43 protein-coding genes and 2 pseudogenes (2 of these 45 only partly in view) are annotated in these 57,671 nt (G+C 60.3%); 18 read left to right on the forward strand and 27 right to left on the reverse strand.

Features of this window, described 5'->3' with window-relative positions:
• The 5 genes from E1956_RS14795 to E1956_RS14815 all read right to left on the reverse strand — a co-directional run.
• Positions 1-552, reverse strand: the start of a protein-coding gene (locus E1956_RS14795; protein ID WP_134750002.1) for a type II and III secretion system protein family protein. 1,494 nt of this gene lie to the left of the window's left edge; the window shows 552 of its 2,046 coding nt (coding positions 1-552); it begins with the start codon at positions 550-552; its stop codon lies beyond the left edge, outside the window.
• Between the two features lie 112 nt (positions 553-664).
• Entirely contained in the window at positions 665-1,495 is an 831-nt protein-coding gene (cpaB, locus tag E1956_RS14800) for a Flp pilus assembly protein CpaB (RefSeq protein ID WP_134750003.1), read from the reverse strand.
• A 48-nt stretch (positions 1,496-1,543) separates the two neighbouring features.
• Positions 1,544-2,095, reverse strand: coding sequence for an A24 family peptidase (locus E1956_RS14805; RefSeq protein WP_134750005.1), 552 nt, complete (start codon positions 2,093-2,095; stop codon positions 1,544-1,546).
• A 179-nt stretch (positions 2,096-2,274) separates the two neighbouring features.
• Positions 2,275-2,445 carry a Flp family type IVb pilin gene (locus tag E1956_RS14810; RefSeq protein WP_134750007.1) on the reverse strand — a complete coding sequence of 57 codons (171 nt, stop codon included), beginning with the start codon at positions 2,443-2,445 and terminating at the stop codon, positions 2,275-2,277.
• 34 nt (positions 2,446-2,479) lie between these two features.
• The gene (locus tag E1956_RS14815) at positions 2,480-2,650 is read right to left on the reverse strand and encodes a Flp family type IVb pilin (RefSeq protein WP_134750009.1); all 171 of its coding nucleotides are present in this window, start codon (positions 2,648-2,650) and stop codon (positions 2,480-2,482) included.
• A 640-nt stretch (positions 2,651-3,290) separates the two neighbouring features.
• Here E1956_RS14815 and E1956_RS14820 point away from each other — a divergent pair.
• The 4 genes from E1956_RS14820 to E1956_RS14835 are packed head-to-tail and all read left to right on the forward strand — an operon-like array spanning position 3,291 to position 7,607.
• On the forward strand, positions 3,291-4,532 hold the full coding sequence (locus E1956_RS14820; RefSeq protein WP_232071174.1) for a glycosyltransferase family 87 protein: 1,242 nt from the start codon (positions 3,291-3,293) through the stop codon (positions 4,530-4,532).
• Positions 4,529-5,782 carry a glycosyltransferase family 87 protein gene (locus E1956_RS14825; RefSeq protein WP_134750011.1) on the forward strand — a complete coding sequence of 418 codons (1,254 nt, stop codon included), beginning with the start codon at positions 4,529-4,531 and terminating at the stop codon, positions 5,780-5,782. The genes E1956_RS14820 and E1956_RS14825 overlap by 4 nt, the downstream gene beginning before the upstream one ends.
• Positions 5,779-6,852 (forward strand): glycosyltransferase family 2 protein, encoded by a 1,074-nt coding sequence (locus tag E1956_RS14830; RefSeq protein ID WP_134750013.1) that lies wholly within the window; start codon positions 5,779-5,781, stop codon positions 6,850-6,852. The genes E1956_RS14825 and E1956_RS14830 overlap by 4 nt, the downstream gene beginning before the upstream one ends.
• A gap of 41 nt (positions 6,853-6,893) precedes the next feature.
• Positions 6,894-7,607, forward strand: a complete 714-nt coding sequence (locus E1956_RS14835) for a class I SAM-dependent methyltransferase (protein ID WP_134750015.1) — start codon at positions 6,894-6,896, stop codon at positions 7,605-7,607.
• A 165-nt stretch (positions 7,608-7,772) separates the two neighbouring features.
• Here E1956_RS14835 and E1956_RS14840 read toward each other — a convergent pair whose 3' ends face one another.
• The 3 genes from E1956_RS14840 to E1956_RS14850 all read right to left on the reverse strand — a co-directional run bounded on the left by E1956_RS14840 (position 7,773) and on the right by E1956_RS14850 (position 11,333).
• Positions 7,773-8,132 (reverse strand): GtrA family protein, encoded by a 360-nt coding sequence (locus E1956_RS14840; protein ID WP_134750017.1) that lies wholly within the window; start codon positions 8,130-8,132, stop codon positions 7,773-7,775.
• Positions 8,133-8,310: 178 nt separating this feature from the next.
• Positions 8,311-9,600: a glycosyltransferase family 87 protein gene (locus tag E1956_RS14845; RefSeq protein ID WP_232071176.1), complete on the reverse strand. Its 1,290-nt coding sequence runs from the start codon at positions 9,598-9,600 to the stop codon at positions 8,311-8,313.
• Between the two features lie 338 nt (positions 9,601-9,938).
• On the reverse strand, positions 9,939-11,333 hold the full coding sequence (locus E1956_RS14850; RefSeq protein WP_134750019.1) for a phosphomannomutase/phosphoglucomutase: 1,395 nt from the start codon (positions 11,331-11,333) through the stop codon (positions 9,939-9,941).
• A gap of 255 nt (positions 11,334-11,588) precedes the next feature.
• Between E1956_RS14850 and E1956_RS14855 the strand changes: the two genes are divergently transcribed.
• Positions 11,589-12,851, forward strand: coding sequence for an oligosaccharide flippase family protein (locus E1956_RS14855; protein WP_134750021.1), 1,263 nt, complete (start codon positions 11,589-11,591; stop codon positions 12,849-12,851).
• The gene (locus E1956_RS14860) at positions 12,848-13,687 is read left to right on the forward strand and encodes a glycosyltransferase (protein ID WP_134750023.1); all 840 of its coding nucleotides are present in this window, start codon (positions 12,848-12,850) and stop codon (positions 13,685-13,687) included. Before E1956_RS14855 ends, E1956_RS14860 begins: the two co-directional genes overlap by 4 nt.
• An 82-nt stretch (positions 13,688-13,769) precedes the next feature.
• On the opposite strand, the gene E1956_RS14865 is transcribed toward E1956_RS14860, so the two are convergent.
• Positions 13,770-14,912, reverse strand: coding sequence for a hypothetical protein (locus E1956_RS14865; protein WP_134750025.1), 1,143 nt, complete (start codon positions 14,910-14,912; stop codon positions 13,770-13,772).
• Positions 14,913-15,588: 676 nt separating this feature from the next.
• On the opposite strand from E1956_RS14865, the pseudogene E1956_RS14870 reads away from it, so the two are divergent.
• The 3 genes and pseudogenes from E1956_RS14870 to E1956_RS14880 form a co-directional block, all read left to right on the forward strand.
• Positions 15,589-16,318: pseudogene (locus E1956_RS14870) on the forward strand (IS110 family RNA-guided transposase); the annotation flags it as partial.
• A gap of 196 nt (positions 16,319-16,514) precedes the next feature.
• Positions 16,515-16,805 carry a hypothetical protein gene (locus E1956_RS14875; RefSeq protein WP_134750027.1) on the forward strand — a complete coding sequence of 97 codons (291 nt, stop codon included), beginning with the start codon at positions 16,515-16,517 and terminating at the stop codon, positions 16,803-16,805.
• 50 nt (positions 16,806-16,855) lie between these two features.
• Positions 16,856-17,095 (forward strand): DUF2513 domain-containing protein, encoded by a 240-nt coding sequence (locus tag E1956_RS14880; RefSeq protein WP_134750029.1) that lies wholly within the window; start codon positions 16,856-16,858, stop codon positions 17,093-17,095.
• Between the two features lie 189 nt (positions 17,096-17,284).
• Here E1956_RS14880 and E1956_RS47710 read toward each other — a convergent pair whose 3' ends face one another.
• The 8 genes from E1956_RS47710 to E1956_RS14920 all read right to left on the reverse strand — a co-directional run bounded on the left by E1956_RS47710 (position 17,285) and on the right by E1956_RS14920 (position 31,935).
• Positions 17,285-17,503: a group II intron maturase-specific domain-containing protein gene (locus tag E1956_RS47710; protein ID WP_134750666.1), complete on the reverse strand. Its 219-nt coding sequence runs from the start codon at positions 17,501-17,503 to the stop codon at positions 17,285-17,287.
• A 221-nt stretch (positions 17,504-17,724) separates the two neighbouring features.
• Positions 17,725-18,432 carry a GNAT family N-acetyltransferase gene (locus E1956_RS14890; protein WP_134750031.1) on the reverse strand — a complete coding sequence of 236 codons (708 nt, stop codon included), beginning with the start codon at positions 18,430-18,432 and terminating at the stop codon, positions 17,725-17,727.
• A gap of 8 nt (positions 18,433-18,440) precedes the next feature.
• The gene (locus E1956_RS14895; protein WP_134750033.1) at positions 18,441-19,790 is read right to left on the reverse strand and encodes an aminotransferase class I/II-fold pyridoxal phosphate-dependent enzyme; all 1,350 of its coding nucleotides are present in this window, start codon (positions 19,788-19,790) and stop codon (positions 18,441-18,443) included.
• Positions 19,791-19,826: 36 nt separating this feature from the next.
• Complete coding sequence (locus E1956_RS14900; RefSeq protein WP_134750035.1) at positions 19,827-20,759, reverse strand: UDP-3-O-acyl N-acetylglycosamine deacetylase; 933 nt, start codon at positions 20,757-20,759, stop codon at positions 19,827-19,829.
• Positions 20,756-28,411: a type I polyketide synthase gene (locus E1956_RS14905; RefSeq protein ID WP_134750037.1), complete on the reverse strand. Its 7,656-nt coding sequence runs from the start codon at positions 28,409-28,411 to the stop codon at positions 20,756-20,758. The genes E1956_RS14900 and E1956_RS14905 overlap by 4 nt, the downstream gene beginning before the upstream one ends.
• Positions 28,408-29,946, reverse strand: a complete 1,539-nt coding sequence (locus E1956_RS14910) for an LTA synthase family protein (RefSeq protein WP_134750038.1) — start codon at positions 29,944-29,946, stop codon at positions 28,408-28,410. Before E1956_RS14910 ends, E1956_RS14905 begins: the two co-directional genes overlap by 4 nt.
• Complete coding sequence (locus tag E1956_RS14915) at positions 29,943-30,734, reverse strand: SDR family NAD(P)-dependent oxidoreductase (RefSeq protein ID WP_134750668.1); 792 nt, start codon at positions 30,732-30,734, stop codon at positions 29,943-29,945. Before E1956_RS14915 ends, E1956_RS14910 begins: the two co-directional genes overlap by 4 nt.
• A complete protein-coding gene (locus tag E1956_RS14920; RefSeq protein ID WP_134750040.1) occupies positions 30,727-31,935 on the reverse strand; it encodes a capsule biosynthesis protein in 1,209 nt (402 codons plus the stop codon). Before E1956_RS14920 ends, E1956_RS14915 begins: the two co-directional genes overlap by 8 nt.
• 377 nt (positions 31,936-32,312) lie before the next feature.
• On the opposite strand from E1956_RS14920, the pseudogene E1956_RS47965 reads away from it, so the two are divergent.
• A pseudogene (locus E1956_RS47965) lies at positions 32,313-32,417 on the forward strand (IS66 family transposase); the annotation flags it as partial.
• A gap of 574 nt (positions 32,418-32,991) precedes the next feature.
• Here E1956_RS47965 and E1956_RS14925 read toward each other — a convergent pair.
• The 10 genes from E1956_RS14925 to E1956_RS14970 form a co-directional block, all read right to left on the reverse strand.
• A complete protein-coding gene (locus E1956_RS14925; protein WP_134750042.1) occupies positions 32,992-34,047 on the reverse strand; it encodes a sulfotransferase family 2 domain-containing protein in 1,056 nt (351 codons plus the stop codon).
• Between the two features lie 455 nt (positions 34,048-34,502).
• On the reverse strand, positions 34,503-35,150 hold the full coding sequence (locus tag E1956_RS14930; protein ID WP_134750044.1) for an ABC transporter ATP-binding protein: 648 nt from the start codon (positions 35,148-35,150) through the stop codon (positions 34,503-34,505).
• Positions 35,147-35,875: an ABC transporter permease gene (locus E1956_RS14935; RefSeq protein WP_134750046.1), complete on the reverse strand. Its 729-nt coding sequence runs from the start codon at positions 35,873-35,875 to the stop codon at positions 35,147-35,149. Before E1956_RS14935 ends, E1956_RS14930 begins: the two co-directional genes overlap by 4 nt.
• Before the next feature lie 80 nt (positions 35,876-35,955).
• Positions 35,956-37,965, reverse strand: coding sequence for a KpsE/RkpR family capsule polysaccharide export protein (locus tag E1956_RS14940; RefSeq protein WP_134750048.1), 2,010 nt, complete (start codon positions 37,963-37,965; stop codon positions 35,956-35,958).
• Positions 37,966-38,094: 129 nt separating this feature from the next.
• On the reverse strand, positions 38,095-40,041 hold the full coding sequence (locus tag E1956_RS14945; protein ID WP_134750050.1) for a glycosyltransferase family 61 protein: 1,947 nt from the start codon (positions 40,039-40,041) through the stop codon (positions 38,095-38,097).
• 120 nt (positions 40,042-40,161) lie between these two features.
• Positions 40,162-41,406 (reverse strand): glycosyltransferase family 4 protein, encoded by a 1,245-nt coding sequence (locus tag E1956_RS14950; RefSeq protein ID WP_232071178.1) that lies wholly within the window; start codon positions 41,404-41,406, stop codon positions 40,162-40,164.
• Between the two features lie 221 nt (positions 41,407-41,627).
• Positions 41,628-42,554 carry an NAD-dependent epimerase/dehydratase family protein gene (locus tag E1956_RS14955; RefSeq protein ID WP_134750052.1) on the reverse strand — a complete coding sequence of 309 codons (927 nt, stop codon included), beginning with the start codon at positions 42,552-42,554 and terminating at the stop codon, positions 41,628-41,630.
• An 8-nt stretch (positions 42,555-42,562) separates the two neighbouring features.
• On the reverse strand, positions 42,563-44,503 hold the full coding sequence (locus tag E1956_RS14960; RefSeq protein WP_134750054.1) for a glycosyltransferase family protein: 1,941 nt from the start codon (positions 44,501-44,503) through the stop codon (positions 42,563-42,565).
• Between the two features lie 224 nt (positions 44,504-44,727).
• A complete protein-coding gene (gene gmd, locus E1956_RS14965; RefSeq protein ID WP_134750056.1) occupies positions 44,728-45,762 on the reverse strand; it encodes a GDP-mannose 4,6-dehydratase in 1,035 nt (344 codons plus the stop codon).
• Positions 45,763-46,195: 433 nt separating this feature from the next.
• A complete protein-coding gene (locus tag E1956_RS14970) occupies positions 46,196-47,356 on the reverse strand; it encodes a polysaccharide biosynthesis/export family protein (protein ID WP_134750058.1) in 1,161 nt (386 codons plus the stop codon).
• A gap of 156 nt (positions 47,357-47,512) precedes the next feature.
• Between E1956_RS14970 and E1956_RS14975 the strand changes: the two genes are divergently transcribed.
• The 8 genes from E1956_RS14975 to E1956_RS15010 form a co-directional block, all read left to right on the forward strand.
• Entirely contained in the window at positions 47,513-48,661 is a 1,149-nt protein-coding gene (locus tag E1956_RS14975) for a glycosyltransferase family 4 protein (RefSeq protein ID WP_134750060.1), read from the forward strand.
• A gap of 8 nt (positions 48,662-48,669) precedes the next feature.
• Complete coding sequence (locus tag E1956_RS14980) at positions 48,670-50,625, forward strand: capsular polysaccharide export protein, LipB/KpsS family (protein WP_472802079.1); 1,956 nt, start codon at positions 48,670-48,672, stop codon at positions 50,623-50,625.
• Between the two features lie 329 nt (positions 50,626-50,954).
• Positions 50,955-52,382 (forward strand): mannose-1-phosphate guanylyltransferase/mannose-6-phosphate isomerase, encoded by a 1,428-nt coding sequence (locus E1956_RS14985; protein ID WP_134750064.1) that lies wholly within the window; start codon positions 50,955-50,957, stop codon positions 52,380-52,382.
• 257 nt (positions 52,383-52,639) lie between these two features.
• Positions 52,640-53,299: an adenylyl-sulfate kinase gene (cysC, locus tag E1956_RS14990; RefSeq protein ID WP_232071182.1), complete on the forward strand. Its 660-nt coding sequence runs from the start codon at positions 52,640-52,642 to the stop codon at positions 53,297-53,299.
• 192 nt (positions 53,300-53,491) lie between these two features.
• The gene (locus E1956_RS14995) at positions 53,492-54,646 is read left to right on the forward strand and encodes a glycosyltransferase family 4 protein (protein ID WP_134750674.1); all 1,155 of its coding nucleotides are present in this window, start codon (positions 53,492-53,494) and stop codon (positions 54,644-54,646) included.
• Positions 54,647-54,674: 28 nt separating this feature from the next.
• Positions 54,675-55,706 (forward strand): UDP-glucose 4-epimerase GalE, encoded by a 1,032-nt coding sequence (galE, locus tag E1956_RS15000; RefSeq protein WP_134750066.1) that lies wholly within the window; start codon positions 54,675-54,677, stop codon positions 55,704-55,706.
• Positions 55,707-55,873: 167 nt separating this feature from the next.
• Positions 55,874-56,485, forward strand: coding sequence for an adenylyl-sulfate kinase (cysC, locus tag E1956_RS15005; protein ID WP_134750068.1), 612 nt, complete (start codon positions 55,874-55,876; stop codon positions 56,483-56,485).
• Positions 56,486-56,555: 70 nt separating this feature from the next.
• A protein-coding gene (locus E1956_RS15010; protein WP_197732799.1) for a hypothetical protein crosses the window boundary here: on the forward strand, positions 56,556-57,671 show its 5' portion. Its footprint extends 57 nt past the window's final position; only the first 1,116 of its 1,173 coding nucleotides appear in the window; its start codon is at positions 56,556-56,558; the stop codon falls past the right edge of the window.

The following is a 57,671-nucleotide window of genomic DNA, read 5'->3' on the forward strand; positions in this document are numbered from 1 at the left end:
CTCGTCCGGCAGCAACTGGGCGAGCGAGGCCTGGAGGCCCCCCGCGTCGGCGTTGACGACGACGTCGATCACCTGGCATGCGCCACTGCGGCCCTGAATGATCATGTTGGTCGTGCCCACCGATTCGCCGAGCACATAGAGCGTCTGTGGCGACACCATCGTCGCCTGCGCGACAGCCGGGTTGCCGAGCGTGCGATTGCGCACCGGTTCGTCGACCGGCACCAGCACCGACTTTCCGAGCGGCACCACGACGGTGGATTCGCCCCGCACGGAGCCCGAGCAGCTCGGGCCGTGCAGCGCGCCGGCCGGCGCGTGAGCGGCGGCGGCATTCGCTCCGGCCGGCGTCGGGCTCATGCTGATGGTCATCTGCATGGGTCCGTTGGGCATGGGCACGGCGGCACCGCGCGCCGCGGCACTGTATTCGACCGCCTCCTGTGCCATGCCCTGCACAGTGGCAAACAGCGTCACGCAGGTCGTTGCTGCCAATACCAGCCGTCCCCGGCCGGCAACCCGGCGACCGCGTCCCGATGACACGCTCATCTTCGCTTTCATTTCGTTCTACCCCCGTAGATCGCAGCTGGATCCTTTTGACCGACGCCCGCCTGCATCTAGCGGTTCAGGCGCCTCATTTCTGCTCTATTCGGTCCACACCCACATCTTTGATTCAAAAGCATTCCTGACTACCTGTCACCCCGGACAGAACGCCGACGCAATCGCGCTTTTCCACCTTGCGTGCGAGGTATTTCACACGTACCGGACGTTCCGCTACGACCACGGGCGCCGGCGCGGCAGGTGCGCCAAGCAGGGTGTCCTTGGTGGCGCCATCGGTCGCGAGCCGGTTTTTGTCGATCTGATTGCGCAGCACGAGCGAGAGCGTGCCAACGCTGCGCGCGAGATCGAGCTTTTCGGCCTGCTCCGGTGTCACTTCGAGCGTGACCGCGTTGACCACCTTCGGCGCCGTGTCGTCACGGTTGACTTCCTGCGCGACGGCCAGCACGAGGATGCGCTCGAGCACGATCTTCGAGATGCTCTGCTGGTTATCCGCTTTCTTCTGCTGCTCCTGCGTGTTCACGATCACGTCAACGTAGTTGCCAGGCAGCGCGAAGCCCGCGACGCCCACCACGTCGTTCACGCGCACCGTGATCGCACGATGCCCCTCGTCGATCATTGCCGACAGCCCGCCTCGCGTGCCCACCGGCGCAAGCTTGGACTCCAGCACGGGTTCGCCGCGCGTGAGCCCCGTGCGCACTACCCGGCCCTCGAGCGCCTTCGGGTCGCCGAAGGTGCCGTCCGGCAGACTGCCCTTCGGCCAACTGACGGTGTGAATCATGGTCGCCGTAATGGGCTGCCCCAATCCGATATCGTCGGTCGCGACGGCGACCGATGTCACCGCATCCGACGACGTCTGCAAGAGCCAGCGTGAAGCCATCACCACGGCCGCGAGCCCCGCGAGCAAAGCGATGCCGAACATAAAGAAAGCACGACTGTTTTTCATGACACACTCCTCGAACGCAATGCGCTGCCCTGAAACGGACTGGACGCTTCATGCCGCCATCGTGAAGAGCACGCCCAGCGTGCCTGCCGCGATTGCGACGCCATAGGGAATCGATCCGACCGAGCGCACGGCTGTGGCGTGCGCCAGCGTGACGTCGCCGCGCGTGCGCCACGACGCCGACATCGAGACGGCGATGAAGCCGAGATTGCGCAGCAGGCGTCCGACTCGCCCCCGGCCGATGACCACGAGCGCGGACCAGAGTCCGCCTATCAGAAACGTGGCGAGCGTGATGTCGAACGCGATGCTCGCGCCAACCCATGCGCCCACCATCGTCATCAGCTTGACGTCGCCGGCGGCCATGCCGCGCAAGAGGTAGAACGGCAGCAGCATGGCAAAACCGGTAGCTGCGCCGGTGAACCAGGCAGCGGCGCCGGCAAGCGCGCCCTGCAGGAAAATCTGTACGCCGAACGAGACGGCGAGGCCCGAGCCGACCAGCCAGTTCGGAATGCGGCGGCTGACGATATCCGTGCTCGCGGCCACGAGTAGCCATGCGATTACGCACAGTGGAATCGGCTGCGGCGGAAGATGAGCTGCAAACATGATGGTCCCGGTCCTTGTTGTTTCGTTGTCGATCTCTTGCCGATCGCTTGTCGATCTTTTGTCGATCTGTTGTCGATTGGTTTTTTTAATTAGCTGCGCGCCGTGTTGTTGTATCGCTACTGCTCGTTAGGAGGCCGGACGAACGGCCTGGGCGTTCAGCCCGTTCGTCCGGTGCGGGGCTACGCGTCTGAAGCGATTTCCTGGAACAGCCCGTTCAGGTTGGTTCCCACCAGCTGAACCGACACAAGAATGACGATCGCGATGGCTGCAGCGATGAGGCCATACTCGATCGCCGTCACACCAGTCTCGTCATTGAGAAAGCGCCGTGCACGCACGATGCAAGTCTTCATGGTCGACTCCCTCCGGAGATAGCTGCGTGCAGGCTCAGGCATCGGCAGCGATGTCGGAGAACACCTTGTTCAGATTGGTGCCGACGAGCTGGACGGAGACGAGAATGACGATGGCAATGGAGGCGGCGATCAAGCCGTACTCGATGGCGGTCACGCCGCTTTCGTCGTTGAGGAAACGTTGTGCGCGAACGATGATGGTCTTCATGGTTAGTCCCTATGATTTGATTGACTAGTGTTAAACCCGTTTAACCCCCGAACGGCCTGCAGCCCAGGGAATGAACTTCGGCAAAACAATGTTGCTCGGCAGGCGCTTCCTTTTTAGGTGACGAAAAACGGGACGTGTGTGCGTTTGGACACGCTTTATGCAATTCGGCGCCTGAAATGCGGTGTTTTAAAAATGGTCATGTTTCCCAGCCCACACAATAACCGCCCTTAATCCGTGTTTTCCCCTACTCATTAAAATCACAATTCCACTCTCATTTAATTGGCACAAAAATTAACAATTAAAGCGTTAGCTAAACATTTACATCCTAAAAACAGGTAATTTGTACCGATCCTTCTATTCGGCTTACACAGGGGATCAGCGTCAATTAAACAGCTAACTAAATCTTGAGATCGTTGTCTTCGGTAATTTTTGCCACTCCGCAGTCCAGTGCGCGGATCCAATGTTCGATCAGTCACACACATGTACGGAAATGAATTGATAGTGATTTTCTCACTGAGATAATTCGCTAAACAAAACGATATCGCGCGTCACGGACCGTCGCGCGATCGAAATTAAATCAGCACAACATTTCATTCAAATAAGCCGGCCAATTACGCCGACATGAATTAAAGGCGGGGACATGGACTTGACCATGCGGGGACCATCGGGGGCGGCACGGCGCGCACGCATCTGGATCACGCGATCGCGGCTTGGCGTCTACAGCGCGGCCATGCTCGCACTCTATATAGTATTCATGGCCCTCTGGGTCTGGCGAAGCCATGGATTCCAGTCCTCCGCAGCCGGCCGCCCCGGAACCGACTTTGTGGTGTTCTGGGCAGCCTCCCACGTGATGCTCAATACCCATGCGTGGCAGGTCTACGACTACCCCGCTTTTGCCGCGATCGAGCGCTCGCTGTTTCACGACCTTCCGAAGAACGCGTTCTTGCCCTGGCTGTATCCGCCGGCGTTCCTCGTTCTTGTCACGCCGCTGGCGTTGCTGCCGTTCACGCCTTCCTATCTTGTGTTCTGTGCGCTTAGCCTTGCCGTGTTCGTCCCGGCCGCGCTGCGTGTCTCGGGACTGACACCGGACGCTCTCGCCTCAAAGACCGCGGTGCTCTTTCTCGTCGCCAGCCCGTTCGTGCCCGTCGCGCTCATCTTCGGGCAAAACGCGCTGCTCACGGCGGCACTCGCAGCACTGGCCGTGTACTGGATCGATCGACATCCCGTGCGGGCCGGCATGTGCCTCGGACTGCTTACGATCAAGCCTCAAATGGCCATGCTGTTTCCGATCGTTCTGCTGGCCTCGCGCGCCTGGCGACCGTTTCTGGCCGCTGCGGCGAGCGCCGCCGCCGTCACGCTCGCGAGCACGCTGATCTGCGGCATGAACGCCGTGAAGCTCTTCGTCGCGAATGCCGGCATGGCCCGCGAGCTGGTCCTCGAACACGACAGCCAATTCTGGCTTGCTTCGCCCGCGCCGTTCGCGCTATTTCGCACCGCCGGACTCTCCGTACCGCTCGCCTGGATCGCGCAAGGCGCCGCGACGACGATTGCGATCTGCGTGGCGTGCCACGTCTGGCGGCGCACCCGCGATGTCGGATTGCGCGCCGCCGCCCTGTGCGCGGCCACGCTCATCGCCAATCCCTACGTCTGGCACTACGAACTGGCATGGCTGGGTGTCGCAGTCGCGTGTCTGGTGGCGAGCGGCTTGCGCGAAGGCTGGCAAGCAGGCGAACAGCAGGTGCTGACGCTGGCCTGGCTGCTGCCGCTCTACGAGCTCTTCAATCGCTGGCTGGCGTGGCCGCAGATCGGCCCTCTCGTCGTGATGCTCGTGCTCCTCATCACGCTGCGCCGTGTCAACCTCGTGCAAGGGGAACGGTCATGACTCCCACCACCCGTGCTGTCGCCACCAACGCATCACGCTCGCATCGCACCGGGCACTGGCTCGATCGCAGGCGCATCCGTCTCTACGCGTGTACCGTGCTGCTGTTCTATGCGATCGTGGCACTCGTCTACGCCTATCGCACGCTGTGGCAGCATCGGCCGGACTTCGGCACCATCGCGCTCGACTACTTGCCGGTCTGGAGCGCGTCGCACCTCGCGCTGCACGGGCAGGCGCTCGATGCCTACAACCAGGCGGTCCTCGCGTCCGTCGAGCGCGCGGCGATCGCGCAACCTGTCGGTATCCTGCCCTGGCTCTATCCGCCCACGTGCCTGCTGATCACGGCGCCCTTCGCGCTGCTGCCGTTCCGGCTCTCAGCCATCGCTTTCCTTTTCATTACGCTCGCGATGTTTCTGCGCGCGGTCTGCACCATCGTGCCTGGCCGCCTGACCCTGCTCCCGGCACTGGCCTTTCCGGCGGTCGCCGTCGTCCTCGTGTCCGGTCAGAACGGCTTGCTGACCGCGGCGCTTGCGGGCCTCGGACTCATCGCGCTGCGCCGTCGTCCGATCCTCGCGGGGTTCGCGTTCGGGCTGCTGTGCGTCAAGCCCCATCTGGCCACGCTGATTCCGCTGGCGCTACTGTGCTCGCGCTCCTGGCGCGCCCTCGCCTCAATGGCAATCACCGCTATCACGACACTGGCGTTCGCCACACTGGCTTTCGGCCCGGCCACCCTCAGCGCATTTGTTCACAACATGGGGCTCATCAGCGGCTATGTCGAAGCCGGTCGCATCGCGCTCGCACGGGTTCCCACGTTCTTCGCCATGGCGCGGCTCGCCCACCTGAGTGTGCCCGTTGCCTATGCGTTGCAGGCTGTTTCCGCAGTGTGCGGCGCGCTAGCGGTCGTGCGCACGTGGAGCCGCCCCTGCGCCTTCGAGCTGCGCGCGGCCACACTGGTCTGTGCAAGCCTGCTCGTGAGCCCGTATCTGTTCGACTACGACCTCACATGGTTCGGTCTGCTGATCGCCTGGTTCGTCCGCCACGCACAGACACATGGCTTCAGGCAGGGCGAGCGCGAATGGCTCGTCGCGCTGTGGCTCGCGCCGTGTGCGGGAATTTTCATCATTGGCATGCTGCATGTGCAACTCATGCCGATCCTCACTGCGTTCTCGCTCGCGCTGCTGCTGCGGCGCGTTGAATCGGAACGGCGCAACCGTGCGTCGTCTATTTCGCTTCCGGTGGAGCTCACGCCATGAAAACCACAACTTCCGATGTCGTCGACGTCAAGACGCCACTTGTCTCGTTGATCGTGCCTTTCTACAACGAGCGCGCCGCAGTCGAGCGGTTCTTCACGGAAACGGTGCGTGTGCTGGAGAGCGTACGCTCGATCAGATTCGAAATCGTCTGCATCAACGACGGCAGCGTGGACGGAACGCTCGAGCAACTGGTCGCGGCGAGCCGACGTGATGCCCGCGTCAGGGTGATCGATCTCACGCGCAACTTCGGAAAGGAAGCCGCGCTGACCGCGGGGCTCGACGAAGCGCTCGGTGACGCGGTGATCGCCATCGACGCCGATCTGCAGGACCCGCCCTCGCTCATCCCCGAGATGATCGAACGGTGGCGCGACGGTGCCGAAGTCGTGCTTGCGCGACGCGCCAGCCGCGCCTGTGACTCGTTCCTCAAGCGGACGACGGCGGCACTCTTCTATCGTGTGCACAATGCGCTCTCCGAGGTGAAGATCCCGGAGAACGTCGGCGACTTCCGGCTCATCGACCGGCGCGTCGTCAACGCGCTGCGCCAGTTGCCCGAACGTCACCGCTTCATGAAGGGCCTGTTCGCGTGGGTGGGGTTCCGCACGGTGACGATCGACTACGAGCGCGAACCGCGCAGCGCCGGACATTCGAAATTCTCCGGATGGCGGCTCTGGAACTTCGCGCTCGAGGGCATCACGAGCTTCAGCACGGTGCCGCTGCGCAGCTGGACCTATATCGGCTGTGCCCTTGCCCTGCTCGCCTTCCTGTATGGCGGCTTTATCGTCTCGCGCACGCTGCTGTTCGGCAATCCGGTACCAGGCTATGCGTCGCTGATCTCGATCGTCCTGTTCCTGGGCGGCATCCAGCTCATCGGTATCGGCGTGATCGGCGAGTACGTCGGGCGCATTTACGACGAGTCAAAAGGCCGGCCGATCTATCTCGTGCGCCGCCGCTATGAGGTTCGCACGAAGGTCAGCACGCTGCCCGTGGGCCGCGCGGGCAGCCGCCCGGCTGGAGCCGAGTCGCTGCGGCGCGCGCGATCCTCTCCGCGCCTGCGTGTTGCCTCGCGCTAAAGCGCGCAAGGCATGACATATACCCCATCGGGAGTTCGTTCATGGACCTGAAAGAGATCGATGTCCTTGGCCCGGAAGTCGGAGCGCACTGGTACTACGCATCGAAGGCGCAGGCCATGCGCCGCTTTCTCGGCACACCATCGGGTACGCGCGTACTCGACGTGGGCGCGGGCTCGGGCTTTTTTTCGAAGCACCTGCTCGCACATGCCGGTGCGCAAGAGGCCTGGTGCGTCGATATCAGCTACGAGGCCGAATCCGAAGCTTGCGAAGCCGGCAAGACGATCCGCTACCTGCGTGCCGTCGATCCGGTCGATGCAGACCTCGTGTTGCTGATGGACGTGCTCGAGCATGTCGACGACGACACGGGACTGCTGCGGGAATACGCTGCCAAGGTTCCCTCGGGTGGGCGCTTTCTGATTACCGTGCCGGCGTTCCAGTTCCTCTGGAGCGCCCATGACACCTTCCTCGGCCACAAACGCCGTTACACGCTCGGCCAGCTGGAAAAGACCGTGCTCAGTGCCGGACTGGAAATCGAGCACAGCGCCTACTATTTCGGCCTCGTCCTGCCGATTGCCGCCGCGCTGCGTCTTGCAGAGAGAACGCGCCGGCAAGACCAGGCGCCGCAGTCGCAGATGCGCGCGCATCACCCGCTCGTCAACGGCCTTCTCAAGTCGCTCTGCTCGATCGAGTTGCCGATTTTCCGCTTCAATCGTCTAGGCGGACTAACGATATTCTGCGTGGCGCGCAAACCGTGAAATGATGCGGCGCGCTTCAGGCACGTCGCAGCCTGAGCGCGCAATAACTCAGCGGGAAGCTTCATCAGCTTGAGGCCGCGTCGAAGCGGATACGTTGCGCGTCGAGCCGGCACGGCGGGCCGGACAACGGCCAGGACACGAGTCAGGTGGATTCGCCGTGCACGGTTACGCTGCCTGATAGGTCCATCTGGCGTGCGCAACATAAGACACGGCAGGCACGCAGATGACGACGGCGATCGTAGGCAGCCAAAGCGCCTGCCGGCCGCACACCAATGGAATCAGCGCTGCGGTCACAAAACCCGCGATGGACACCGTGGCAAAGCGAAGGAAGCGTGCAACCGTCGGACGCGAGGAAAAGCTCCAAAGCGTCTGCAGCAGAAACGATACGACGTTGGTGACGACAAACGCCACCACGTTTGCGACGGTGGAGTCGCGCACCAGCCAGTTGAATACGAACCACGCGACCGAAACATGAACCCCGGTCGCAATGGCTCCGGCAATGCCGAATCTGATGATCCGCGGCATCCCCCTCACTCCTTGTAATGCGCGACGCTCGTGCCGCTCGCGCCAGGCTATAGCGTGTATCGCGAAGTATGAAGGAACCGTGAGCCGCGTGGCAGCCGGAACCGATGCGTAATCGTTCGCGAACCCACACACAGCCGTCAAATCAGCGGTATGCGGGTTCCTGAGCCCATGGGCTACGTCAGAACGGCTGCTTCGCTTCCGGCTTCCCGGCGAGATTCACGCGCTTGATGTCGGCATAGGAGACCGGGAAGTGCTTCGCGCGAAACAGGATGGTCAAAAGCAACGCGGGAAGTAGCAACGCCCCCCATTCCTGGGCCTGCGTCACAAATGTCGTCAGAAACGCCACCAGGGGGAAAAACCACGCCAGGCCGACTATCGCCAGCTCCCATGATCTGCCTGTGCCGGTCCGCTGGAAATCCTCACATAGGTAAAGGATGGGCAGCAGCAGCCACACGAGGTCATAACTGAGCAGGTAGGGTGTCGCCACGAGCGTTGCGACGACGGCAGCGGCCGAGCTCAAGCACGATCCTGGCTGTTTGACCCAGAGTATCCCTGTGCCGATGATGAGCGGCAGTGCAATGGCGAAGTGGACGGCATACGCAGCTCCCAGGTTGGCGCCCAGACAGCGGGCGATCGCGTAGACCGACGGCATCACACGCCAAAGGTTGGCGTTGTTGTGTTGCAGGACGGTGGTATTGAACCAGCTTAGTGTTTCGAAGAATCGTTCCCACAGCGGTAGACCGAATACCCATACGTTGATGGCACAAACGAGAATTGCCGTCACCGCAGCCATCGCGAAGGCTCGATATTGGCGCCCGCACAGGAAAAATAGCGGGAACAGCAGTCCAAATTGCGGTTTGATCACAAGGAGGCCAGCGCACACGCCAGCCAGCAGCGGACGGCGTTTGACCAGGGCCAGCGCCGAGGCTGCAAGAAAGAAGGTCAGAAATGAACTCTGTCCGTAAATGACGGAGACCCATACGCCGGGAAATGCGATTACCGAAATCCACGGCAACGGCCTCGCTTTCATTACGGGAACGCACGCGCCAAGGCAAAGCGCAATGCAGATACAGACGAATGCCAGGTAGGACGGAATGTACGGCAACAGCGCCAGCGGCAGAATCAGCGACTGGAAGGTAGGTGGGTATACCCACGGGGCGAAATATCCCACGCCCGTAAATGCAGTTTGCGCGTATAAGCGAGCCTCGGTTGCGGCAAGCAGATGCGGGTCGAACGCCGCGATCAGTCCGTGTTGAAGAGAGACGAAAGAAGCGCTCCAGAACACCCTGAAATCAAGGCCCAGGAGAGGAACACCGCGAATATGAAGGATCCAGCAGGCCACGCCCCACACGGCGATCAGGATCAGCTGCAAGACGAGCATCGCCCCACTGTATAGCGCCATTCTCTCGCCAGTAAAGATCGACGAGGTAGCGCGCGCGTTCGCGGATGGCTCGATAGTCGTTGACATGCTTCCCCCCGTTTGCGATGAGGCGAGGAACATTCCGCCAGCGTGACTATTTTCGCGCTTGCCTTACCAATGAAACGTTAGGAAGCGAACGGGAGACGAAGCGTTGAACAGACAGCCGCCCACCGGGCTGCCAGGGCTTCGCATCCGGAGCATCAGCACATCCATCGAACCGGCGGAGGCGCAGGCGGCCCGCGTACAACGAACCCGAACGAGGCGTACCGCCCGAAGACCGATCACCGCAGAAAACGGCGCGGCGCCGGGCGGTAGAACCGCGCGGCGCCGCGTTTGGCTTTACTTCGTGTACCGCTTCAAGACGGTGTCAAAGGCACGCCAAAGCCTCAAAACGGCAGCTTCGCGTCCGGCTTCTCGGCGAGGATCACGCGCTTGAAGTCGGCCTGGATGCGCGCGAGCGCCGCGTCGTTATCGGCCTCGAAGCGCATCACGACCACCGGCGTCGTATTCGACGAGCGCGCAAGGCCGAAGCCGTCCGGATACTCCACGCGCAGGCCGTCGATCGTGATGACCTCGTCGGCGCCCGTGAACTTCGCGTTCTGCTGGAGCTTCGCGATCAGCGCGAAGTTCTCGCCTTCTTCTAGCTTCAGTTGCAGCTCGGGCGTGGCGTGCGAGTTCGGCAGGCTGTTGAGCAGCTTGCTCGGGTCGGCCACGCGCGCGAGGATCTCGAGCAGGCGGGCGCCCGTGTACAGGCCGTCGTCGAAACCGTACCAGCGGTCCTTGAAGAACACGTGGCCGCTCATTTCGCCCGCCAGCGGCGCGCCGGTCTCGCGCAGCTTCGCCTTCACGAGCGAGTGGCCCGTCTTCCACATGAGCGGCTCGCCGCCCTTTTCCTTCACCCACTTCGCCAGATTGCGCGTGCACTTCACGTCGTAGATGATCTGCTTGCCCGGATTGCGCGAGAGCACTTCCTCGGCGAACAGCATGAGCTGGCGATCCGGATAGATGATCTCGCCATCCTTCGTGACCACGCCCAGGCGGTCGCCGTCGCCGTCGAACGCGAAGCCCACTTCGGCGTCGGTTTCCTTGAGCGCGCGGATCACGTCCTGCAGATTCTCGGGGTGCGCCGGGTCCGGATGGTGGTTCGGGAAGGTGCCGTCCACTTCGGTGAAGAGCTCGACCAGCTCGCAGCCGAGCGCCTTGAACAGGCGCGGCGCGAGCGCGCCCGCCACGCCATTGCCGGTGTCGACGACGATCTTCAGCGGACGCGCGAGCTTCACGTCGCCCACGATGCGCGCGATGTATTCATCGGCGATATCGTAGTCGGCATAGCTGCCCGAACCCGATTCGAAACGATTCTCGACGATACGCTGATAGAGCGCCTGGATCTGGTCGCCGTAGATGGCCTTGCTGCGCAGGACCATCTTGAAGCCGTTGTAGTCGGGCGGATTGTGGCTGCCCGTGACCACGATGCACGAGTCGATGCTGCGCTCGCCCGAGGCGAGCTTGAGCGGCACGCTGGCCGCGAAATAGCCGACCGGCGTGGGCACCATGCCCACGTTGACGACGTCCACGCCCGCGGCGCGCAGGCCGTCGGCCAGCGCCGCCGAGAGATCGGGACCCGAAAGGCGGCCGTCGCGTGCGATCACCACCGCATCGCCGCCCTGCGCACGCACTTCACTGCCGAATGCCCGGCCGATGGCGCGTGCGGTGTCGTTATCGAGCGTCTTGCCGATAACGCCGCGAATGTCATAGGCCTTGAAAATCGATTGAGAAATCATGGTGAGGCTCACAGTGCGAAGGAAAGTCGGGGATGTATTCGTAACATGATTCGGCGGGTCGGCGGGGCCCGTGGTTACGAAAAGTCTGAATCGTTACAACTATAATTGCCGTTTTTCGGCGTCAGCCGTTGGTTATGTACCTATTTTAATGCCTCGCCGTTTCCTCCAGACGACAAAATCCAGGCCGGATCTGTCCAACCCGGCCCCATGCCTGAGCACACGGCATGCCCATTGCATAGAAGGGGCGCTCCCGCGATGCTGAGCCTCAAACGCTACGCGAACCCCGACGTCAAGCGCGCGTTCGCAAACATCGTGTGGCTCGGCCTCGAGCGCGTCACGCAGATCGCCGTGGCCATCGTCATCAGCGGGGTGCTCGCGCGCTATTTCGGGCCCGATGTGTTCGGCAAGTGGCAATACGCCAACACGCTGCTGCTCGTGCTCGCCCCCATCACCTGGGTCTGCGGCGCCGAAATCCTCGTGCCGACAATTGTGAACAAACCGCGCGAGGAGCTGGGCACCGTGCTCGGCAGCGCCTTTGCGCTGCGCATCGGCGTTTCGGCGGCGGCGCTCCTGATCACCTGGGGCGGGATTGCAATGGGCGCGACCGATCCGCTCGTGGGCGCGATGCTCGCCGGGCTCGCCGTCACGATGCTGTTTCGCGAGCCGTTCGTCGGCGTGATCAACGCCTGGCTGCAGAGCATGACGTACAGCAAGCCGCAGTTGCTCGCGAGCATGAGCACGGCTGTGGTCAAGGCGCTGCTCGTATTCCTGCTCGCGCGCGCGGCCTTCGCGCCCGCCAGCTTCGGCTGGCTCTGGGCGCTCGAATCGGCGGCCATCGGCGCGGCGCTCGTGCTCTATTTCCGGCGCCAGCACGGCGGCAAGCTCGGCTGGCACGTGGACCGCGCGCTCTTCAAGCATTTCGCAACGGCGGGCACCGTGTTCTGGCTCGGGCTCATCTGCATGTACCTGTTCCTGAAGCTCGACCGGCTCATGCTCGAGCGCACGATCTCGTTCGCCGACCTCGGCCGCTACTCGGCCGCGCAGCAGCTCAACGAGAACTGGATCACGCTCGCGCTCATGCTCTCGCAGACGATCGCGCCCGCCTTCGTCTATCGCGTGCAGCAGGCCGCGCAGCTGCGCCGCAACCTCGTGCGCCTCTTCGCGATGACGGCCGCGCTGATGGTTGCAGGCGCACTCGTGCTCGACGCGCTCGCGGGCTTCATCATCGGCCACGTGTTCGGGCCGGACTATGCCGAGGCCATCGGCATCTTCCGCTGGGCCGTGTGGCTCTCGCTGCCTGCGGGGATCGAGGCGATCGGCAACCTCGTCGTGCTCAAATACCAGGCGAAGTTCGTTCTGCTCGCCAAATGGCTGCTCGCGCTCGCGGTGGCGTTCGCCGTGAACCTCGTGGCGATCCCGCGACTTGGCGCCTATGGCGCGCTCGTCGGGCTCGCGGGCGGCTATCTCGCCGCGGCCTGCGTGAACTTCTATTACATCCGCTTCAAGTTGGCTTCATGACGAACTCCCCCGCTGCCGCGCTCCCCAACGCTCGCACCGGCGCACTCGCCGACGTGGCCGTGCTGATGCCCGCTTTCAACGGTCAGGCTGATGTCGAGCGCACGCTCGCCTCGTTCGAGGAAGATGCGCCGGTGTACGCGCTCGTCGTCGACGATGGCAGCACGCCGCCGATCGTTGCGCCGAGCGTGGCGGGCATGCAGATCGAGGTGCTGCGCATAGCGCAGAACGGCGGGATCGAGCGCGCGCTTGAGGCCGGTGTGGAGGCGCTCGCGGCACGCGGCTTTCGCTATGCGGCGCGTATCGATTCCGGCGATCTCGCCGCGCCGCAACGCCTGGCGAAGCAGCGTGCGCGTATGGAGGCCGAGCCGAGGCTTGCCGCGCTCGGCACGTGGACGCAGGTGGTGAATCGCGCGGGTGCGCCGCTGTTCATGCTGCGCCCCGCCGCCGATGCGCGCACGCTGCGCCGCACGCGCATGCTGCGCTCGCCGCTCGTGCATCCTTCGGTGATGCTGAGAATCGACGCGGTGTTGGCGGTGGGAAACTATCGCGTGCAGTACCCAGCCGCCGAGGATCTCGATCTGTTCCTGCGGCTGATGGAGCGTTATGACTGTGCGAACCTGCCCGAGCTCGGGCTCTATTACGAGCTCAACGAAGGCGGCATCAGCGCGACGAAGCGGCGGCGGCAGATTGCGTCTACGCTGCGTTTGCAGGCGCGATATCTGAACGTGCTGAACTGGCGCGACTGGGCGGGGATCGGGAAGAGCCTGCTGCATTTCGTGACGCCGTATGGCGCGTTGCAGCGGGTGAAGCGCGCGTTGTTTGCGCGGGGGACATAGAAGCCGACCGGCCCGCGACGCGGCTGCTGTTGTGTGTCCCTGACTTTGGCCTTTCTATAGATGACTAGCCCCTGTAAGAGGCTCAATTTGTGGTCGGCGCAGGCACGGCGTTATTGTTTTCCGCTTCCTGGTGTACTGGATGCGAGCCTTCAATGCACGCGCGGATCGCCCCGCACAGGATCATCACGAAACCGACGTACAGGAAACTAAGACCGCGCAGTTCGTCGAAGCAGCCAAATGCGAGAAACAGTGGGACATTGATCGCAGCGGCAATCAGAAACGACTGTCTCAGCCTCAAAGGAAGGCGTGGCCACGCCAGGCGCACGAGCACGGCCATCAGGAACAGGTGGACGACGTTGAAACCCTTCGTCGTCAGGACTCCGTAGTTGTATTCGAATTGCAGGTAGTTCAACGCGTTTGAGAGGTACCGCAGGTTCACGCCAAAATTCTGAACCACGACGTCGCCCGCGTTGTGCGCGAACTGCGCCTTGACCACCAGGTTGACAACCACAGCAATGCCAAGCAAAGCACCCTGCACGCCAAGCGTCCGCCTGACTGGAAGTCTGACGCGCAGAAACGGATACAAGGTGAATACGAAGAAGAGGAACGATTCCTTGTTGTACGCGGCGAGCGCGGTCAAGACGGCGAGCGCGAGGATGCGCGCCCTCAACGCATATCGCACCGCGAGCGCCATAAACAGCAGCTCGGCCATATCGTAGTAATAGCCGCCCTCAGCCATCAGCAATGGCAGGATCAGCGCGAACGCGAGCGGCGCCAGCGTCGCGCTGACGGGCTCGGAGCGCAGGTCGAGGCACACACCGCGCAGAACGAGTAGCGCAGCCAGCAACGCCCCGAACGACATCGCGTAGACCATGTAATAGCGCAACGCATAGCGCGCATCGCGGGAATCGGGTGTACCCGCGTAGTACCGGGCGATCGGATGATGTGCCGGCCTGTCATCAAGCAGCAGCGCATCGGCACGCTGCTTCACGCTGGACGGCAATAAGTGCTCGATGCCGTTCGCGACGGACGGCAGCAAGCGCCGATACACATACGGGCGATCCGCAGTGCCGTCGAGCATTTTCGGCAGCGACGCCTCGGGCATTCCGTCTCGCAAATGCCACTTCAGGAAGAAGCCATTGAACGACGCCGACGCGACCAGAAAATAGACGAACACCAGCAATATCTGGCGGCTAGCAATGTGGGAAAGCAGTCGATTGAGCATGGCTACCTCACTGGCTGTCTTCTGAGTGCGCTATGGACTCCGCGGTTCGCCAGCATCGGAATCCCCAGTTTTCGTGGACGTCAAGTTCACGAAATCGACTGCAAACTAGCTGCATATTCGGCAGGGCGCCGGTCGTTGACTATGCGGCAGGCCACATTTCGCAGTGCATCCATGGGCGTAGATGTAGCGTCCGCGCAGGTGATATCCTGGCGTCGCGAACGCATCAGGCTCAATCTAAAAGGCCTGCGTCCCTTGAAGTACAGGACGCAGGCCTTGGGCTCCCACTAGAATTGAATTGTCTAACTTCGCGGGGTCAGTTTATCGTTAAGTGGATACGTACAACCCGCGCGGCAGTCGCGGGCTGCAGGTGTCGCCGGGCCTCGGTCCCAACCCGCAATGCTTCACGCCGACAAGGCAAGCCAGGCTTACCGCCCCTGGCATCCCACTACTGTGTTTTACAGCTCCAGCAGTCTAAAGGCTATGACAGTGAAGCTTGCGAAGCGGATATGGCTAAACCGATAGTTGACGAATTGAAATGAGCGCCTCCCGCCCCTTGGACGGAAGAGGCGACAGAGATGACAACGGCATTAAAAGTGGCCCAGCGCGGAGAGATGGCATCAAGGTGCCGCAAGGGGGCGATCGTAGAGGTCTTCCGAACCAAACCGGAGAGGCCGAAATGAAGCTTACGCCCGTTGGGATTGACATTGCGAAGAGCGTGCTCCAAGTACACCACATAGACGAACAGAGCGGCGAAATTGTCAATGAGCCGATCAGGCGGTCGAAGTTCCTCGAGTATTTCGTCACCCGTCCGCCGTGCCTGATCGGTATGGCGGCGTGCGGCGGTGCCCATCACTGGGCCCGGCAGTTCATGGGGATGGGCCGCCGGTGAAGCTGATGCCCGCCGGGTTCGTGAAAGCGTTCAACTTTCGAAACAAGAAGGATGCAGCCGATGCCCGGGCGATCTGGTTAGCGGTCCAGCAGCCCAGCAAGCCTGTCGCGGTAAAAGCAGAACTGCGGAATGCGATGCTGGCGCGCCACCACATGCGTGAACAACTGGCGAAGTTCCGGTCGATGCAGACTAACGGTCTGCGAGGGCTGCTAGCGAAATACGGCGAAGTGATGGCAAAGGGAGGACGGCGCTCGACAAAGCGATCCCCGAGGTACTTGCTCGGGCAGCAGAACAACTACCTGCGGCACTGAACGACACACTGCGTGAGCAATGGAATGGCCTCACGGAATTGGACAGGCAGATTACTGTGATAGAGCGACGCATGCGTGAGTGAAAGAGAGACGATCACGCGGTAAAGGCGATCAGCGAGATACCCGGCGTCGGACTACTGACCTCGACGGCAGCCGTTGCAATGATAGGTGATGCAAAAGAAGTCGCACGATCACGCTCTGCGTGGCGCGCAGTGTAGCCCATGAGGGGCGAACGCGCAGCGTAGTGCCCAGGACCGACAAGTTAGCGTTCACGCAGATGGTCAGTTACTACCGGACAATGCGCCGGCGAATATGTTTAAACGGCGCGCAGACTATAGGCATGCTTGATTTCGCTTGCTTGACCGATAGGCATTTACCCCAAGCGCGATTATGCGCGATGAGGTGACCACCCGGAAGCGCATTGGCGTCACCGACTATCTGGGAGAGACTGCCGAGTCGAAGGCCGGGTTCGCATTGACCTATGCAGTGGGCGCTGTCGGTGGCGTGCTCACGTTCGTGCCCTTGCGGCTTGACCGGGGAGGACCTGCGGCGCGCCAGTCGTGCGAACTGCAACGCTTCATTGCTGGGCTTCTGGGCCAGGTTGATCGCGTCCTGCACGACAACTTTCGTCCCGGACTTAAACCACGAAGCGATCTTCTTAAAAAGGGCGTTTGGGTTCATAGCTGCGAGTAGAATATGACCGCCGGATAGGCCGGCGCTGACTGACCACAGCTGAAAAACAAATGAAACGCGACAACGACCTGATACTCGATATCCTGAAGCTGCTTGAACAACATAACAACGGCGCAATGCCCCGCTATGACATTATCGAAACGCTTGGGAAGGATAACTACACGCAACGAGACGCCATAATTCATCACCTCTCCATCATGTATGACAGGGGATTTGTTGCTGTAGAGCACGATGGCTTGCGCTTAACCTGGGACGGCCACGACGCTGTCGAGAAAGCCCAGCGCGCCTGATTGTTTCAGTTGACCAAGAAGGATAGGGGCAGCCCTCGCGGCCCGCTCCGTCCCTCGCCACTATGCGTCCCGGTTCGTACCCGGCGGTTCGGATCACTTGATCGACTAACGGCCCATCGAGCAAAGGCCAAGGGAGCGGAAGTACCGGTTCGAAAGTGTGACGCTCAGTGCCAGTCCAATGCTCAGCTGTCACACCTCATGCGCCCAGCCCACAGCTTGCGCGGCAAGGTCGAGGCGATACCGCGCGAAGAACGCCCCGAAGCGGGTCCAGCCGCGCTTCCATTGAAGCCAGCACAAGCACAGGAGACGGTGAAGAATCCATGCATCGAAACGCGAGACCACACTGGGTGCTTCGCAGAAACCAAAGTAGCCACACCAAACGGTGAGATACCGCTTCAACTCGCCGATGCCTTGGGCGCAATGGGTCGTTCGACCTCTACCCTACTCAAGAAGATAAAATCCAGGTACTTTCGCGTGTGTGGCTGCACAACCGCACTCACCAATTCGTTGACTTTCAGCTTGAGCCTGCAGGTGAGGAAGACTTTGAGTTCTGCCATCACCTAGGCAGTTCGCTCTCTACTTCTGTAGGCGTTGCAATTTTCCGGATACCTGACGCATCGCAGACCGCGTCAGTCAAGCTCACGGCTAGAATCGGTTCGCGTAGCGAACCGCATGCGCACCGACTCAAGCTGCGCCGGAAGACGTGACGAGCGCTGACGGCGCCGCGGTAACGCGACGAAGCCAAGACGACGATAGAGCGTCGCGGCCCGCGTGTTGCTCAGGAGTACGTCAAGCACGATCTCGCGCTCGCCCGGCTCCAAGCCCCGTCTGCTTGCCTGTTGCGCATCCAGCGCGTGTTTGAACAGCGCCGTGAACACGCCTGTTCCACGCGCGTCGGAATGCGTTGCGCAGTGTGCGAGGAGCGTCTGCGCGCGACCCGGCTTTGGGAGCTCGCTTTCGAGCACGAGTCCCCTCAGCAACATGGGCACCGTGCGCAGCAATCCGAAGCGACGGAACAACGTCCAGACGACATGCGGGTCGTCGGCGAGAATGCGGCGACCATCATGCGCCGCGAGCACGGCCACTATCTCGCCCTGCGCGTCGACGGCGACTTCATGCCGTCGCCAGGAAAAACGCCCGCCCGAAAGCGCGAACGCATGCTTCAGAAACGCGATGCACTGCTCGGCCGGCAGACCAAGGAAGAATTCGAATTCGTGCTCACCCGACGCGAAAACGAGCGGCGCGCAGGCGGCTGCGTCACTCGCACGAGCGGGACGAAACGAGAGCGCACACGCGTGCGCTGGCGTACGCACTGGCATCTGCAATTCAGTGAACATGGCCACCCCTATCTGTTTGCGATGCGTGCGAGTGCCGCAATAGTATGTGTGATTTGCTCCGGCAAATGAGTCGAGCAGATGAAAAAGCGCAGCCGCGCTGCGCGCTCTTCCACCGCCGGATAGAAGATTGGCTGAACATTGATGCCTTCATCGAAGAGCGCATTGGCCCACTGTGCAGCCTTGAGCGAGCTGCGCGTGATGACCGGCACGACGGCATAACCCGCACTGGTCCCGGTATCGAACCCTGCGGCGCGCGCCTCGCGCAGAAACTGATGTCCGCCCGCCTTGAGCGCCTGCACGCGCTCGGGCTCCGCGCGCAGATGTTCGAGCGCGGCAAGCGAGGCTGCTGCAAGCGCGGGTGCAAGTCCCACGCTGTACAGAAAGCCAGGGGCGAGATGGCGCAGCATGTCGATTAGCGGCTGGCAGCCCGCGATGAAGCCACCGCAGCCGGCGAGCGTCTTGCTCATCGTGCCCATCCACAGGTCGACTTCATCAGACGGCACACCGCAGTGCTCACGAATGCCTCGCCCGCTCTCGCCCAGCACGCCGAGCGAGTGTGCCTCGTCCACCATCAGGAACACGCCGTGGCGGCGACGGATCTCGACGAAGCGTTCGAGTTCCGGATAGTCGCCATCCATGCTGTACAGCCCTTCGAGCACGACCACTACGTTGCGGTATTCATGGCGCACGCGCGCAAGCAGGCTGTCGAGCTCGCGCCAGTCGTTGTGCGCGAACGAGAGCCGTTTCGCGCCGCTCAGCTGCGCGCCCTGCACGATGCTGTTGTGCGCAAGCGCGTCATGCACGATCAGGTCGCCGTGGCCGAACAGCGCGCCAATCACCGTGACGTTGGTGGCGTGGCCGCTCACGAAGGCTACGCAGTCGTCGGTCTCGTAGAACGCAGCAAGCGCGCGTTCGAGCTCGCGCTGTACCGGACGCTCGCCCGCCACCATGCGGCTCGCGGAAACGGAAGTGCCGTAGTGGCCAATCGCGTCCTGCGCGGCCGCCATGACAGAAGGTTCGGAGGCGAGGCCGAGATAGTTGTAATTCGCGAAGTTGATGTACTCGCGGCCGCCGATGGTCGTGGTCGCGCCGGCCATGCCTTCATGTACGCGAAAAAACGGCGACTCGACGCGCAGCGTCTCGCCCATCTGCTTCATGAGCTTGACTTGCTGATACAACGGCATGGCCTCGAAACGCGCACGCGCGTCCCAGGACGCGTCCGCAAGCGCGCCCGTGCGTGCGCCAACTTGCGGCGCCGCGCCGTCCAGTTGCGCCTGCGCCTCGCCTGAGACGCGCTCGAGTTGACGTTTGAGCGCCGCCGCCGCGAGCTGCTTGCGGATCTGGTCTCCCATTCCCATCTGCTGCCTTTACCCCGGTTGTTATTTAGGACACCATTACGCCGCACACTCTGCCCACTCCCACGCATCGGCGTCGGCGAGCAGCGCGGACAGCAGCCTGTAATTCATTTCATGACTCGGTCGCAGCGCGCTCACGCGTCCGAGCAACGGCGCGCCGGCAAGCGCGAGATCGCCTACGAGATCGAGCACGCGGTGCCGCACGAATTCGTCCGGCATGCGCAGGCCGCCGATCACGCGATTGCCGACGATCGACGCCGTGCAGGAGAGGCGCGCGCCGCGCAGGATCGGCGTGCGCTTCACGTAGCCGGCCACGATGGCCGGCAGCGCCCATTTCACACGCCCATACGAACGCGACGGCGCGATCTCCCGCGCGAACACTTCGGGCGTGAGATCGCCCTGCCATAGCATGTCGCCGAAACCCTTGAGATCGTTGCGCACGCTGATTTCATAGCGCACACACGGTTCGACGCGCATTTCGCGGCGTTGCGCGCCCGTCCCGTCGGCGACCACGATGGCCTTTTTCACGCGGAGAAAGCGCTTGGGGCGCGCGAGCGCCGTGCGCCCGCACGCGCGGATCGCTTCGATCCAGGGCGCGGCGCTGCCGTCGAGAATCGGCACTTCTTCTGCGTCGAGCTCTACCAACGCGTGATCAATGCCGCACACGAGCAGCGAGGCGAGCAGATGCTCGACCGTGCGCACACCGGCGCCCGCGTTCGTGCTCCCACTCGCTCCTTCACGCGCACGCAGCATCGTGCAAAGCGGCTGCGCCACGCGCAGCGCGGGATCGGCCCGCAGTGTCGTGACCTGGCGGCCCGCGTGCAAGCGCCGGAACACGATGCCATGCCCTGCTTCGGCCACGGGCCGGATGCGCACCTGAACGCGGCGGCCGGTGTGCAGCCCGTGTCCGGCCATAAGGAGCTCGCGCGCGAGCGTGCCCTCGGTACCCTCCCAACCTGCCGGTGTCCTCATTGAGTCAGCTCTGCTAAAGGCGCGCCAGGATGGGCAATCAGCGTCTGCGCCTCGGCATCGAGCGCGTGCTTGCTGGCGAGATGCGCAAGCGCAGCCGATGTGCTTTGCGCTTGCTGCGCGGAAGCGGTGATCGGCGCGGCCGGGTTGTCGACTGCGTCCTCCTCGGCCGAAGCAATCGAATCGACAATGCGCACGGCAAGCGAATGCACCGTCGCGCCCTCGGCGATCGCCATCACGGAGAGCTTGACCTCGAAGGCCTCCTCGACCGCCATGCCGAGCTCCATGCCCATCAGCGAATCCATGCCCATGTCGAGCACCGAGGTATCGAGCGCCACACGCTCCGGCGCGAGATGCAGGATGCGGGCGATCTGCGCGCGCAGCGTCTCTTCGACGAGCGCGAGCGCCTCGTCACGCGGCAACGCGCACACACGCTCGCGCAGCGGGTCACCGCGCTCGAGGGCGGGCTCGTTATCGCCGTGCGCGTGCAACGCGACGTAGCGGCGAGCCTGGGCTGCCGGCATGCCGCGCGAAAGCGCCTGCCAGTCGAGCCGCACAACGGCCTCGCCCGCGCCACCCGTGAGCAGCGCGCGCTCGAGCGCAGCGAGCGCCTCGCCCGATGTGATCGACACGCCGCCGATACGCGACTGCAGCGCCTCGCGCGTCTTCTCATTGCGTGCGAGGAAGCCCACATCCGCGAGCGGCCCCCATCCCATGCAGGTGCCGGGCAGACCCGCGGCGCGCCTGGCCTCGACGAGCGCTTCAAGGAAGGTGTTGGCGGCCACGTAGTTCGACTGGCCCGGATTGCCGAGCGCGGTCGTCGCCGACGAATACACGACGAAGAAGTCGAGCAGGCAGCCCTGCGTCGCGCGATGCAGATTCCACGCGCCCGCCAGCTTCGGTGCAAGCACGGCTTCGAAGCGCGCATCGTCTAGATTGCGCACGAGGCTGTCGTCGATGTGCATCGCCGAGTGCAGCACGCCCTTGAGTGGCGTGCCGCGCGCAGCGATCTGAGCGACCAGCGAAGCAACCGCCGCCGCGTCAGTCACATCGCACGCGGCCAGATGAACCTGCACGCCGTGCGCTTCGCGCCAGCGCGCGATCTCCTCGCGCGCCTCATGATTGAGCGCGCCGCCGCGACTCGCCAGCGTCAGGTGACGCGCACCCCGCTCGACCATCCAGCGCGCGCTTGCGAAGCCGAGGCCGCCCGTGCCGCCGATCACCAAATAAGCGCCGTTCGCATCGAGGCGCAGCGCATCGGCGTGGGTTGCGCCGCGCGTTGGCGCAGGCGTACCCGCCGGATAGCCGACGAGCACCTTGCCGATCTGGCGCGCCTGCTGCATGTAACGGAACGCCTCTTCGACATGCGCAGCCGGGAACACGCGATACGGCAGCGGATGCAGCACGCCATCGCCAAAACACTGCATGACTTCGCCGAACAGGCGCGTCGTCAGCTCGGGCAGCACGCCCATGAGCTGATCGGCATCGATGCCGAAGTAGCTGATGTTGTTGCGGAACGGCCGCAGACCGATGTGGCTGTTCTCGTAGAAGTCGCGCTTACCCAGTTCGAGGAAACGCCCGAACGGACGCAGCGTGTCGATGCTGCGCACCATCGCCTCGCCCGCGAGCGAGTTGAGCACGACGTCGACGCCCGCGCCGCCCGTGGCTTCGCGAACCTGGTCGGCAAACGCAAGACTGCGCGAGTCGAACACGCGATCCGCGCCCAGCAGGCGAACGAACTCGCGTTTCTCGCGGCTGCCCGCGGTGGCGAAGACTTCGGCGCCCAGATGGCGCGCGAGCTGGATTGCGGCGATGCCCACGCCGCCCGCCGCGCCATGCACGAGTACGCGCTCGCCACGGCGCAATCGAGCGAGCTCGACGAGCGCGTACCACGCGGTAAAGAACGTGGTCGGAATAGTCGCCGCCTCTTCGAAGCTCATCGAGGCCAGCTTATGCGTGATCGCACCCGCGCGCGTGACGACGCGCGTGGCGAACGACGCCGGTGCGAAACCGAGCACGGCGTCGCCAGCGCTGAACGACGTCACGTCGGCGCCGACGCGCGTCACGCGCCCGGACAGCTCCATGCCCACCGTCGCGCCCGCGAAGCCGGTTTCCACGGCCTCGTCGGAGAGCAGGCCCATCGCATACATGACATCGCGGAAATTCAGGCCTGTCGCGACGGGCTCGATTTCGACCTCGTCGGCTTCGAGCGCGCGCTCGGGCAACGCGAACCATTCGAGATTGCGCAGCGAACCGGGGGTGTCGAAGGCCAGCATGGCGGGTTGTTCGCCACAGGAGCCGGATGGTGCGTCACGCCGTTGCGCCTCGGCGGCATTGAGCATGCGCGGCACGAAGCGGCCGCGGGCGGTAAGCAGCACTTCCTCTTCGGCATCTGCCGAGAGCAATTCGTCCGCGAGCGCGACGAACGGGTCTTCGCACGCCGACGAAACGTCAATCAAACGGCAACCGAGTTCGGGATGCTCATTGGCCAACACGCGGCCCAAGCCCCAGAGCGTCGCCTGCTCGGGGCGGCGCGGCGTGGCGTCTGACGTGCGGCTCGTGCTGGACGCGAAAGGCGCGCCGTCCTGAGTCACCACGCTCAACTGCACCGGCAAGCCAGCCGCGGTCAGCTCGCGCACGAGACGCGCGAGCGCAATCGACGTCGCGCGTTGCGTGTGCATGACGGCAGCGCCGTCCGCATCGGCGGACAAGACCACATCGGGCGCGACGAACACGAGATGCAGCGGCGCACCGCCGCGCGCAGCACTCGCGGCGTGCAGCGTCTGTGCCACCGCGGACTGCGCAATGATCTCAACGTCACCGCCGCGCGCACGCAGCGCGAAAGCGAGGCTATCGACGCGTGTATCGGCTGCATCGCCCGCGTGGATGAGCAACCACGGTGCGTTGGGCGTCTCCTGCGCGCCCGATGCGTTCGGCAACGCAAGCCGCGCTTCGTTTGCCGTTGCGCGCGAAGGAGCACGGGCGACGACTAGCGCGGGCGTGCCCTCCATCTCCATGCCCTGCTCCACGTACGACACGACATCGGTGAAACCCGCCGCGTCGAACAGACTCACGATCTGCGCCGCGCCAAGCGGCGCCGGCGTTGAAACGCGAGACGGACCGAACACGAGATCGGCGAAACGGCCGCGGCGCGGTTCCGCAAACACGACGAACGCGCCCGGCGCGAGCCAGCCGCGCAGCGCGCTCAGTGCCGCGAGCGGGTCGCGCTGGCCGGCCAGCAGCTGATTCGTGATCACGACGTCGTAGGGCGCGTCGTCATCGGCTTTGAGCGTCAGGCGCTCACCCGTGCCGAGCGTCACGAACCGCGCGGCATGTCCGCCTTCGGCCGCCAGCGCGGCCTGCTGCGAGGCGGTGCACGCAATCGCGTAGTCGCAGCGCCCGACCGGCAACGCTACTTCGAGCGGACGCGGCACATCCACGTCCACGCGGACGATCTCGAGCACGCGCAGGCGGCGCGGCGCTTGCCATGCCGCCACCACGCGCGCCGTGAACGCGCTGATCAGCGCACGGACGTGCGACCACGTCGGCGACGCCTCGAAGAAGTGCTCGACGAGACTGTTGCTCGTCGGCGACATCAATTGCTCCGGCTTCATCTCCCCCGCGAGGAGTGCCGGCAGCGCTGCGCCGCAGTGCGCGAGCAGCGTCAACTCGGCGACGTGTGCGGGAGACTGTTCGAGCAGGCTGCGCCAAAGATCGTCGACGGGCGGCAGGGCCTCACAGGCTTCGGTGTCGCGCACGAGGCGATCGCCCTCCCAACGCGCGAGGCCGTCCTCGACGAGCATCGCCGCAAGGCGCGCCGTAAGCGCGGGCAGCGGACTCGCAGGCAGCGCCGGGGCATTGAATGCGCCGATCGCATCGAGCGCGCGCAGCGCATAGCCGCTCGCCAGCACATCGATGAGCGGCAGCACTTCGGTCAGATGCATCTCGCGACGCCCTTGCGCGTCGCGCATGGCGAGCGCGCTTTGCGCCTCGCCGAGCAACGCGGCCGATGCGGGCAGCGCAGAAGCATCGAAGCCGCCGGCGAGCGGCCGGGCTTCGAGGCGCCAGGCATAGTGCGACGGCGCGGCATGGCGGCGCGCGTGCAGATCGACGCGGCGAAAACGGCAGTGCGCGAGTCGCGCGACCACGTGTGCAGCGACGTCGAGGAAATGGAACGAGACGACGACCGAATGCGGACTGCGCCGCTCGACCACAGCCAGCACCTGGCGGATCGTGTCGCCGCGCAGAAAGTCGATGCGGCCAAACTGCACTGGCAGCCAGGCCGCGCGATCGCCGCCGTGGGCGCGCGTCAGAGCGAAAAGCGGATGGAAGCCGCTATCGAGCAAGGCCGGATGCAGACGGTAGGCCGCGGCATCGTCGGCGGCCTGCGGCGCCGCGAGATCGGCCAGCACCGCGTCACCCGCCGCACGCACCGAAAGGACGCGGCGAAACGCTGGACCGTAGGCCAACCCGATCGATTCAGTCGCGGCGTAGAGCGTCTGCGCATCGATGGCGGGCTGCGCCGAAAGCGTTTGCAGCATGTGCGTGTCGATGGCGCTTGCGGCATCGAGCGTATTGCCGCTCGCGAGCAGGCGGCCCACGACGTTCGTCGACCACGCGTCGCCACTCATGCGCTCGCACGTTTCGATCGTGAACGCCGCGGTGCGCGCATCGATGCTCAGGCGGAATCGTTTCGCCTGCTGAGACTGGAAGACCACCGGCTGGCGAATCTCGATGTTTTCGAGCGCACAAGAGTCAGTCGAGAAAAACACGCGCGCGGCGGCCAGCGCCATCTCTACGAAGCCGGCGGCCGGGAACGTCACGCCGCCGTCGACCACGTGATCGGCGAGATACGGCAGGCGCGCCGGATCGATCTGGTTTTCCCACGCGAACGCATGCTCGTGCAACCGGTAGCCAAGTAGCGGATGCTCGCGGCGACGGTTCACGAGGCCGTAACCCTCGACGGTGGGCATCAGCCAGTAACGCTCGTGCTGCCATGGGTAGCGCGGCAACGCGGCGGCATTGACTGCGGCGGCGTCAGCTGGCGGCACAAGGCGCGCGAGATCGACACGCGCACCGTGTGCTAGCGCTGAAAGCAGCGCACGCTGCAGCGTAGACGCACTGTCGTGCTGACGCTTGAGCGTCGCGAGCGTGGCGCCCGCGATCTTGAGCGCATCGAGCGACTGCTTCACGTACGTGCGCAGGATCGAATGCGGACCGACTTCGACAAAAAGGCGCGCGCCCGCCTGTGCGAGTTGCGCGACAGCGTCGCCGAAACGCACCGGCTCGCGGATGTTGCGCCACCAGTACGCGGCGTCGAGCGCCGAGCCTTCGAGCGGCGCGCCCGTCACCGTGGAGACGAAGCGGTGCGTGCCGTCGACGGGACGAAGATCCGCCAGCCCCTCGCGCACCATCGCTTCGATGCCATCCATGTGACGGCTGTGGAACGCGTAGTCGAGATCGAGGAGCTGGAAGAAGGCCTTTTCCGGCTGAAGCGCCGCCTGTATCGCCTCGAGCCCTGCAAGCGAGCCAGCAAGCGTGACCGATTGCGGGCTGTTCATGCCAGCGAGTTCGACGTCGGCGGCAAGGCCAAGCTGATCGATCAATTCACGCGCCCTCGGCTCGCCGATGCCCGCGGCGGCCATGCGACCGGCGCCGCGCGTGAGCGCCTGAGCACGGCTGCGCACCTTGACGACGTGCACAGCGTCTTCGAGTGTCAGCGCGCCCACTGCCCACGCCGCCGCGACCTCGCCCACGCTGTGCCCGGCGCAAGCCTCCCACTCGAACCCGCGCGCTTGCATCACGCGCACTATGCCCACCTGGAGCGCGAAAAGAAGCGGCTGGCCGTATTCGGTTGCCGAAAGCACCACGGTGTCGGCGCCCGCTTCGAGCAATGCCAGCAGCGATTCGCTGCCGCCGACGCACCACAGCGCATCCACTTCGGCGACGGCGGTACGGAACACGCCATCTTCAGCGAGCAGTTGCTTGCCCATCAGCGGCCATTGCGAACCGTTCCCCGAGAACAGCAAGGTGACGGGAGCGTCGTCTTGCACCGCCTGTGCCTCGACCACGGCGCCAGACAGCACTTCGTCCGTGCGCGCCGCGAGCGCGGCCAGCGCTGCGCGCGCTTCCTCCATGGTTGCGGGTGCAACGACGACTCGCGTTTCGAGCCATTGACGGCGGTGCGCAGCGGCCGCCGCGAGCGTGCGCCAGGGCACGCCCGCGTCCAGACGCTGCAGATAACGCGTTGCCAGCGCGGAGATCGCCTTCGGCGAACGCGCGGTGAGCACGAGCGGCGCGAACGGCTCATCATCCGTGTGCGCTTGCGGCGCGTCTGACTGCGTGGCCGGTGTGACTGGAGCGGCAGGCGCCTCGGTCAGCACGACGTGCGCATTGGTGCCGCCAAAACCAAACGAATTGACGCCGACCACGAGCGGCCGGCCCTGCGCGTCGAGCGGCGTGTAACGGTCGGCTACGCGCAGACGGCCGCCCTCGAAATCGATATTCGGATTGGGGACTTCGAAGTGCAGCGAACGCGGCACGGCGCGATGCCTCAGGCACAACACGGCCTTGATGAGCCCTGCCATACCCGATGCGGTTTCCAGATGGCCAATGTTGGTCTTCACCGAGCCGACGAGCAGCGGACGCTCGGCAGGACGTCCCGCGCCCGCGACCTCGATCAGTGCGCGCGCCTCGATCGGATCACCGACGGCCGTGCCCGTGCCGTGCGCCTCCAGATAGTCGACCGTATGCGGATCGACGCCCGCTCGACCATAGACTTCGCGTAGTAGCGCGGCCTGCGTCTGCGCACCCGGCACGCTGATGCCGCCCTGTGAATAGCCGTCAGAGTTGACGCCCGAGCCGGCAATGACGGCGTGGATCGCGTCGCCGTCGGCGAGCGCGCGCTCAAGCGTCTTCAGTACGACGATCGCGCCGCCCTCCGAGCGCACGTAGCCGTCGCCGGTTGCGTCGAAGGCGCGGCAGCGGCCGCGCGGTGAGAGCATCGACGCCTTCGAAAAGCCCACGAAACCGTACGGATGCAGCAGCAGGTTCACGCCGCCCGCGAGCGCCATTTCGGCCTCGCCGTTCTGCAGCGCCTTGACCGCCTGATGCAGCGCGACGAGCGAGGACGAGCAGGCCGTGTCGATCGACATGCTCGGGCCGCGAAGATCGAAAAGATAGGAAATGCGGTTGGACGCGATGCTTAGCGTGTTGCCCGTGGCCGAATACGGGTCCAACGAGCTCAGGTCGTCCATGCTGCGATTGCCGTAATCGGAGCTCGCCACGCCGACAAACACCGCGCACGCGCGGCCTCGCATTTCGCCCGGCCGCACACCGGCGTCCTCGAACGCCTCCCAGCTCAGTTCGAGCAATAGGCGCTGCTGCGGGTCCATCTGCGTCGCCTCGCGCGGCGAGATGCCGAAGAACGCGGCATCGAAGCCCGAGACGTCGTCGAGCACGCCCGCGGCGAACGTGTAGCTCTTGCCGGGCTCACGCTTTGACGGATGCTGATAGAACTCCGTGCCGAAACGGTCTGCGGGAATTTGTGTGATGGCGTCTTTTTCGCCTTCCAGCAAACTCCAGAACTCCTCCGGCCCCTGCACGCCCCCAGGAAACCGGCACGACATGCCGACGATTGCGATCTTGCTGTTCATATCTTTTCTGTTCTCTCTGACATGCCGGTCGACACGTCGCACGCTTTTGCGGGCCCCATGGCCTGGAGCACAGCGGCGCCGAGATTCTCGACGGGCAAGTCCTGCTTCGCGGCGGAATGATCTCCGAAATTCCGCCAGATGAAGTAGTTGCTTTGGCTTGGTACTTTGCCAAGCCGATCGAATATATGAGGCAGCGCGGGCACGTGGTCGCCATAGAAGCAGAGCACGGTGTCGCGGCGGCGGGTGCGCAGATACGCTAGCAGGCGGCCGATCATGGCGTCGGCGTTTGCTACATGGCGCAAATACGCGGTGAGATCGCGCCACGCCGGGTCGTCGCCGAACGAGTGGTAGTTCGCGGCCTCGCCTGCTTCGACACGCTCCAGATGCAGCGGGCCGTGGTTTTCCATCGTCATCGCGAAGATGAACTGCGGCTTCGCCGTGCCAGCGTCCAATATCGAGATAATAACGTCAGCAACCGCCGCATCGGAAACATATGGGCCTGCACGCAACGCATCGGCGAAATATCGGACATCGAGAAACTTGTCGAAGCCCATTAGTGGTAATGCGCGTTCGCGGCCAAAAAAATCCGCATAATAGGGATGAATGGCGAGCGTTTCATAACCGCTGCGCCGAAACCAGCTCGCGATCGACGCGCAAGCCCGCCGGACGAATGCGTACGGATAAAAGCGCGCATAACCGAGCCTTTGTGACGCTAATCCGGTCAACAATGAGAATTCCGTACGCATTGTATTGGCGCCCCAGGCGGGCACGGAAAGCGCGCCATGCTGCACAGATTCATTGCAAGCACAATCGAAGTGCGTGAATAGCGCTGAATCGATTGCCGATGAAATGCATCTTGCATCGAAAAAAGATTCGCTCTGGATCACGATGACATCCGGGCACTGCCCGGGAATGCCGCCCGTTGCAAACGGACTCGTTGCGCCCGCATTTTGGAGCGCGTCGAAAGTTGCGGGACGCAGGCCGTTCAGCAGATAAGCGACAAAGACCGCAAAAAAGCCATGATGCTCGACATCGGCGGAAGGAGCGAGCGTCAGTGGCAGCCTTCGCGCCAGCGCGCACGACGCCAGAAAGGTCGCGATGGTGATGAGCAGTGCTGCAAGCCCCGGACGCGGCGTCAGCGGCGGCTCCGCGAGATAGCCGCCGGCCACCGCCAGCACGCCAATGCCGATCGCGACGACCTTGGCCGTGCTCAGAAACGGGAGATATAGGCGCGGGTGGGAGAACAACTGGCTGAAAAGGCTGAGGTCGGTGAATACGAACGGCTCACGTAGAGATTCGTACTTTGCGTTGCTGACCAATGCAACGAGCGCGACGAGCGCAATCGTACCGCACGCCGAGAACGCTGGGCGCGCAGTGACGAGCAGGAACAGTGACGCGACGCAGATCACCGCCAACGCGTGCAGCGCCCACGCGCTGGCCACTCGCCGCACTGGGCCGCGAGGAGCGGCCAACCGGTCGGGCGCGAAGGACGCACCGACCGCAATCGCGAACATGAGCCAGAGCGTGCCGCTCAATTTGCGTCTTTCCCGCGCGGCTGATACGAGAGCCGGTTCAGAATCGCGTCTGCGACAGTCGGCGGCAGGAGCGTCAACAGGCGCATGCCGAACGCGAGCAAGCCTGGAAACGCAATTTCGGCGCGGCCGGCGTCGATCTTGCGGCGGATGTGGGCTGCGGCCTGATCGGCGCTCCACATGAAAAGCTTGTCACCCGGGAAAACATCGCTCATCGCCGTCTTGACGAAACCCGGCAAAATCACCGTCATGCCGACGCCATCGCGCCGCAGGATCGGGCGGACCGAATCGGCATACGCCTTGACGGCCGCTTTACTCGCGCAATACGCCGGGGAAATCGCCATGCCTCGCAAGGCGGCAATGGACGCCACCATGGCGATGCGGCCGCGGCGCCGTTTGCGCATTTGGTCGACAACTGGCAGAACGGCATGCATTGTGCCGTAGAAATTGGTGTCGACGACCCGTGCCGTGCGCTCGAGCCCTTCCCAGTCGGCCGCACTGGCTAGCGTGCTGGCCACGCCGGCGTTGGCGATCAGAAGGTCGATGGGATACGCCGTGTCGAATTCGTCTAGCCAATGCTGCATGGCGGCGGCGTCGCGAACGTCGATGGTTGCGGTGACAACTTTGGCGCCTAGAGCGCGGCAGTCGCTGGCACTGGATTCGAGGGCGGTAGTGTCACGACCGATTAGGCCGAGGATCGCGCCAGATCGGGCGTAGACTAGCGCAAGTGCGCGGCCTATACCAGCGCTTGCGCCTGTGATGACGATATGTCGGGGGAATGCATTACGCATGTTCCGCCGCCTCGAGTCGCTGCGCCGCACCTGCAACTGCCATCTCTATACCGCTCTTCGTGTAAAAGTCGCCGTTGATCTGAGTATGGTGGATGATGTAGTCGAGGAAGCACTGATATAGATGCATGTCCGGAGGTTCGGCGTGGCGCCAGAAGTCGTCAAGCGATCCTTGCCACGTCATGCCCGGCATGTTGTAGATGGCGGTGCCGAGGGTCATGAGGGGGCGGCGATGGTGCAATGCTGACAGACCTACCGTGCTGTTAACAACGACTACACCCCGTGCTTGATCAAGCAAAGTGGGCAAATGGCCCGCATCGATGAAACGCAATCGCTCTCCGAGACCGATTGGCCCGGCAATTCGCTGCGCAAAGCGTCGGTAATCGATCAGACCCGTGTCAAGCGGATGGTTCTTGATCACCAACCGAGCGTCGGAAGGCGCGTTGCGCGCGAACGACAGCAAGACTTTCTCGATCGCGTCGCGAACGCCGTCGAACGGCGAATGGACGACGATTTGCGAGTCCGAATTCAGTTGGAGCGGGAAGAGGTAATAAGGGCATCCGGACTCCAGCACCTCACGAGTGACTCGCTCGGCACCTCGATGATGGTGACGCTCACGCAATACCCTAGTGGCCAAGCCCAAATACTCAAAGAAGCCATTCCTCGGACGGTGGCTCCGGTAGTGCGGGAAATGCATTGCAAAGAGCGCATTCGCCATCCGATAACGGATGTCGTGGTACGTGCGCTCAAAAAGGTTGTAGCCGGTAGCCTTACCGGCCGGGCTGCAGGGCGTGACGGTACGCTTATCGCGATACCATGCCGGATCACGCGGGAGTCGTGAACGACCGTTGACGCCGTATTTTTCCAATGTCAACCAATGTGGACGGACATACCCCTCTTCGAAAACATGGACCTGTAAGCCGAATCGCTGCGACACCGGGTGCATGTGGCGATGAATCTCGCGGCAGTCCCCAAACATTATGACGTCCGTGAAATCGCCGGTGTTGGCAAGATCTTGGTACCAGAGTGGCAGTTCCGCAATTGGACCCCGATAATTCCAGGCTTTATCGGCACCACCGTAGATGAGGTCCCCACCGCAGAAGTTAATCCTGCGTACTGTGTGTCTGCGCTGCCGTAGCAAGCTGGCAAGCCGGCTGAAAAAGGGCGAGGCCGTGCCCTGCAAAACAAGGAATGAGCGAGGCATTAGTTTGTTCTACTTGGCGGCAAATCGGGGCCTCACCGGAACGCACGCCTACCCCCGCGGTGCCTTTGGCGTGGTGAGCCCCGTGACGCTATTTGAAATTGCGTAGCTGTGTCGAAAAATCGATAATACCCCATTCAACGGTAAATCAATATAGCACCGGAGCCTTTTTTGGAAGGGCGCTCATTCAATCACGATGCTCTGGCGTAGTTCATGCAAGCCAGTTACAATCCCCGCCCTTATCGAAGTATTGTCATACCGATGAGACAATACATGCACAGAATCGAAACGCACGTCGAACGACGGTAAACTGTGCAACACGACGCTGCAGTCGATGCGCCAGCAAGCTAGTTGGTATCGGCGAGATGCTGGACGAAATAACTGGGCTGCTCGCATGAGTGCTTATCGCCAAGAACGGCCATCACCTGCCGCTGTGCCGTCCGGAACGCATCTTCGAGCGCGCCGGGTTGGCGATTGCACAATCACGCTGGATGAGTAGGTCAACGTGTGCGCCTTGCGGTTGTAACTGGCTTACGCACTTCGCCGAACGCTGGTCCAGCAGGACGTGCTGAACGCATAAGAAACACCAGTGTAGATGCTGCAGGCGCCATTCCATTGGTTTTACACCCACTGGCGCATCGAATTCGCGCGCTACCAGACACGTCCCAGCGATGCGCTTGCCGTTGTCCGCATGCCACTCCCGCGATGCACCCACAGACGCTAGAGCGCCGTGCGCGATTTCGCGCAATGCCACGCCTCCATCGTGAAGGCGATGTGTCCGACCGCTTCGCTGCCGGCGGGCACTCCTACAACGTGCCGCCTTTGGGCTGGCAACGATTGGCGGATGTCGCAAAAGCTCCTGCTCCGTCATCGGTATAGCCGGAGCCATCTGCAGCTCGCAAAAATTTGCGGGATCCAGGCATCGATAAGTCTGGCTCCTGCAACTCCCACGACGCACCTTTGGACACCGACCCTCACGGAGAAAGGCTGCCTGAACTGTTCAGGTTCGACCAGCAACTCTTAGGCCGACAGAATCCCACGTCGAGCATTAGGCGGGGGTCAAACCTCCCTGAAATCCACATATCCGGACTTCCGCCAAGTCGGGAAATTATCCAACAGCGCATAGAACTCCATGTTGGTCGGCATGAGTCTGCGCAAATGAAGAAGCGTATCGAAACTCAGCGTGTCACGCGTAACCACTGCGTCCGATCTATTTTTCTCCAATTTTTCGCCCCCGGAATCCGACAGAAAATCATTTACAAGATCCGACCTAACTGCGAACACACCAAATCTAAGCATATTATCTATAATCCCTCTCGCATCCTCCGACGATTTATTTCGTCCACCGAGATAATCAAAATATATATTCGACACATTGCGACGAAAAAAATCAGAGGCACAATAATTAATGAACCAATCATGAGGGGTGTCACCAGTACTCTGCCACTCCTCGACAAAAGGACGCCATTGAGCACCCCACGCCTCATCGTTATTGCGCACCATTGTAAAAGCAAAATTGAAATACGATATCGCCACCTCTATCGGATCACGAATAGATGTGAAAATTACCCCCACATCGCTTAAATTGATAGCTCGATCGTAAAATTCCAGCGTTCTGTGACCAGAAAAAATAACTCGGCGACGCCGCGAATTTTCTCGATACAAGGCTACGAGTCTTGATATATCAAAGCAAGCATTGCGCAAAAGAATCGCATTGTTTTCGAGGATATTATTTACCGTCGTTCCCGCCGTCTTTGGTATATGAATGAAAATCCCCAATCCCTTATTTTTCACAGTCTTGGCATAGATAATCTCACCCATAATTTTATTTTCTTCAGAGAAAACAAAATCATAAAGCAACCCCAAATCCGCCTTTTGATTTAACTGTGCCGACGAGCCGATCCCCCATACGCTCTCCGGGGGACGATCAAAAATAATGCGATAAAGATTTCTGCGATCCAATCCTTCCAGAAATTTAACCAACTCTACATTCTTTTCGGCGTGTTCGATCCATGCATCTTTCCCGTCCTCTTCGCCAGCGAACGAATTCGAGAGCAACGTATATAACGTGAAACGATCTGCCTGACTGTTTGATTGACGCGTGTTAATTTTCATATTTTCCTCACATTCGCCTTCACAAATCCAGAAGGCTTAGGCACGAATTTCATCGTGCGCGTGCCTTTGCTGCCCAATGCCTAAACATCCTCCTCCTGCGTTACGATTCCAACGGAGGTTCGGAACGGAGATACCTCCATTCGAGACCATGTTTCTGCGAGCCGCCTTGAGACGATAGAACGCTGTATTAGCTAATAGCGTGATCGAGCCAAGCGGCCACCCGCCTTTCAGGTCGACGCCTTAATCGCCATTCACCTCGCGCCCCACGATATCGTTGCGCACCCGCCTACTCGTCGCACCCTGACCCGGCCGGTAGCCGCAATGACTCGCTGCATCTAAATCTATGGTGCGCGGTCCGATCGATGGCCCGCATGGACATCGGCCAGAAGACCATTCACCACGACCGGCAATTCGAAATGACACCCACTCAACAATCAGACGCCGTGGAAATGCCGTCAGATGTGATTGTAATAATCGTAGGCATCGTCAATATAGTCGAAATGGTGCAACCTGCCCCCTTCGAGCACGCATGCACGGTCGCAATACTCCTTCACCGTAACCGCGTCGTGCGAAACCAAAATCATAGCGCGATCCTTGCGTCGCTCGAACAACTCATACTTGCACTTCTCATGAAATCTTCGATCACCCACGGCAATCACCTCATCGATGAGAAAGCAATCAAATTCGACCGCCATTGAAATGGCAAATGCGAGGCGCGCACGCATGCCACTTGAATATTTCTTTACCGGCTCTCGCAGATACTCTCCTAGCTCCGAAAATTCCTCGACAAAAGGCACTGCGTTTTCGAAGGACGCTTGATAAACGCGGCACACGAATCGCAGGTTATCCAACCCAGTCAGGCTGCCCTGGAATCCGCCGGAGAATGCGAGCGGCCACGAAACGCTCATACTCCGGTTAATCCGGCCGGAAGACGGCATCTCGGAGCCACTGATCAGGCGGATGATGGTGGACTTGCCTGCACCATTTCTACCCAATATACCGATCCGCTCTCCGGGATTGATCGTCAGGTTGATCCCGTCGAGGACCAACCTCTGTCCATTTCGCGTCGAATAATACTTCTTGACGTTATCCAACTCAATCATTCGGGCTCCACCCGGCGAGCAGCCGCAGAAACGACAAATAGACCAAGACAGGTCAGAATCAGGTTGCACAGCATTACATATGGAATATCGAAGTAAGTACGGACTTCGTTCCCGTAGTACCCGTGGCGAAACAGTTCCACGCAGTTGGCAACAGGAAATTTCAATACGATTTTCCTGGCGGACATGGGTAGCCAGGCAGCCATCACGAGCGCTCCGGATACAGGCAGCTGGAAATAGGCAATCGGGTGCCACAGGCGCTCGATAACCTCGCTGAACTCCACAAGACCGCCCACCAGCAGGCCCATTGCAGCTGTGTACCAGCACAACAAGGCCCATCCGATAATCATGCTCATGACATCATTAGGCAGCGGAATGAGCCCAATCGCCATGAAGAAGACAAACAGGATGATCATCGAAAACGTCGTTCCCAACAACTCGAGAAGAATTCGCGCCAGAAAGAAGTCGATGACCCGAACATTACGGTGATACAAAAGCGCCGCGTTCGGCTCGACAGCCATCACACACCGGCCGATCGTATTTCTCCACACTAGAATTGTCGAATAACCGGTCAGCGAATAGGCGATCGCACTAATGTGGTGACTGCTTCCCTCGTTGTGTGCAACATTCCAGAGAATCACCACACCGATCGAAAATAGCATCGGCTCCGCAAAAAGCCATGCAAAACCGATGTTGTGTCGACCGTAGCGCGTAATGATTTCTCTCATCAATAGCGCATACAACACCCGCCCTTGAATTTTCAATGAGCCAGATAGCTCTCGAAAGTGAATGTTCAATTTAAGCGACCTCACTCGCGATGCTCTTTGATGCTGGCAATGAGTAGCTTCAGCGTGCACCAGACGATGAATCCGATCGCGATAATTGCCAGCACGGTCCTGCCGCGACGCGGCAACAGCGCCTTGTCCGGCTCGTTCGGCTGAGAAATTCGCTCGAGATAAAGATGTTGACGCTGCGCATCGCTGCGCGCTGCCTCGAGCGACGTGACCGCGGCTGCCAATTGCTTGTCGGCAAATTGCTTGTCAAGCTCCAGTCGTTCGTAAGCAGGGCTCTTGAACGCCAATGAAGACTGCCCGTCGGTCACATTCCGCGATGCGGCGTCTACCTGATCTTGCAGCGACTTGATTTTGACATCTAGCGCACCGATTTGTGGGTTGCTCGGCGACACCGCTTTCAACTGAGCCAGTTGAATCTTGCTCGTCACGAGTTCGTTCTGCAGTTTAGTGACGTTCTGCAAGATCAACGATGACTGAAGATTCGGATCAAAAACAGCCTGCTTCTCGCGATATTGAAAGAGCGCAGTCGCCGCCTGTTTGAGGCTCGACTCCGCCAGCACCACCTCGCGCTGCGCGTAAGTGACAAGATCCAGTTGCACACGATCGTTCATCTGATTGATGCGCTGCTCACCGAGTTCGAGCAGATGCTCGTTCAGATCCTTCGCCTCCGATGCCGAAAATGCGTGGACTTCCAGGGTGGAAATCCCGGTATCCGAATCGAACTGCACATTGGCGTGATCCTGGAAATACTTGAACAGGTCTTCGAACGTACGCTGCTGAGGAAACAGGCCGAACCGGCTGAAAACGTCGGCCTTCCCACCGCTATAGGCAGCTTCGTAACGTGACCCCGCATTCAGCGAAGCGAGTGCGTCTCGAGACGTCAAATAGTTGTTAACGGCATAGGTGTCATCTGAGGCGCGGGAAATACCGGTGCTCTGCAACAACTGGCCAACAAAACTATTGGATTGGTTGTTTTTGCTCGGCGTGCGAATGATAAACGACGACTGCGACACGTATACGTCCGACGCGATCAAGCCAAAGTACAGGGTCGACACGACAAACGGCACGATCACGCACAGAACGAAAAGCGTGTCCAATCTCCCAAACAGGGCGTGCACAACACCCTGATCCCGATTCGGCGCATTCGGAGCCAAGTGATTGACGCGCTGTGTGCCGCCATGCTCCCCCCCTTCGGCAAAACCGTGTGGCCGATCGGAGAATCGGCTCCGCGGGAACTCGAGCATCGGCGCATAGAATTTCCCATACTCCGTGACCCAGCGCGGGTAGTCGGTCTTACGTCCGTAGATATCGAACTTCCTGCCGTCGGCAAGCCACGCAAGATTCAAGACCTTTCCAATTCTCGGATGAATCGGCGTTTCCGGCTGCAGAATTTCCGTGTGCGACATCAATTTTTCCGATTCTGCACGCTCAACGGCGTTTAACTCAAGAAAATTCTCTATCTTTTTAACCAGCAGCTCCAACGATGCGTTTGACGGGAGTGTATGGGAATTAAACAATTTTTTGACGGAAAAATTCTCCACCAGATAATTTTGGAAATTCCACCCACATTCGCTCTGCAATACGTTCCACTGCTCCTTATCGGACTTGAATGCCTCCTCGACCTCGGACTCATTCACTCCGCCACCGCCGATGTACTCGAAGACCTCCTCCTCTGAAACATCGTCCGATTGCACCAACGCCTTGAGCTTCGAATCACCACGAGTCCCAGCGATCGACGAGCCGGACTGCTGCAGTGCACTGTCGAAGTAGTCATAGGGCCATAGACTAGAACACAGTAGCATCGGAACTTTAACCACTGATGCGCCAGTTTGCCCTTCGAGGAAATCTGCAATATCGGCGCAGACCCCCCTGCGATTCGGGTTGATTTGCAACACGAACCTGGCGTCGGAGCTGATCAAAGCTTTCACTGAGCCGAGGCATGCGTCGTCGTTGGTATCAACGAAATGAATATCCGACGTATCCGCGCCACTCGCCTCGAAAACCTGCCGAAAGTGGCGATACATGCCAAGTGTCTGCACTTCTCCGACGAAGATGATCCTACCGGGTCGCGATGAAGCACCGGAGCGTTTTTCAGAATTACTAATAGTCACAGTATTTACCCTGGCATTTATAAAAACAGTTCAATGCAGTATTTATATTAACTGCTCCACCAATTCCGCCACATCTAGAGGATTGACTGTAAAATCACAATGCCCATATGGGAGACGACGATTGACGTCGCGCGCCGATCGAAAACTTTCGCCAAAAACGTGGTATAAGTTAAACCCCCGCAGGCGGCCTATGGTGCCAAGAATGGGCATCATGTAATCTTCATCACAAATACTGATAACATGGGAATTCTCTTGCGCGAAGCAAGACGCGTACATCCCGGCCCCTTCCGCACCGATGAGCACCTTCGATTGATTGAATAAATCAATCTCCTCCTCGATCGTCAGTTTTTCGGGCCTTACTTCCTCGAAGTGATATCGATCGACCAGAATCTTTCGAACGGAGTCGTAATTGACCATATTTCTCCAGGTGCGGCGACTTTCACGGCTGATAAGGAGATTTTTCCTGGGACGTCGTTTCGTTTTCACGACACGTCCCAACAGCTCTTCGTAGATCCGAATCGTGAATGAGGACATCGCCAACGGCCAGGCCCGTGGCACGATCAACTCATCGGCCTTAACGATCACGCCCGGCGGCATTTTCACGATTTGTTCTTCGGTAATGCCGGCGAGCCGCAGCATCGCGAGTTGTTTCGCCCGCAAGTTGTGCGGAACGACGATTTTCGCGTTTGGAATGCCGAGCTCCCGTAGGATCAGTATCCGCGGGAAACATTGGAGAATGAAATGGGAGAAGAACGTATGCACGTCGGGCGTGAAAGCCAGCGGCATGGCCGGCCCTGTGACGTCCAGGACTCGGGCCTGCCGCAGCCTTGCCGTGACGATGCCGTCTACATTAACGCCGCTTCGGTAAAGCTCGGTCATCTCCGTACGTGCGATTTCGTTTCCGGCGTCCATCGCAATTTCACCGCTTTCGGCAAAATGCAGGTAAGTCGAATCCACTGTACCGCGCTGGGACGTGATCGAGCCATTCTTGATCGTCACGACATCGTTATAGAACTGTATCTCCGATGTCATTTTCAAGGAATTTTCCGTTGAAATCGGTGCGAAACTTATTATCTTTTTTGGCTCAACGGGCTTAAAGAATTCAGTTTCCGCAAAACTGAGATTACGGAAATCGGGATTGCTGCTTGCGGCAGCCGTAGTGAAACGGCAGTCGAGAATATCGAAACCTTCGATATCGATGTCCGGCAAGCCGCTCAATCCGTCCACCAAGACTATGGCCTTTTCCTCTCGTGCCGCCGACGAATTCAATGTGTACTCGCGACACTGCACGGTGGCGTGAGGATATCTCTCCTCCAGCTTACGCTTGACAGCGAGCAGCACGGATTTTTTGCCACAGAATACATACGTCGTATTCTCGTCGACCCAGCCAGCCAGCGCGGCGAATCTTTCGGATATCTTTAAATGATCGATGTCGACCGGCAACGACAATGCTACCGCGCCGACTTTTCGACGAATGGATTCAGCAAAGTGGCTCAGTTCCTGAATGTTTCGGCAATGGACATTGTCGAAGTTGTACTCGATATGCGGCAGGTTATCGGCCCACTCTGGAAGCACCCGTTGTGCCGGATCGCTACACAACAGACCCGCCGTCGTACTTGCGTTGGCTATCGCGACGCGGAAGTGGCTCTTCGGCGCGTCGCAGACGAACAGTTCGGGACCGTAACCAGAAGTGAAATGCCGGGTCTGGAATTCGAGTTGCAGAACGATTTTATTCAATACTACTGCGAAAAACGCGTCGAGATCAGATTCGTGCTGCTCGAACGTGGCCAGCATCGAAGTGAAATAATAATCGTCGGCCTCACCGCCAAACACATGACTTTTAACGAATTCCGAAGAATTTCTTAAAAACTGATCGAACGGATAATTAAGCCCACTCACTTGATAGGCATATTCCAGCGCAGACATCTTCCGCTGCTCGTCACCTTTTCCGACTGGCCGAAAATTACTTAACAGATAAGAACTGTCCATTCGATCATTCCTTAATTTCTATTAGGCAGGTAAAACCTATTTACCTGCCCCAACATTCCTATTCGCGTCCGCCACGGCACTAGCTTCCACTTCCGCTTCTATCCTTACGGCGCCTGACGGCTACATGAGCTTCGCTGCCAGCTCGCCCAGTCGATGCGCGCTCTGCTCCCATGTCAGCGTCGCCATATTCCCGCTTCTGATGACGCAGTCGTTCTCGATATCCCGTAGCCAGCGCTTTAGACTCAATGCGACCTCGGTCGAAACATTCCCGTCGAAGTAGGTAGCGTGCTCGTGAGCCACCTCCCTGAATACAGGTATATCCCGCAGGAACAACGGGATGTCGCGCAATGCCGCCTCGACTATCGGCAAACCGAACCCCTCCGCCTCCGATGCCATGATCAAACCGTCCGCGCGTTTATACAGCGCCGTCAAATCGGCATCGCTCGCATCCTTGATCCAAATGAGATGGTTCGTGATACCTTGCAGACACTCAATCCTTTCAATCAGAGCATCGACGCTCCACCCTGCCTTGCCCACGATTACCAGCGTAAAGTTCGAACCGTCACGCCAGGCGGACTCGAACGCGGCCAGCATTTCAGCGTGTCCCTTTCGCGGTTCGACCGTGCCTACCATCAGCACAAGCCGTGATGCTTCGCTCGCAGCGTTCACCGCAGCTGATGGCGCCGCGCCGATCGGGGTCGCCTCGCCCGCCTTGAAGTCGGCGCCGAGATGAAACCAATCGATGAGGATTTCGCTGCGCGCGATATCAAATTTATCCTGAAGCAAAGCGTCGACTTCGCCTGCAACCGACTTCGAGATGCAAAACAGGGCATCGGCGTGCATCACCACGGTCTCCAGCCATCGACGATACGATTTCGCCCCGACGGGCGTGAACCATTCGGGATGCACAGCGGGCAGCAGATCGTACACAACGAATGCGCAGCTCACCCCGAGTTCGCGCCAACGACGCAATTCCTTTTGCCTCATGACCAGGGGCCGGCTCGCCAGGTCGAGACCGAGAAACACATCGCCGCGCCGCGCTTCAAGCAGGCACTCATCGCCAAGCCCGCTCTGCCCGGTCAAGTGTGCCTGATATTGCCTGGCGTATCGATAGGGTCGCTTGCGTGTTGCCCGCACGAGATGAACCGTCATACCGGCGGGTGGATCCGCCAGCAAGCGCTCCGCGATGGATCGGACGACTCGCTGAATGCCGGTCCCAGCATCGTTCACCGCGATGATCGAGACGTCGACGAAAAGATTGCGCTGCGCAGGCCGCTGCGCCTGAAATCGAGGACGGGCGTTCGATTTGGTTATTGCGCGACGCATCGTCGCGACGCCACCAGGGAGCCACCAGAAGTCCAGCAATCGCAGGAGACACCGGTGCACGGATTCATACACGCAAACGCGTATCGTCCGCAATACGCTTACCAGCCTCTCGTTGCCTAATACGTCCATGTTCCGTAGATAACACAAGCATTCAATGAATCAGCATGCCGGATAATGATGAACGCGCCCCCCCGGGGGCGCGTTCATCATGCGATGGACCCAAAACCGCCCATTGCGGCCTCATTCAGCCGCAAGGCCGTCTACGTCAATCGCGCAGAAGCAAGATTTTCCTCGAACCAGCTGTAGGTCTTACCGACACCTTCCTTCAGATTCGTATTCACAGTGAAACCCGTGTCGGCAAGCCGCGAGACGTCGATCGACCGACGGGGAATCCCCACCGGCTTGTCGGACAACCACTTGATTGGCATCGAGATGCCGGCAGCCGCGCACACGGCATCTGCAAGATCTCCCATCGAACTTTCGACACCCGATGCAATATTGACCACGCCCGAAGCTCGATCGAGCAGATGAAGCGCCGCGCGTGCCGCGTCGTCGACGTACATGAAGTCGCGAGTCGTATCCGGCCGCCCCCAAACTTCAAGCGGCGTGCCGTTTGTCACCGCCTGCTCGGCCTTGCGAATCAGCGACGGCACCACATGACCGTTTTCCACATCGAACCGATCGTTCGGTCCATACATATTGGTAAAAAGGCCATAAACGTATTCGATGTCGTTGTACTTCTTCAATAGCTCCAAATAATGGAACGCATGGATCTTCGAGTTCGCGTAGCCGTATTCACCGAAATGAGGCAATCCCTTGAACATATCCTCCTCACGCAATGGAAGACTGATATAGGGAAACGGATACGAAGCCACGGTGCCGGCAAAGAACACTTTTTTCACGGAGCTGCCCGCAAGCGCCGCCAGCAGATTTTCGTTGATTCGTGAATTCAACGACAGCGAAGAAAGCTGATTGCGCAAATTGCCTTGCAGCCCAAAAACCTGTGAGGCGAGGTGAATGAGATGCGTCGGTTGCTCGTCTGCGAGAAAGCGCTCGACCGCTTCTCGATCGAGCAGGTTCAGATTCGCGCGACGCGGTGCAAGGAATGATGCACCCGCTATCTCGAGTTGCCGGCAAACCGCCGAACCGACGAGCCCATATCCGCCCGTTACGAAATATTTGTCCATGGATGTTCCTAAATAGCTTTTTTCTTCCACAACCACTGGATGGGAGCAGAAATGAATTTAGGTTTCTTCACCGAATCGTACAGCTTGACCAGCAACGCGCGCGCAGCAGCCGGATCGAATTGCCTCACAAACGCCATAGGTTCCACGGGCTGGCTCTGTACGACCGCGGGGGCTCGAAGATGCTTATCGACGTAGTCGAAACCCAACACGTCCCTGAGGATCTCGGATTCGCGCATCAGTTGATCGTGATTGGAAATGCGATGATGGAAGACGTAGTACTCGTGATCATCCACCGCGGCAACGTGCACCTCGCCAAAACCCTTTCCAAACCGCTGATACGCAATCGACATCAAGCGTTGCCAGAAGTGCGGAGCATAGGGGAACGTATCGAACACGTCGCTCATCGAGTCCGTGCGACGGTAGAGCGTAGACGAGCATGAAAAAGGGGCATTCGCGTCCATCATGGAAGTCAGCAGCGTCCCTCGCGTGAACGTCGCACGGCCTTCATGCGGCTTGCCGGTGTTTTCGAGCACTGTGAAGCCACCGGACACGTAGCTCATTTCCGTCGCCGCATCTAGTTTTTTCCACATCGATTCGATCGTCGGCCAGACGGGACGCTCCCACGCAGGCACAATCTGGAAGATCTCGTTCTCGGGCAGAGCCCGCAGGATTGTGACGATCTTCCCGACAATCTTCTCGGCCGTACTGATGTAGTCCTTCGTATCCCGCTTGAAACGGATAACTTCCACGCCTGCGCAGGCTTGCCGGATATCGTCTTCACGTGCTGCCGAACTCGTCTCAGGAATCAACGCGTAGCATTTGGAGTTCTGCTTGCCAGCCATATGCATCGCATACGAGCGGATCTTCGAAGTGAATGCCGGGTTGCACTCGTCCGCGATGAAGATGGTAGACAGGGCGCTGCCGATCACGTCAGTCGTGATGTTTTCAATATGAGGACCTGCCTCGAAGATTCGCTTGAAGTTCTCGATGAGACTGAAACGCTGCCTGTAGATCTCCTGTGCGCGGGTGGCCCTTTCAATGGTGAGCTCAGGATTGGCGCGAATCCAGTTCACATGCTCTTCGACCTTTCGTGCCACCGTCGCGGCCGGCTCCGTCGTATCGACGTAAAAAAGCAGATCGCCGAAATTGTCGCGCGCAAACCCATTTTGATCACAAATGATCGGCACGCCCGCTGACAGACACTCGAACAATCGACTCGACATCAATCCGGATTTGATGTGCGCCTCCGAAGACAACACTAGACCGATACCAGATTGCGCAACGCGATTGATCAGCGTCTTGCCGTCGAACGGAATCGATCCCTGGTAGGAAGTGTAGCCGTCCCATACCCGTACATTCTGAAAGACCTCTGGACCATAGATGTCGAGCATGCCCCGCTGATCCAGCAGCTTCATCAATTCGTGGTGGCGACCACCGCGACCGCTCAGCGCTTCCCAATTGATACCGCAGTAGAACAGCTTGCCGCGTCCGAGAGCGGGAGGAATCACCGGCTCATGCACCGCGTGGAACAGCGTCAAAAAGGGCGCCGTTGCCGCACGCCCCGAGCCCTTCAGCAATCGTCGGGCGTGATCGTCGGCGACGAGCGAGCCACACGACAGGAAGGCATCATTGGACAGTGCGTTTTCCGATTTTTCCCGGTAACTCCACTGGAAATAAAAATCGAGGGGATTCCACAGCGCATAGTAGGTAAATGCGCTCCACGCCTTCGCCGAATCGAAATGCAAGGCGAGCACAAATTCGACCTTGAGCTCATCGACATGCGTCAATGCATCGTCGACGAGGAAGCCGTGACGATTGATCGAAACGCTTTCGTAACCTAGCTCCTGAAGCGCCGACTTGATCCGTAAAATGCACTCCGTTTCGGCATTTTCGATGGCGGGCCAATAATCTACGACAGCAACGGTCTTCTTAATTCCCGTAAGAGACATATTTACAATATCCAAAGTAGCCACACCAACCGAACTCTGAAAAACCATCTTCGGAGGCTGCAGCGACGATTCGCGCGCCCGGGCGCACAAATCGCTCCCCCTTCTCACGCCCGCCCCGTGAATCCGCGAGCGCATACTTGCGCGCCGCAAACATCCCCCGACCCGCCTGACGCCTTACGTCCATGGTGGCACTGGCAAGCGGATCGTCAAGCAGGTCCAATTTCTCAGAACGAGAAGCCGATCTTGTTTCGACGCAGATCCGCCTCGACCATCATCTGGCAGAGCTCTTCCAGCGTCGTTCTCGGTTTCCAGTCAAGATCCCGCTGAGCCTTGCTGGGGTCGCCGATCAGCAGGTCGACTTCAGCAGCCCGGTAGAACTTGCGATTCACGCGAACGATGGTCTTACCGGTCTTGCGATCAATGGCGACTTCGTTCTCGTCCTTGCCATTCCACTCAAGATCGAAATCGCATGCGCGGGCTGCGAGCGAGACGAATTCGCGCACTGCCGTCGTACGATTCGTGGCGAGTACATAGGTGTCAGGCTGATCGACCTGCAGCATGCGCCACATACCGTCGACGTATTCCTTTGCATATCCCCAGTCACGCAGCGCGTTCATGTTGCCGAGTTCGAGAACATCCGCCTTGCCCACGCGAATCTTTGCCAGCGTGTCAGTGATTTTGCGTGTCACGAACTCCTGCCCACGGAGCGGCGACTCGTGGTTGAACAGGATGCCGCTCGACGCAAAAATATCGTAACTTTCGCGATAGTTAATCGCCATCCAGTGGGCATACAGCTTGGCAACGCCATAGGGGCTGCGCGGATAGAACGGCGTGGCTTCCGTTTGCGGAATCGATTGCACCTTCCCGAACATTTCCGACGTGCTTGCCTGATAGAAACGAATCTTTGGATTAACGATCCGGATTGCCTCAAGCAGATTCACCGCACCCAGGCCGGTGATATTGGCGGTCGCAACGGGTTGGTCGAATGAAACGCCCACGAAGCTCAACGCTGCGAGGTTATAAACCTCGGTTGCCTCGGTGTTCTGCAGCAACCGAATGCTCGAGCCCAGATCGGTCAGATCGTATTCGACCAAATTCAAATTCGGATGATTGCGAATCCCCAGCTCTTCGATTCGCCAGAAATTGACTGAACTGTTCCGGCGATATGAACCGTAGACACGATAGCCTTTCTTCAGCAGAAATTCCGCCAGATACGCACCATCTTGTCCAGTAATACCGGTGATAAGAGCCGTTTTCATATTCCCCTTTATTTCAACGTAAATAATGCACCAATTTCATGCATACATGGCACGGACAAACGGTGGCGACACGTGTTTTCGTCGAAAATCGCCAAGAACGCCAAATCTGACGAGCCCGGAATCACCCCAAAACGCCATTCCGGAATCTATCCGGTTTGGCGTTTTGCCTAAATTCTCAGATCGCGACGGGCGGAGACGTATACGCGCAACAACTGGTAGGCCGTGGCTGTTAGCGATTCGATTTCCTGCGGACAGTCTCGACTTCTACGGTCGATAAGATACGCAGGTGAAACAAACAACATGGCGGACCTCGCAAACCGGCAATCCGCTCGCCTTACTTGAAACATGAACATAGACCCAGTCCCATCTTCACGCTCGACACATACAACCACGCTAGCCGGTTAATATCCTGGCTCACAACGCGCACTTTGTGTTACTTGAAAGTCTGAACCCCTGTCACCACGGGATAGGCAACGGAGAAGACCAGATTCAGAACCTTCTGGATCTCGGTGATTGGAGCGTTCGAGACGTACAGCACGTCCTTGTTGTCCATCATGAAGCTTCGCATAGCAAAAAATGCATTGGGGTCATGCAGGTCGATTCGATAAATGACCGGCACCTTGCCGTCCGCAGTCGTACGAACAGGCTGAGTCGGCCAATCGAGCGCGCTGGAATCTTCGAGACGAAAAATGAACACACCCTGAGCATCGGAACGCGAATCCTGAAGTCCGCCGGAACGCGCCAGCGCCTGCGCCAGCGTAATTCCCTGCGCTTCGAAATTGATTTCCTCGTTCTTGCCCGCCGCTCCCAGCGCAGTAAAGCTGTAAGGCTGGAACAGAGCCGTCACGACGTCCCCCGCTCGCAGCGGCACGTTCTCTCGTGGATTGCGAATAACCGTTTCCAGCGGCAACGACGCCACGGTATTGCCGCGCGTTACCTGGAGCGTAATTTTGTCCACCGGCTGACGCACGCCGCCTGCGTCGGCAAGTGCATCCAGCAGTCGTTCGCCACGCGCGCTCAATTGCATGCGCGTGCTATTCGCCACGTCGCCCACCACCGTGACGTACGACGTGTCATTTTTTGCGAGCCGAACCAGGACCTGAGGGTCGTGTGCCATGTTCTTCAGTCGTTCGGTGATGAACTTCTGCAATTGCGTCGGCGTGCGTCCCGCCGCCTTCACCGCTCCGACAAAAGGTACATTGATATTGCCGTCACCATCCACCACCTGGATTGGCAATGCCGTTACTTGGGCGCCGGCAGCCGATGTTTCGGACATCCCACCACCGAACAACGTTGCGGGCGGCGCCTCCCAGATCGAGACTTCCACCGCATCACCAACGCCAAGTTGTTGACGGAACGTAGTGTCGTCACCCAACACAGCGGAGAAGCTCGCGCTGCCGCGCTCGGAATAGAGCTTACGGGCCACCGCGTCCGTGATGTCGACGATCTGAATACCATCAGGATTGCCCTGCACCCCAGCACGGCTAACCTGAGAACGACTCGGCCCCGAAGTCGGAATGCCTGAGCAAGCGCCCAACCCCATTACGCCACCGACAATTAGTGCCATCCAAGCACTGCGGTATAAACTCGACATTTTCTTATGATCCGATGCTGTCCATTCAAATCGCGGCAGGGATTGTCTCACGAGGTAGAATGGTTTGGCATTTTACTTGGCGAATTTGGCAGACAGTATGATTCACGCGACACGCTCGCGCTCAATCACGCTTTCCACAAAAAAATCAATCCCTAGTTGAATATATTTCTCGACATTTCCCGGTTGCTGTCGCGTCTTTCCAACAGATTGCTCCCAACGGGCGTAGATCGCGTCGGCCTTGCCTATGTCGAGCGTTACCACTCGCGGGCAAGAGCCGTTCTGAGCGAACTCGGCTACTCGAAGGTGCTCTCCCGCAAAGATTCGGAGCGCGCTTTCGAGCTGCTGCTCGGCAACGCGCCGGGACGCACGGCCATACGTGCTTTGGTCACGCGCAGCCTTGTGATCCCGCATCGCGAGCGCATCGAGCGTGCAGTGCTCCTGCACACAAGCCACAACGGAATGGAGCGTTTGCGCTATTACCAGACAATGCGGCGCAGAAACATTCGATCGGTCTTCATGATTCACGACCTGATCCCCCTCACCCACGCAGAATACTGCCGCCCCGGCGTCGACGAAGCCCACCGCCGCCGCATACATACAGCGCTGCGCCACGCAGACGGCCTAATCGCGAATTCACAGGACACGCTCGAGACGCTGAATGCCGAAGCGCGTCGGGCGGGTCTGTCGGTGCCGCCGAGCGTAGTGGCCCACCTGGCGCCCGGCGTGACTTCACACAAAGATGTCGCCCCACCGCTCGACGTCCCGTATTTCGTGATACTCGGCACGATAGAGCCACGCAAGAACCACTGGTTCATGCTGCACGTCTGGCGACGCCTGGTCGAGACCCTGGGCGAGCATGCACCGAAGCTCGTCATCATCGGACGCCGCGGCTGGGAATGCGAAAACGTCGTGGACATGCTCGAGCGCTGTAGCCCGATCCGGGGCGTGGTGATCGAAGAGGCCGGGTGCAGCGACGAACGTTTGCGCGCCTGGCTGCTCCATGCTCGCGCGCTACTATTTCCCTCGTTCGTTGAGGGCTACGGCATGCCGCTCGTCGAAGCCCTCACACTCGGCGCCCCCGTACTGGCAAGCGATCTGGGCGTTTTTCACGAAATTGCTGGCGACATTCCGGACTATCTCGATCCGCTCGACGGACCGGGCTGGCTGGCGATGATCCGCGCCTACGCCGAAAGCGGCAGCACCACGCGCGCGGCCCAACTCGCACGCCTATCAGGATTCAAGGCGCCGACCTGGCAAGAGCATTTCGAGCATGTCGATCGCTTTCTGGAGACCCTGCTCGGGTGAATTTGAGTATGGCCGCCTGGTTCTCCCCACGCCTGCATCGTTTGTCGAATGGCATCATGCCTCGCAAGGACGGCCCCGCACTTTCGTGTTTTGCGGCCCCGCTAGCGTCCAGGACTGCACAGGCCTGGATCGACTGCATCAGCGCGGAACTGTCTGCCTTAGCAGCCGTTGCCGATACAAATCGCATACGGAATCTGATGGAAAGATTCCGTGCCGCACACGTTTTCGATTCTGCGGAGCGGCCATCCCGCGTCCACCCCGCTCTGGCTGAAACCAGCGCCGCTACGCGCGTGCTGTTAATCGATGAGCCGGCGACTGTCGATCTGGAACCACACCGCGCTGCGCGGCAGAAGCAATTCGTGAGAATGGTCGCCCAGGCGCGCAGCGCGAATTCGACCGCCGAATTCTGGCTTGCCCGCACAAACACGCAACATTCTGGTGCATGGCTTGCGTCCGGCTGCGTTGATCTGCTGGGCCCATTGAGACACATCGACGAACACAGTTCGCTATGCGCATCGATCGCGAATTTCGACCACGTCTACACGCTTGGCGCTGCGGAAGGCATGCAAGCGCTGTTGAGCGGCGTCCCGTTGCATGTGTTCGGCACGCCTTACTACGCAGGCTGGGGACTCACGCACGACTATGTGCCACAGCCCGCAGGGCAATCGTACACAACGCTGGACCTCCTGTTCGAAGTCGCTTTCGTGCGGCTTTCCCACCATATTGGCCAGGACGCTCGCACGCCTGAATCGCTCGAAGCCTTGCTCGACGCGATTGAAGCGCATCGCACTACGGTCTTGCGTTTTGCCGATATCAAGTGCGCTGCGGGTGTCCGCTTCCAGTGGTGGAAACGACCGTTCGCTACACCCTATCTGAGCGCGGGCGGCGGCACGCTGCGCTGGATCGATGGCGCGCACAAGCTGCGCGAGGGCGAATACGCAGCGTTCTGGGGCGCGCGCAGCGCCGAGGGTTTGCCGGCGGACGCGCCGGCGATACGAATCGAAGACGGCTTTCTCCACTCGACGGGTCTCGGCTCGGACCATATCGCACCATGCAGCCAGATCATCGACCGGCGCGGCCTATATTTCGACCCGAGTCGCCCGAGCGATCTCACTGTCATCCTGAACGAAACGGCTTTCAGCGACGCCGATCTCGCGCGCGCGCGGGCATTGCGTGGAGAAATCGCGCGCCTCGGCCTGACCAAGTACAACCTCGGACGCCGCAAGCCCGCGTGGCACGCGCCCGCAGGCAAGCGCGTCATGCTCGTGCCGGGCCAGGTGGCCGACGACGCCTCGATTCGCCTCGGCACGCGTGGCGTCACGACCGCCGAACAATTGCTGCGCGAGGTGCGTGCGCAACGTCCCGACGCTTTCATTGTCTACAAGCCGCACCCGGACGTGTTGTCAGGCAATCGACAAGGCCTGATCGAAGCTGCCGCGCTTGCCGACGTGGTCGAGCAAGACGCGGATCTGATCTCGCTAATCGAAGTAGCCGACGAAGTCCACACCCTTTCGTCGCTATCCGGCTTTGAGGCGCTGATTAGAGGAAAGGCGGTGTATACGTATGGCCTTCCATTCTATGCAGGCTGGGGACTCACTACCGATGCGCTTGCCCAACCGTGGCGCAAGCGAGCCCTGTCGCTCGACATGCTGACGGCCGGCGCATTGCTGCACTATCCCGTCTACTGGAACTGGTCGCTCCGCCTGTTCACCACGCCCGAAGTCATCGTACGGCAACTGGCCGCCGCGGCGGCGCGCCCGCTCGAGAAAATCCGCGGCAACCGCTTGCGTCCCCTTCTGAAGGCGTTCCGCTGGAGCAGAAATGTCCTTTGGCATCTCGCCTGGCACTACGGAAGCCAACGGGATCGCGGCCCCAGTTGGCATGCCGTAACAGCAACGGACAGATGCGACGCAGCGTTCGCACCCGGCAACTCGACATCGGATGAAAAGATGCGAAATGAATAAGCAGATGAATGATGCGCTTGCAACGGTATGCAAAGCGCTTTCGTGCGCTTTAAAACTATCACTCCCTATTTAATTCAAATCGCGCAAACGTTTTCGCACACAGGGCGGCATGGATTCAGGAATCCGCGACAATCGCGCCGACCAAACCCCGCTAATGTGACAAAAACCAAACATCAACTCACAAATTAAGGCGAACCCGGTGCAAATCACAACACAAACCGTAAAGTTTTAAATATTATTCGCCTTCGCGTCTGAGCAACTACGAATACCAATCAGCTGTTCGGTGTGCATCTGGGCACCGGACATCAGGCAATCCAGGACTCTCCTTCATGAAAATTCATCCGGTAATTCTGTGTGGCGGTAGCGGCACGCGCCTTTGGCCCATGTCCCGCGGCGGTTATCCCAAGCAATATCTGCAACTCGCGGGCGACCACTCGCTCGTCCAGCAGACCGCTTTGCGCCTCGCCAGCATTCCGGACACCACTGCGCCAATCATCGTCTCGAACAACGAGCAGCGCTTTATCGTCTCCGAGCAGTTGCGCAAGGTCGGCATCAAGCCGGCGTCGGTCATTCTGGAGCCTGTCGCGCGCAATACCGCGCCCGCCATCGCGGTCGCCGCGATGGTCGCGCTACGCAACGACGCTGAAGCCCTACTGCTCGTGCTGCCCTCGGACCATGTGATCCTCAACGAACCTGCCTTCGTGAAAGCTGCCCAGGCAGCCGCCCGCACCGCCGCTGACCAGTTCCTCGTGATGTTCGGCATCGAGCCGGAAAGCCCGCACACCGGTTACGGCTATATCCGCCGTGGTGCCGCGCTTGGCGACGGCCGCCCGGCTCACACGGTCGCCGCGTTCGTCGAAAAGCCCGATCTCGACAAGGCCCAACGCTTCCTCGAGGAAGGCGGCTACTACTGGAACAGTGGCATGTTCATGCTCAATGCCGCGACCTACCTCGAAGAACTGCGTCGCTTCGAACCCGAAATCGCCCGCCAGGCCGAGGCGTCGCTGGTGAGCGCCAGCGAAGACCCCGACTATATCCGCCTCGACGAGAAGGCCTTCGCCGCCAGCCCGAACATCTCGGTCGACTATGCGGTCATGGAGCGCACGGAGCGCGCAGCCATGGTCACTGGCGCCGATCTCGGCTGGAACGACATCGGATCGTGGAGCTCACTTGCGGAGATCGCCGAGCGCAACGAAGACGGCAATACGCTGATTGGTGACGTGTTCGCGGAAGGCGTGACGAATTCGTACATTCGAGCCGAACAACGCATGGTGGCCACCATTGGTCTCGACAACATCGTCGTCGTCGAAACCGCGGACGCCGTGCTCGTCGCACATCGCGATCGCGCACAGGACGTGAAGAAAGTCGTGGAATGGCTGAACGCGTCAGGCCGCCAGGAATCCGTCACGCACCGCCGCGTGGTTCGCCCCTGGGGTTCCTATGAAGGCCTCGACCAGGGCGACCGCTTCCAGGTTAAGCGCATCATCGTAAATCCGGGCAGCCAGTTGAGCCTGCAAATGCATCACCATCGCGCCGAACACTGGATCGTCGTGAAGGGTACCGCGCTCGTCACGAACGGAAGCGAGGAAATCCTGCTCGGCGAAAACCAGTCCACCTATATCCCGCTCGGCGAAAAGCACCGCCTCAAGAATCCGGGCAAGATTCCGCTCGAACTCATTGAAGTGCAGTCGGGGACCTATCTCGGCGAAGACGACATCGTGCGCTTTGAAGACAACTACGGACGCGCGAGTTCGTAAATTCCGCGGGGCGTAGCACAAACGCCCCTGTCCCTGGAAGCTCCACACGACGCGAATTCATGCAGAAAGCAACGCCCGTTCGCGCAAACGTTTTGTATTACCAAAAGAGTAATTTTGTGTAACAAAATCATTAAAAGGTAATTTACAAAAGCTTACAAGTCACTCTAAAATACCTTCCGGAATAAGCATTCGACGTAATGGGGAATGCGCCAGCTTCGTCGCTATTGGATCAATGCGGCGTGCGTCGCCGGCGCAGAATGAAAAGCGGGCACTGCGAGCGCCAACGCACGAAAAAGCGAAGCCGGAAGACCACAATGAAGCGAGAGCCAGATCAAATCGTCGTTGAAAGCCCGACGAGCATCCAGCCATCGGACCGTGCGCGCATCAAGGGGCAGCGCGCATTTGTCGTTTGGTTGACAGGCATATCGGGCGCCGGTAAGTCCACACTCGCCAATATGCTCGAGCAGCACTTGCATGCCCAGGGCATGCACACTGCACTCCTCGACGGCGACAGTCTTCGTCTTGGTCTGAACAAGGATCTTGGCTTTTCGGATGCCGACCGCTGCGAAAATATCCGGCGTGCGGCCGAAGCCGCAAAGCTAATGGTCAATGCTGGCCTCGTAGTAATCGTCGCGACCATTTCGCCGATTCGCTCCGCTCGTGAGTCCGCACGTGCGCTCTTCGGCGAGAACGAATTCTATGAAGTTTTCGTCGACGCCCCGATCGAAGTCGCGGAAGCGCGTGACGTGAAGGGACTCTACGCGCTCGCACGCCAAGGCACGATCCGTCAATTCACCGGCATCGGTTCCGTTTATGAGCCGCCTTCGAATGTTGACGTGCACGTGCAAACGGCGCTCATGAGCAAGCAGGCCTGCATCGACGTAATCCTGCAGAAGCTGCCAATCGACGCAGGCTAAAGCGCATTGACGGTCGGCGGGCCGCGCTCAGTGAAGACTGGTTTGGGCCGCGTAGAGCTAGATCGGTCTTGCCGGAAAGAGGTCGGTTAAAATGCTGCACGCCGCCGCGGGCGCCGCCATGTCGGCGCGTCTTGCGCGCACCGCTTGCATTTAGCTACGCCCCGGACCGTTCTGCCCGTGACTTCCAGCGCCATCAACCTCTCCCGGCAAACCGCTCACGCCGGACGCCTCCACATCGCCCTCGTCTGCAACACCGCGTGGGCTATCTACACCTATCGCCGTGGCCTCCTTCGCGCGCTCAACGCATCCGGCGCGCAAGTCACAGTGATTGCGCCGCGCGACCGCACGTTCGAACCGCTCGCGCAAATGGGTTGCAACTGCATCGACTTGCCAGTCTCCTCGAAAGGCACGAATCCGGTTGACGACCTGCGCACGCTGCTTGCGCTCTTCAAGCACTACCGTACGCTCAAGCCCGATGTCGTGTTCCATTACACGATCAAGCCCAACATTTACGGCTCCGTTGCGGCCGGGCTCGCACGTGTGCCTTCGGTTGCGGTCACAACAGGCCTCGGCTACGTATTCATCCAGAAGAGCCGCGCGGCACAGGTCGCCAAGCGCCTCTACCGCTTCGCTTTCCGCTTTCCGCGCGAAGTCTGGTTCCTCAATCGCGACGACGAAACCGCCTTTCGCGAACAAAACCTGCTCGCGCATCCCGAGCGCGCGCGCCTGCTACACGGCGAAGGTGTCGATCTGGGCGAATACGCGTTCACGCCACTGCCCGAGCGCGAAGAGTTCGCGTTCGTCCTGATCGGCCGGCTGCTCTGGGACAAGGGCGTGGGCGAGTACGTCGAGGCCGCGCGCCAGTTGCGCGCGCGCTATCCGCATGCGCGGTTTCGCCTGCTTGGTCCAGTGGGTGTCGACAACCCGAGCGCAATCACGCGTGAGGAAGTGGCTGCGTGGGAACGCGAAGGCGTGATCGAGTATCTGGGCGAGACCGCCGACGTGCGCCCTTATATCGCCGATGCAGACTGTGTCGTGCTGCCGTCATATCGTGAAGGCGTGCCGCGCACGCTGATGGAGGCGAGCGCAATGGGCCGCCCGATCGTGGCCACCGATGTGCCTGGCTGCCGCGAAGTGGTGGCAGATGGCGAAAACGGCCTGCTCTGCGCGGCGCGCGATGCGGGCTCGCTCGCGGCCGCCCTCTCACGCATGCTCGATATGGCCCCAGCTGCGCGAGCGGCCATGGCCGAGCGAGGCCGGAAAAAAATTGCGAAAGAATTCGACGAACGGGTTGTGGTACAACGCTACCGGGAGCTGATCCGGGAGTTGACCGGATTGACGTTTTGAACGAATTCAGGGAACTCGGGAAAACAATATGGCAGCGACGAATTCCAAAGGCACGATCCTCGTCACAGGCGGTGCTGGCTACATTGGCTCGCACACCTGCGTCGAGCTTCTCAACGACGGCTATGACGTGGTCGCCGTCGACAACCTCGTCAACAGCCGCCAGGAATCGCTTGCGCGCGTCACGCAGATCACCGGCAAGCCGGTCGCCTTCTACGAAGCTGACGTGCGCGACGCGCAAGCGCTCTCGCGCATTTTCGAAGCACACAAGATCACGGGCGTGATCCACTTCGCGGCGCTCAAGGCCGTGGGCGAATCGGTCGCCAAGCCCATCGAGTACTACCGCAATAACGTCGACGGCTTGCTCGTCGTGCTCGACGCGATGCGCCAACACGGCGTCAAGCAGTTCGTGTTTAGCTCGTCGGCGACGGTGTACGGCGTGCCCGAGCGCTCGCCCATCGACGAGACTTTCCCGCTCTCGGCGACCAACCCATACGGCCAATCGAAGCTGATCGCCGAGCAGATCCTGCGCGACGTGGAGATCTCGGACCCGACGTGGCGCATTGCGGTGCTGCGCTATTTCAATCCGGTGGGTGCACACGAGAGCGGCCTGATCGGCGAAGATCCGGCGGGTATTCCGAACAATCTCATGCCGTATGTTGCGCAGGTGGCGGTGGGCAAGCTCGAGAAGCTGCGCGTGTTTGGCGGCGATTATCCGACTCCGGATGGAACCGGCGTGCGCGACTACATTCACGTGGTCGATCTGGCGCTGGGGCACCTGAAAGCGCTCGATGCGCTGGTCTCGCTCGATAAGGGCTTTGTTGTGAATCTCGGCACGGGTCAGGGGTATAGCGTGCTCGAAGTCGTGAAGGCGTTCGAGAAGGCATCGGGCCGCCCCGTGCCCTATGAAATCGTCGCGCGCCGGCCTGGCGATATCGCGGAGTGCTATGCAAATCCTGCTACGGCGGAAAAGCTGCTCGGCTGGAAAGCCCAATTCGGGATCGAGCGCATGTGCGTCGATCACTGGCGCTGGCAGGAGAAGAATCCGCGAGGGTTTGAGTAAGGTGGACCAGGCGCCCGCGCGCGGCATAACCTATGCGATCCACATCACATAAATTTACAAGCCTGCAAAATTGTTGCACTTTATTACGCCGACGTTACAGCGGACACTTTGATAGTTAAAATGTCGCCTCAGGCAAGTTGCGTTGACCTTGATTGGGGCGACAAAAGGTGGAAACGGAAAAGTCGGCCGGGGTGGTCGTCTGGCTCACCGGCATGTCTGGAGCGGGCAAGTCGACCATTGCACATGCTTTGGTAGATCGACTGCAAACGTTTGCGTTGCGTGCCACGATGCTCGACGGCGACGTGCTACGTAGCGGGCTGAATTCGGATCTCGGCTTTAGCGAAGCCGAACGCACGGAAAACCTTCGTCGCGTCGCCCATGTGGCGGCGCTTTTTTGCAAAGAAGGGTTTGTCACCGTCACGGCGACTATATCGCCCGAAGCCGAGCATCGAGAAAATGCACGACGGATCATTGGCGATGCCTCGTTCGTAGAGGTATTTGTGGACACGCCCTTGGACGTTTGCGAGATGCGTGATCCAAAAGGGCTTTATCGAAGTGCCCGTCGCGGTGAAATTCCGCAATTCACGGGTATTGGCTCGCCCTACCACCCGCCTGCGCACCCCGACCTCAAACTGCACACGCAAAGCACTGCAGTGGAGTGCTGCGTCGACCAGATCGTCGACTATCTGGTCCGTGTCCACTGCTTTGATATTGGCCTCTCCGAAGAGCAATCGCGCCAGTTAGCAAATCTTCGTGCGGCCGCCGGTACCCAAAGCTAACGGTACAAATGCATCGCGCCTACCGCTACGGTCCTTGACCGGTGACTCTCGTTGGCGTTCTACCTACATCATGAAACATCATCTGCTGATCGCAGGAACCGGCCGTGCCGGGACCAGCTTCCTTGTCCAGTACCTTACAGCTTGCGGCCTTGATACGCATCAAACGCGGCATCCACACGAAAAGCTCGACGAGAATGCAAATGCCGGACTGGAAGATCTGCCGTTACAGGACTCGGACATGCCTTATGTCCTCAAGTCGCCGTGGCTCTATGAGTTTATTGAACGCCTTCTGGAGCGCGACGACATTCAGATCGACGCAGTCATCATGCCGATGAGGGACATTGTCGAAGCCGCAACGAGTCGGGTGACATTAAGTTTGCGAGAGCGCTTCGGTAATGCCCATCTGGAACAGGAATATACGTTGTGGGAAACATGGGGCACCGCACCTGGTGGTGTGGTCTACTCCCTCAACCCCATTGATCAGGCACGTTTGCTTGCGATGGGTTTTCATCAAGTCATCCATGCGCTCGTGCACAAAAACGTGCCGATCGTCTTTCTGGATTTTCCACAGTTCATCACGGATGGCGAATATCTCTACGAACAACTACGGCCGGTGCTCGGATCCAGAGTCTCGCGGGAAACGGCAATCGCAGCACACAGGAACACGGCCCGGCCGGAGCTCGTTCGGACCGGCAATGAAATATCCGTATCTGCGCAGCCACCAACGCATGATACCGTCGCCCGCTTCCCCTCGTTTGAAACCGTCGACCGCGCCGCGCTATTTCGCGAGTTGCGCCGTGCCCAAACATCCGAGCAATCAGCCATCCGACGGGCCGACGAAGCAAACCTGCAGGCCAACAATGCAAATCACCAAGTCTCCGAGGCGAATCGCCAAGTTCAGGAAGCGATTCGCGCCGCCGCTGACGCAAACCAGATGCTTAAAGAAAAGGAACGCCAACTGGACGCAAGCCAGTCGGAAGTCGAGGAGGTGGCGCATCAGCGCGTCGAAGTGCAGGCAGAGCTGGACCAGGCACGGAGCAAGCTGAGCCTTGCGGACGCCCAAGTCGTTGCTATCGAGGCAGAACACGTCGAGTTGAGCGAAAAAGTGCTGGAACTTGAGAAGCGCCTTGGCGCATGCAACGAAACGCTCAACGCAGTACTTTCGTCTACGGCCTGGAAAATGACC

Source organism: Paraburkholderia pallida, from assembly GCF_004524855.1.
Classification (GTDB): domain Bacteria; phylum Pseudomonadota; class Gammaproteobacteria; order Burkholderiales; family Burkholderiaceae; genus Paraburkholderia; species Paraburkholderia oxyphila.

Bases quoted from the DNA above. Each gene is read 5' to 3' on its own strand.
- cpaB (WP_134750003.1), bottom strand. From the start codon at position 1,495: ATGAAAAACAGTCGTGCTTTCTTTATGTTCGGCATCGCTTTGCTCGCG.
- E1956_RS14805 (WP_134750005.1), bottom strand. From the start codon at position 2,095: ATGTTTGCAGCTCATCTTCCGCCGCAGCCGATTCCACTGTGCGTAATC.
- E1956_RS14810 (WP_134750007.1), bottom strand. From the start codon at position 2,445: ATGAAGACTTGCATCGTGCGTGCACGGCGCTTTCTCAATGACGAGACT.
- E1956_RS14815 (WP_134750009.1), bottom strand. From the start codon at position 2,650: ATGAAGACCATCATCGTTCGCGCACAACGTTTCCTCAACGACGAAAGC.
- E1956_RS14820 (WP_232071174.1), top strand. From the start codon at position 3,291: ATGGACTTGACCATGCGGGGACCATCGGGGGCGGCACGGCGCGCACGC.
- E1956_RS14825 (WP_134750011.1), top strand. From the start codon at position 4,529: ATGACTCCCACCACCCGTGCTGTCGCCACCAACGCATCACGCTCGCAT.
- E1956_RS14830 (WP_134750013.1), top strand. From the start codon at position 5,779: ATGAAAACCACAACTTCCGATGTCGTCGACGTCAAGACGCCACTTGTC.
- E1956_RS14835 (WP_134750015.1), top strand. From the start codon at position 6,894: ATGGACCTGAAAGAGATCGATGTCCTTGGCCCGGAAGTCGGAGCGCAC.
- E1956_RS14840 (WP_134750017.1), bottom strand. From the start codon at position 8,132: ATGCCGCGGATCATCAGATTCGGCATTGCCGGAGCCATTGCGACCGGG.
- E1956_RS14845 (WP_232071176.1), bottom strand. From the start codon at position 9,600: ATGTCAACGACTATCGAGCCATCCGCGAACGCGCGCGCTACCTCGTCG.
- E1956_RS14850 (WP_134750019.1), bottom strand. From the start codon at position 11,333: ATGATTTCTCAATCGATTTTCAAGGCCTATGACATTCGCGGCGTTATC.
- E1956_RS14855 (WP_134750021.1), top strand. From the start codon at position 11,589: ATGCTGAGCCTCAAACGCTACGCGAACCCCGACGTCAAGCGCGCGTTC.
- E1956_RS14860 (WP_134750023.1), top strand. From the start codon at position 12,848: ATGACGAACTCCCCCGCTGCCGCGCTCCCCAACGCTCGCACCGGCGCA.
- E1956_RS14865 (WP_134750025.1), bottom strand. From the start codon at position 14,912: ATGCTCAATCGACTGCTTTCCCACATTGCTAGCCGCCAGATATTGCTG.
- E1956_RS14880 (WP_134750029.1), top strand. From the start codon at position 16,856: ATGAAACGCGACAACGACCTGATACTCGATATCCTGAAGCTGCTTGAA.
- E1956_RS14890 (WP_134750031.1), bottom strand. From the start codon at position 18,432: ATGTTCACTGAATTGCAGATGCCAGTGCGTACGCCAGCGCACGCGTGT.
- E1956_RS14895 (WP_134750033.1), bottom strand. From the start codon at position 19,790: ATGGGAATGGGAGACCAGATCCGCAAGCAGCTCGCGGCGGCGGCGCTC.
- E1956_RS14900 (WP_134750035.1), bottom strand. From the start codon at position 20,759: ATGAGGACACCGGCAGGTTGGGAGGGTACCGAGGGCACGCTCGCGCGC.
- E1956_RS14905 (WP_134750037.1), bottom strand. From the start codon at position 28,411: ATGAACAGCAAGATCGCAATCGTCGGCATGTCGTGCCGGTTTCCTGGG.
- E1956_RS14915 (WP_134750668.1), bottom strand. From the start codon at position 30,734: ATGCGTAATGCATTCCCCCGACATATCGTCATCACAGGCGCAAGCGCT.
- E1956_RS14920 (WP_134750040.1), bottom strand. From the start codon at position 31,935: ATGCCTCGCTCATTCCTTGTTTTGCAGGGCACGGCCTCGCCCTTTTTC.
- E1956_RS14925 (WP_134750042.1), bottom strand. From the start codon at position 34,047: ATGAAAATTAACACGCGTCAATCAAACAGTCAGGCAGATCGTTTCACG.
- E1956_RS14930 (WP_134750044.1), bottom strand. From the start codon at position 35,150: ATGATTGAGTTGGATAACGTCAAGAAGTATTATTCGACGCGAAATGGA.
- E1956_RS14935 (WP_134750046.1), bottom strand. From the start codon at position 35,875: ATGAGAGAAATCATTACGCGCTACGGTCGACACAACATCGGTTTTGCA.
- E1956_RS14940 (WP_134750048.1), bottom strand. From the start codon at position 37,965: ATGTATCGCCACTTTCGGCAGGTTTTCGAGGCGAGTGGCGCGGATACG.
- E1956_RS14945 (WP_134750050.1), bottom strand. From the start codon at position 40,041: ATGGACAGTTCTTATCTGTTAAGTAATTTTCGGCCAGTCGGAAAAGGT.
- E1956_RS14955 (WP_134750052.1), bottom strand. From the start codon at position 42,554: ATGGACAAATATTTCGTAACGGGCGGATATGGGCTCGTCGGTTCGGCG.
- E1956_RS14960 (WP_134750054.1), bottom strand. From the start codon at position 44,503: ATGTCTCTTACGGGAATTAAGAAGACCGTTGCTGTCGTAGATTATTGG.
- gmd (WP_134750056.1), bottom strand. From the start codon at position 45,762: ATGAAAACGGCTCTTATCACCGGTATTACTGGACAAGATGGTGCGTAT.
- E1956_RS14970 (WP_134750058.1), bottom strand. From the start codon at position 47,356: ATGTCGAGTTTATACCGCAGTGCTTGGATGGCACTAATTGTCGGTGGC.
- E1956_RS14980 (WP_472802079.1), top strand. From the start codon at position 48,670: ATGGCCGCCTGGTTCTCCCCACGCCTGCATCGTTTGTCGAATGGCATC.
- E1956_RS14985 (WP_134750064.1), top strand. From the start codon at position 50,955: ATGAAAATTCATCCGGTAATTCTGTGTGGCGGTAGCGGCACGCGCCTT.
- cysC (WP_232071182.1), top strand. From the start codon at position 52,640: ATGAAAAGCGGGCACTGCGAGCGCCAACGCACGAAAAAGCGAAGCCGG.
- galE (WP_134750066.1), top strand. From the start codon at position 54,675: ATGGCAGCGACGAATTCCAAAGGCACGATCCTCGTCACAGGCGGTGCT.